The organism is Cupriavidus sp. WKF15 (assembly GCF_029278605.1).
Taxonomy (GTDB): Bacteria; Pseudomonadota; Gammaproteobacteria; order Burkholderiales; family Burkholderiaceae; genus Cupriavidus.
The window spans coordinates 115344-171845 of record NZ_CP119573.1; the positions used below are offsets into that span (position 1 = coordinate 115344).

A 56502-nucleotide genomic window follows, 5' to 3' on the forward strand; every position below is an offset into this window, starting at 1 on the left:
ATCGGTATCCCGGCTATTGGTCGTCACGGTGCGATGCCAGGAAAAGCGCGTGGTCCAGGACGGGCTGATGCGATAGCTCGCCGACATGGTGAACAGGCCCAGAGTACGCGTGACGCCGCCACCGTCGTCATGGTCCCGCGCGAAATAGGGGCCAAAACCGATACCAAGCGTCAGGTGGTCCTTGAAGAATGGCCGCACCAGCCAGGCTTGCGCTGCCAGCCCCTGCCGGCGCACGACCCGGGCATCGCCCTCGTTCAGATAGGTGGCCGTGAGGTCCACGTACGGCAGGATGCCGCGCCGGTACTCGGCCGCATAGGCTATGCCGCTTGGGGAGTCAAAGTTATTGACAATGGTGGTACCGCCGAAGACGGTGAACTCATTGTGGGTCGTCAGGCTGCTGTACGAAGGCGGAGGCACAACCGGGCCATCCCTGCTCCCCCGATCGAGCTGGTAGCCCACTCCGATCAGGAAGGTATTGGTGTCGATGCTACCGAATGCCTGCGCACGGTTGTATCGCGCCTGCAGGATCCACGGACCACCATTGATATACCAGGCGCCTGCCGCGCTAATCAGGATGCCCCACCCATGCTGGTCATTCACGCCGCCTTCGGCGGTCTTCACGGTGGTATCGAAATAACGGTACGGACCGACGCCAAGCGAGAAAGCAAAGCGCCGGTCCGCCGACAGCCACCGCCCCCACAACTGCGCGCTGTGGCCGTCGCGATGGTGGTTGCTTACGTGCCCCTCGTTCAGATAAGAGAAGGATGCGTAGACGTTGTCGGTCAGGTTATGGGCGTACTCATAAGTGTAGCCATATGTCTTCTCTCCCAGCGACGGCGTTTGTTGCAGCCCGCCAAGTACATAGAACTCCTGGGCGCTGGCTGCAGGGTGGATGCCCATCAGCGACACTGCGCAGAGCGCGGCGTACACCAGGTGACGCAGGCCGTCCCAATGGGTCCGGCCGGACACGAGGCGATATTGCATAGGCGGGGCTCCCGGTTGCGCATGCCAGGTGCCCATGATGCTGTGTTCATCGAAGCGCTTCAAGCCCCCACAGCGCCAACGCAACACTATTGACACGACGGAACGGGAGGTCGACGACGCGATTGCCGGCTTGTCTCAGCGCTCGTCCCTGACCTGCACCTTGCCGTCCTGCACCCGGACCGGAAAGGTCGCCACCGGCTCGTATGCGGGCGGGCACAGCGCCTCGCCCGTCAGCAGGGAAAAATGCGAGCCGTGGCGCGGGCACACGACTTCCTGGCCTTCCAGGTCGCCGCCGCAAAGCGGCTCGGCCTCGTGCGAGCAGAGGGCCTCGATGGCGTAGTAATGGCCATCCACATTGAATACCGCGACCTCTACCCCATCGACATCGACATTGCGGCAAGTGCCCGGCGCGAAATCCTCGGCGCGGGCGACATCGATCCACTCGCTCATCTCAGATCAGCCCCAGTTCCAGGCGGGCCGCCTCGCTCATTCGTGCTCTCGACCAGGGCGGGTCCCATACCAGTTCAACCTCGACTTCGTTCACCCCGCTGGCTTCCATCACGGCCTCCTGCACCACACTCGGGAAGGCCTGTGCCACCGGGCAGCCCGGCGCGGTCAGCGTCATCCGGATGCCCACCTTGCCGCTGGCTTCGTCCGCCGATAACTGGTAGACCAGGCCAAGGTCGTAGATGTTGACCGGGATCTCGGGGTCGTACACCGTACGCAAGGCCGCTATCACCCGCCCTTCGAGGCTGTCCGGCTCAGGCTCGAACCTGTCTTCGTGTTCCTCGGCCTTGCGCAGCCAATCGATCATGCTCATTGCTTCACTCCGTCGAGACCGGCCTGGCGCTGTTCTCCAAAGCCGCTTGCATGGTGTGCCAGGCCAGGGTTGCGCACTTCACGCGTGCCGGGAACTCGCGCACGCCGGCCAGGACCTCCAGCTTGCCCATCGGAAAGCTGGCCAGCCCCGGCTCTCCGGTCACCAGCGCGTGAAAGCCCGAGAACAAGGCCCGTGCCTCCGCCTCGGTCTTGCCCTTGAGCGCTTCTGTCATCAGCGAGGCCGAGGCGGTGGAGATGGCACAGCCCGAGCCCTCGAAGCTGGCGTCTTCGATCACTCCGCCGCGGATGCTCAGGTACAGCGTCAGCCGGTCGCCGCACAGCGGGTTGAAGCCCTCGGCGCTGCGATTCGCTGCCGCCAGCCGCCCGAAATTGCGCGGCGAGCGGCTGTGGTCGACCACCATTTCCTGGTAGAGGTTGCGCAGGTCAGACATCAGGCGAATACCTCCTGTGCCGCGCGCACGGCAGCAAACAGCGCATCCACTTCTTCACGCGTGTTGTACAGCGCGAAGGACGCGCGCACCGTAGCAGGCACGCCGAAGCGCTCCATCACGGGCATGGCGCAATGGTGGCCGGCACGGACCGCCACGCCGTGCTGATCGAGGATGGTGCCGACATCGTGGGCATGGATGCCGTCCAGGGTGAACGAGAGGATGCTCGCCTTGTCGGTTGCCGTGCCGATCATGCGCAGCCCGGCGACCTGCCCCGCCCGCGCGGTGGCATAGCCGAGCAGCGCATGCTCGTGGGCGGCGATGGCCTCCAGGCCGACCGCGCGCACATACCCGATGGCCGCGCCAAGGCCGATGACGCCGGCGATATTGGGGGTGCCGGCCTCGAACTTGTAGGGAAGATCGTTGTAAGTGGTTTTATGGAACGTGACCTCGCGGATCATGTCCCCGCCGCCCTGGTAAGGCGGCATGGCATCGAGCAGCGCAGCCTTGCCATAGAGCACGCCGACGCCCGTGGGGCCGTAGAGCTTGTGCCCGGAGAAGGCGTAGAAATCGCAATCGAGCGCCTGTACGTCGACCTTGAGGTGCGGCACCGCCTGGGCGCCATCGATCAGCACCGGGATGTCCCGGGCATGCGCCAGCTCGATGATGTCTCGCACCGGGTTGACCGTGCCGAGCGCGTTGGAGAGGTGCGCCAACGCGACCAGCCTGGTGCGGGGGCCGAGCAACTGCGCGAACTGTTCCAGCATCAGCTCGCCGGCATCGTTGATCGGCGCCACCTGCAGCAAGGCGCCGGTGCGCTGGCACGCCAGTTGCCACGGCACGATATTGGAGTGGTGCTCCATCGCACTGATCAGGATCTCGTCGCCCGGGCGCAGGCGCTGGCCGAAGCTTGCCGCCACCAGGTTGATCGCCTCGGTGGTGCCGCGCACGAACACGATCTCCTCGCGCCCGGCCGCGTTGATCAGGTCTCGCACGGCGTCGCGTGCGGCTTCGTAGGCATCGGTGGCGCGCTGGCTCAGGGTGTGCAGGCCGCGGTGGATGTTGGCGTTGAGCGCGCTGTAGTAACGCGCTTCGCAATGGATCACGCTTTGCGGCTTCTGGGTGGTGGCGGCGTTGTCCAGATAGACCAGCGGCTTGCCGTTGACGGTCTGGCGCAGGATGGGGAAATCCTGGCGCAGCCGCTCTGCTTCCAGGCCGGCGGGCGGCACCGCGCGCTCCACGGCCGTCAGTTCATGCGCTGCCGTGTTCATGGCAACTCCTTCACAGGCTCCGGCAGCTTGCCGCGCAGGAGCGCTTCCAGCCGCGTGCGCAATGGGGCGGGGCCGAGCCGGCTGACAATCTCTTCGGCAAAGGCAAAAGTCAGCAGGGCACGCGCCGCGGCATCGTCCATCCCACGCGAGCGCAGGTAGTAGATCTGCTCGGCATCGAGCTGGCCGACGGTGGCGCCGTGGCCGCACTTGACGTCGTCGGCATAGATCTCCAGCTGCGGCTTGGTGTCCACCTCGGCCTGGTCCGACAGCAGCAGGTTGCGGTTGGACTGGTGGGCGTCGCTGTGCTGGGCGTCGGCATGCACCACCACCTTGCCGTTGAAGACCGCGCGCGAGGCGCCCGCCAGCACGCCCTTGTACAACTCGCGACTCTTGCTGTGCGGGCTGGCGTGGTCGATGCGGGTGTGGTGGTCGATATGCTGCCGCCCGGCGGTCATATACAGCCCGTCCAGCGAACATTCGGTATGCTCGGCATTCAGCCCGACTTCGATGTCGACTCGCGCGAGGGCGCTGCCCAGCGCAATGGAACTGGAGGCGAAGCGGCTACCCTGCTGCTGGTCCAGATTGACGCCGGCAATATGGAAGGCCTTGAGGCTCTCCTGCTGCAGCTTGTGATGTTCGACCTGCGCATCGCGTTCGGCAACAATGTCAGTGAGGGTATTGGTGCAATAGCCCAGGCCATCCAGGCCCGAGTGGTGCTCGACGATGCAGACCCGGCTGCCGGCTTGCGCCACCACCACATTGCGCGCATGGGTTGCCAGCTCGCCGGCGGTGACAAGGAACAGCAAGTGGATCGGCTGTTCCGCGACGGTTCCGGCCGCCACGCGGATACAGGCACCATCGGTCATGAACGCCATGTTCAGGGCGGCGAAACCGGACGGGTAATGGCTTGCGCCGCGCAGCAGCGGCGCTTCCAGGCAGTCCGGTGCGTGCTCCAGCGTCGCGGCGAGGCTGGCGAGCTCAATCCCCGCAGGCAAGGCACCGATGCGCGACCATTGCGGCTGGTACACGCCATTGACGAACACCATCAGGTGCGCGCCGGCCAGGGCGAACGCCTCGATCCGCGCTGCCACCGCAGCGTCCAGGCCGTCGCCGGCCTGCGGCAGTGCCACGGCAAAGCGGCTTCTCTCGAGTGCGGCCACGCTGGTGTATTTCCAGTCCTCCTGGCGCAGCGTGGGAAACCCGGCTTGCGCGAAATGATCCAGCGCCTGGCGGCGCGCGTGCGCGAGCCAGCCCAGGCGGCGGCCGGGCAGCGCGGCCTCGACGCGGTCGAACTCGGCGAGATAGTGCTCCAGTCCGCTTGCGCTCATGCTGAGGACTCCATCCCGATGACGGCTTGCGCCTCTATCGCGGCATAGCCGCTGCGCTCCAGTTCGCGCGCCAGCTCGGGCCCGCCGGACTTGGCGATGCGGCCTTGCGCAAGCACGTGAACCTGATCCGGCACGATGTAATCGAGCAGGCGCTGGTAGTGCGTGACCAGCACAATGGCGCGCTGTGGGCTGCGCATGGCTTCAATGCCCCTGGCGACGATCTTGAGCGCATCGATGTCGAGACCGGAGTCGGTCTCGTCCAGAATGGCGAGCCGGGGCTCCAGCACCGCCATCTGCAGGATCTCGTTGCGCTTCTTCTCGCCGCCGGAGAAGCCCTCATTCACCGAGCGGTAAAGCAGGTCCTGGTCCATCTCCATGAGCTGGAGCTTGTCCTTGACCAGGGCGAGGAAATCCATGGCGTCCAGCTCCCGCTCGCCGCGGTGCTTGCGAATCGCGTTGAGCCCAGCCTTGAGCAGGTAGATATTCGAAACGCCGGGGATCTCCACCGGATATTGGAAGGCGAGGAAAATGCCAGCGCGGGCGCGCTCTTCAGGCGGCATGCCAATCAGGTTCGTACCGTCGTAGAGGACTTCGCCCGCAGTCACGGTAAAGCGGTCGCGCCCGGCCAGTACATGGGCCAGGGTGCTCTTGCCTGAACCGTTGGGGCCCATGATGGCGTGCACCTCGCCGGCCTTCACGCTGAGGTCGATGCCGTGCAGGATGGGCTTGTCGTCGACGCTGACGTGCAGCTTGCGAATCTCAAGCATGGCTGGCCTCTTTCTCCAATGCGCCCGCAGCGCGCCCCGTGCGCGCCACCGTTACCCGATACTGCCTTCCAGGCTCACGCCCAGCAGCTTCTGGGCTTCCACCGCGAATTCCATCGGCAGCTCCTTGAAGACTTCCTTGCAGAATCCGTTCACGATCATCGACACCGCATCCTCGGCGCTGACACCGCGGCTCTGGCAATAGAACAGCTGGTCCTCGCCGATGCGCGAGGTCGATGCCTCGTGCTCGACCTGGCCGGTGGCGTTCTTCACCTCGATATAAGGGAAGGTGTGGGCGGCGCATTTGTCGCCCAGCAGCAGCGAATCGCACTGCGAGTAGTTGCGCGCGCCGACTGCGCTCCTGGCCATCCTCACCAGCCCGCGGTAGGCATTCTGGCCGTGACCGGCCGAAATGCCCTTGGAAAGGATGGTGCTCCTGGTATTCCTGCCAAGGTGGGTCATCTTGGTTCCGGTGTCCGCCTGCTGGTAGTGATTGGTCAGCGCGACCGAATAGAACTCGCCGACCGAGTCGTCGCCCTGCAAGATCACGCTTGGATACTTCCAGGTGATGGCGGAGCCGGTCTCCACCTGGGTCCAGGAAATCTTCGAGTGCGCGCCGCGGCAGTCGCCGCGCTTGGTGACGAAGTTGTAGATGCCGCCCTTGCCTTCCTTGTCGCCCGGATACCAGTTCTGCACGGTCGAGTACTTGATCTGTGCATCTTCCAGCGCGATCAGCTCGACCACTGCGGCATGCAGCTGGTTCTCGTCGCGCATTGGCGCGGTGCAACCCTCCAGATAGCTGACGTACGCGCCCTGGTCGGCGATGATCAGGGTGCGCTCGAACTGGCCGGTGTTGCTGGCATTGATGCGGAAGTAGGTCGACAGCTCCATCGGGCAGCGCACCCCTGGCGGGATATAGCAGAACGATCCGTCGCTGAACACGGCGGAGTTAAGCGAGGCGAAGAAGTTGTCGGTATAGGGCACGACCGAGCCGAGATACTGCTGCACCAGCGCCGGATGCTCCCGCACCGCCTCGGAAAACGAGCAGAAGATGATGCCGAGTTCGCCCAGTTTCTGCTTGAAGGTGGTGGCCACCGAGACACTGTCGAATACCGCGTCCACCGCCACGCCTGCCAGCAGTTCACGCTCGTGCAGGGGCACGCCCAGCTTCTCGTAGGTACGCAACAACTCCGGATCGACTTCGTCCAGGGTCTTCGGCCCCGCTTTCTGGGAGCGCGGCGCAGCATAGTAAGCAATCGCCTGGTAGTCGATGGGCGGGTGCTTGACCGTCGCCCAGTGCGGCTCGGACATCGTCAGCCAGTGGCGGAAGGCCTTGAGACGCCACTCGCGCATGAATTCCGGCTCGCCCTTGATGGCCGAGATCATGCGGATCACGTCCTCATTCAGCCCGCACGGCACCGTGTCCGTCTCCACGGGCGTGTAGAAGCCATGCTTATAGCCTTGGCTGATCAGTTCATCGAGCTTGCGTGCCGGGGTTGCCATGTTCTGCTTCACTTGCCACTGTCATCGACATCACGAAATGCCAGCTTGCGGCCCGTGTGCGCGTCGGGCGTGCAAGGCGCCAATATCTACCGCGTGCAGTACCGGTTGTGCCATATCTGCCAGTGTCACGCCGTCAAGCACCATAAAGATCACTCTGTTGATCGATTGCCAGTTGGCGCGGATGGCGCACAGACCTTCCTGCGCACACAGACCGGCAGCGACGCTGCACTCGGTCACGCCGGCCGGGCCTTCCATGGCGTCGATCACCTGTGCGATCGAAATCTGTTCCGGCGGCCGTGCCAGCAGATAACCGCCATTGGCGCCGCGCAAAGACTGCAGCAAGTGGTGCCTTGCCAGCGTCTTCAGGATCTTGCTTGCCGTCGGTACCGGCACGCCGATCGCGCCGGCGAGCTCGGCGGCACTGTAGATCCGGCCCGGGTTTCGCGCCAGGTGCGTCATGATCACCGTGCCGTAGTCGGTCAGCTTGCTGAGTCTGAGCATCGTCGCCACCAGTATTCGCAAATTAGAACCAATCCGGTCCTCATTTGTTCCTGCATCCCTGTCTCGCATCCCTGTCTCGCGCCAGGCCAGGACATGGGGAACCGCTGCCACCAGGTCTCCGTCGACGGTGTATAGATGAATAGCCGCAGCTCGGGGCATGCCAACCCCGCGAGCGGCGAGGAGACCCGGATATGGTCAACCAACCCAACCAACCTGTTACCGTCATTACTGGCGCGAGCCGCGGCTTGGGCCGCGCCGCCGCGCGCCGGCTGGCCACCGTGGAAGGCCATCTGGTCGTCGCCACGGCGCGCAGGCCGACAGACCTCGAGTTGCTGGAGACAGAGCTCCGGCTTGCGGGTCACCCGATCGCTTGCCACTCCCTCGACGTTACGGAAGACAGCTCGGTGGCTGCGCTGGCCAACTGGCTGACCGAACGCTTCGGTCGCGTGGACGCGCTGATCAACAACGCTGGTGTTTCGCTCGACCACTACGACACCAGCCTGCTCGAACTGCCGCTCGAAACCCTGCGCCGCACCCTCGATATCAATCTTTTCGGCGTGCTGCGGGTCACCCAGGCGTTGGCGCCGCTGTTGCGCGCCAGCCGCGCCGGCCGGGTGGTCAACCTGGCTTCGGGCATGGGACAGCTGGCGGAAATGGGGAGCGGCGTGCCAGCCTACCGAATCTCGAAAACGGCGCTGAACGCCGTCACACGCATCCTGGCCGTCGAGATGAGCGATAGCGGCGTCAAGGTCAACTCAGTGTGCCCCGGCTGGTGTCGCACCGACCTGGGCGGCCCCGATGCGCCGCGCTCGCCCGAGCAGGGCATCGACTCCGTGGTGTGGCTGGCAACGCTGCCCGACGATGGCCCCACCGGTGGCTTCTTCCGCGATCGCCAGTCGATTCCATGGTAGCCAGATTCGGATTGACCTGATTGTCGCCTGTCCTATAATTTAAGCGCTGACTGAGACACGCTTTGACAAAGCGGAGGTAGGTCAGCGAAACGATCATGCTTCCTATATGAAGCGTGATCGTGCAGGCCTCACAAGCCTGCAGGTCCGAACCGGATCATGAGTTGCTGACCCGGTTCGGACGCAGACGCCCACGGTTGGAAGCACTGAGCACCTGCAGAAGGTGCTTTTTTGTATGGCTCATTGAGGTATGCCGGGGAGCCACGCGCTTGCCGCGCGCCTTGTTCTGCGCCACAGCTGTCCCGCTGGCCTGCCTGAAGATCATGACGAGGAACCGGCTCGCCACAGAAACCTCGCCTTACCTCCGGCAACACGCGGAGAATCCGGTCGACTGGTATCCCTGGTGCGAAGAGGCGTTTCGCCGCGCGCGCGACGAGGACAAGCCGGTGCTGCTTTCCGTCGGCTATGCCACATGCCATTGGTGCCACGTCATGGCACACGAATCGTTCGAGAATCCCCGGATCGCCGGCCTGATGAACGAGCGTTTCATCAGTATCAAGGTTGACCGGCAGGAACGTCCCGACCTCGACGACATTTACCAGAAAGTCCCCCAGATGATGGGACAGGGCGGCGGCTGGCCGCTCACGGTGTTCCTGACACCGCAAGGAGAGCCGTTCTTTGGTGGCACCTACTTTCCGCCGGAGGACCGCTACGGGCGCCCCGGGTTGGAGCGTGTGCTGCTGAGCCTGAGCGAAGCCTGGACGCATCGCCGCCAGGAACTGCGCGATACCATCGCGCAGTTTCAGCAGGGGTTCCGGCTGCTGGAAGACGCGGACCTGAGCCGTGAAGCCGCGGAAGTCGAGGACCTGCCCGCGCAGACAGCCTTCGCCCTCGCGCGAAATACGGATCCGATCCACGGCGGGTTGGGCGGAGCGCCCAAGTTTCCCAACGCAAGCGCCTACGACCTCGTGCTGCGCATCTATCAGCGAACTGGTGAACCCGCGCTGCTCGAAGCGCTGGAGCGCACGCTCGACGGCATGGCGGCCGGCGGCATCCATGACCAGCTCGGTGGTGGGTTCGCCCGCTACAGTGTCGATGAACGCTGGGCCGTGCCCCACTTCGAAAAGATGCTTTACGACAACGGCCAGCTCGTCAAACTGTACGCGGACGCCTATCGCCTGACCGGCAAGCAAGCCTGGCGCCGCGTATTCGAGGGGACTATCGCGTACATTCTGCGGGACATGACGCACCCCGATGGCGGCTTTTATGCTGGCGAAGATGCCGACAGCGAAGGCGAGGAAGGCCGCTTTTATGTCTGGACGCCGGCCGAGGTGAAGGCGGTCCTGGGCGACTCCGAGGGGGCCCTGGCGTGTCGCGCCTACGGCGTGACCGACGGCGGGAACGTTGCACCCGGCAGATCGGTGCTCCACCGTGCGCTCACGCCGCCCCTCGTGGAGGAGGCGCGACTCGAAGGCTGGCGCGAGCGGCTGTTGGCAGCACGCGCCCAGCGTGTGCGCCCCGGCCGTGACGACAACATTCTCGCCGGCTGGAACGGTCTCATGATCCAGGGGCTTTGCACGGCTTACCAGGCGACGGGCAACCCCGCACACCTCGCCGCCGCACGGCGTGCCGCCGGCTTTATCGAGGACAAGCTCACCATGCCGGACGGCGGCGTGTACCGGTGCTGGAAGGACGGCACAGTCAAGGTGCCAGGGTTCCTGGAAGACTATGCCTTCCTGGCCAACGCTCTGATCGATCTCTACGAATCCTGCTTCGACAGGCGATACCTTGATCGCGCAGCCGAACTCGTGGCACGGATACTGGATAAGTTCTGGGAAGAAGGGCTGTATTTCACGTCCCACGATGCCGAGCCATTGGTGCACAGGCCTCGCGCGCCATACGACAGCGCCTGGCCGTCGGGCATTTCAGCCAGCGTGTTCTCCTTCCTGCGCTTGCATGAACTCACCGGCGAGGATCGCTACCGTGACTTCGCCGAGCAAGAGTTTCAGCGATATGGGGCTGCCGCCACCGCGGCCCCGGCCGGCTTCGTGCACCTCCTTGCCGCCAGGGACTTCGCGCAGCGCGGCGCGCTCGGGATCCTGTTTGCCGGCGATAAGGCGGCTGCCGCCCCATTGGTGAAAAGCGTTCACCGCGCCTACCTGCCGGCACGCGTCCTGGCATTCGCCGAAGACGTTCCGGTCGGCCAGGGGCGGCAACCGGTCGACGGCCGGCCGGCAGCCTACGTGTGCCGACATCACACCTGTACCGCGCCGGTAACCACCGCCCAGGCGCTCCTTGAACGCTGCGCGGCGTGACTGTCACGATGCGACCCGGCCTTTGCCGCGATTCCTGAGGATCCGCAGACCAAACTGGATTGGCGGCGACCGCGCTCTGTTCGTTAGCAGATTTGCAGGAACCTCTTTTGTCGCTTGCCTGCGCCAGTCAGACCGATGATCTACGATGACCGTAGGCTCTTTGCCTGTCCCACTCGTGAAGCAATCGGCACCCCGCCCACCCCTCTCCATCGCCATCATGGCGCTGGCCTTACTCTGCCAGACCGCCGTCGCCGCCGACGCCCTTGCCCCACAGCGTGCCGACATGGTCAGGGAGATCGCCGCGGTCGCCGCAGTCGCCGCAGTCGCCGGCGCCGAGAAGGGCAGGCATGCCATCGACCCGCGCGTCATGGCCGTGATGGGGCAGGTACCTCGCCACGAGTTTGTGCCGGACGAGCAGAAGCCACACGCCTATGAGAACCGGCCGCTGCCGATCGGCCATGGCCAGACGATTTCGCAGCCCTATATCGTCGCCCTGATGACTGACCTGATGATGGTCAAGCCCAACGACACCGTGCTTGAAATCGGCACCGGCTCCGGATACCAGGCGGCGGTGCTGGCCGGGCTGGCACGCGCGGTATACACGATCGAGATCATTGAGCCGCTGGGGCGGCAGGCCTGCGACCGCCTGCAGCGACTGGCCTATCGGCAGGTGACGTGCAAGGTGGGCGACGGCTACTACGGCTGGGACGAGCACGCGCCCTATGACGCCATCGTCGTCACCGCGGCGGCCAGCCACGTGCCGCCGCCGCTGATCCGGCAACTGAAACCTGGCGGCCGGATGGTGATCCCGGTCGGCGCCCAGTTCCTGACGCAGTATCTGCTGCTGGTCGAAAAGTCCGGGGACGGCACCGTTACCACCAGGCAGATCCTGCCGGTCAGGTTCGTGCCGCTGGCTGGCGCGCACTGAGGCAGGAACATCGGCCCCTGCAAGCTGACCTCATGCCACGACCACCACTGTTCGCCCTGGCCTTGCTCTCTGCCGCCGCGCTTGGCTACGAGATCCTGCTGATGCGCTTGCTCTCCATCATCCAGTGGCATCACTTCGCCTACATGATGATCAGCGTGGCACTGCTGGGCTATGGCGCGGCGGGTGCGCTGGTGGCACTGGCGCGGCAAACGCTGATCCGCCATTTCGTGCCGGTCTTCGCCGGCGGCGCCGTGCTGTTCGGCGTCGGCGCGATGGCCTGCTTCGCGCTCGCCCAGCACGTGGCGTTCAATCCTCTGGAAATCCTGTGGGAGCCATCGCAGCCGCTGCGCCTGTTGCTGATCTACCTGCTGCTGTTCGTGCCGTTCCTTTGCGCCGCCACGAGTATCTGCCTGAGCTTTTCCCGCTTCAACCAGCAGGTTCCCCGCATCTACAGCTTCGACATCCTTGGCGCCGGGCTGGGCTGCCTGGGCATCATCGTGGCGCTGTTCGTGCTGAACCCGGTCGATGCGCTGCGGCTGGTCAGTACGGCAGGCATGACAGCGGCCGCCCTGGCATGCGTGGAATGCCGCTGGCATCCGCCCTGGCTGCCGGCGCTGCTGCTGTCGGCGGCAATCGTGCCGGCCGGCGTGCCAGGCGACTGGGTTGCGCTGCGTCCGTCCGAGTACAAGGAACTGAGCCAGGCCCTGCGCATCGGCAACGCGCGCGTGGTGGCGGAGCGCTCGAGTCCCCTCGGCCTGGTCACGGTGGTCGAGAGCGCCTCGATCCCGTTGCGGTACGCGCCGGGACTGAGCCTCAATGCAAGCCGGGAGCCGCCATCACAACTGGCCGTGTTCACCGATGGCGACGGGCTCAGCGCGCTCAACCGCTATGACGGCCGGCGCGAACCGCTTGCCTACCTGGGCGACCTCACCTCTGCCCTACCCTACCACTTGCTGCGGAATCCGACGGTGCTGGTGCTGGGCAGCGGTGCGGGGGCGGACGTCTTGCAGGCGCTCTATCACGGGGCCGGCGCGGTCGATGCCGTGGAGTTGAATCCGCAGGTGATTGAACTGGTGCAGGGCCGTTTCGCCGCGTTTTCCGGCAAGCCATACAGTGCGGCCGGCGTGCGTGCCTTTGTCGGCGAGGCGCGCGGATTCCTGGCGGCCAGCAATGCACGCTATGACCTCATCCAGGTGGCCCTGCTGGATTCATTCAGCACGTCGTCGGCGGGACTGTACGCGCTCTCCGAGAGTTATCTCTATACCGTGGAAGCCTTCCAAGGCTACCTGCGCCATCTCCGGCCTGGCGGCCTGCTCGCGATCACGCGCTGGGTCACGCTGCCGCCCCGTGACATACCGAAACTGCTCGCTACCGCCGTGGCGGCCATGGAAGGCTCTGGCATGCCCGAGCCGTCGCGACGCCTGGCGCTGGTGCGCGGCTGGAAGACGGCCACACTGGTCGTCAAGAACGGGGAGTTCAGCGCAGCGGACCTTGCCGCCCTGCTCGACTTCTGCCGCACCCGTTCGTTCGACGTCGAGTACTATCCCGGCATCCAGCCCGGTCAGGCGAATCGCTACAACGTGCTGGACAAGCCCTACTTCTTCGACGCCGCGCTTGCCTTGCTCGGCCCCGATCGTGACCGGTTCCTGTCCCGCTACAAATTCGACGTGCGACCCGCCACCGATGACAGGCCGTACTTCTTCCACTTCTTCAAATGGCGCACGCTGCCTGAACTGCTGTCGCTGAGGGCGCAGGGCGGCCTGCCCTTGCTGGAATGGGGCTATCCGGTGCTGGTGGCCACGCTGCTGCAGGCCACCGCCGCGGCATTGCTGCTGATCGTGGTCCCGCTCTGGATCCTGCGGCGCCGCCCCAGGCCGCTGCCTGCCATGGAGCCTGGCTGCCATGGCGAAGCCGTGCAGCGCTTGCTCGAATGGCGAGCCGGCTTCTACTTCCTGGCGGTCGGCCTCGGCTTCATGTTCGTGGAGATCGCCTTCATCCAGAAATTCATCCTGTTCTTGAGCCACCCGCTCTACGCGGTCGCGGTGGTGCTGTGTGCCTTTCTCTGCTTTGCGGGACTGGGGAGCCGATACGCCCAGCGCATGCCCGCGCGCGGTGGCGATGATCGCGGCAGGCGGCAGGCGGCGCTAGCCGTCAGCGGTATCTGGGTGGCCTCGCTGATCTACCTTGTGGCGCTGCCGGCGGTCTTCAGGCTGCTGATCGCCTTGGCGGATCCGGCCAGGATTGGCATCTCAGCGCTGCTGATCGCGCCGCTGGCGTTCCTGATGGGGATGCCGTTCCCGCTCGGCCTGGCCCGTGTCGCGGCCCGCGACGAAACGCTCGTGCCGTGGGCATGGGGTATCAACGCCTGCGCCTCGGTGGTGGCGGCGGTCCTTGCCACGCTGGTCGCGATCCACGTCGGCTTCACCGCTGTGGTGTTGGTGGCGCTGCTTCTGTACGCTGGCGCCGCGGTTGCGTTCCCGTGAACGGTGGGGCGGCGGTGAGCACCGCCTGCCGCTCTTCCGACAGTCTGCTGGGCCCGGAAAAAAGGTTCTTCGCCGGATTGCGGGAATGGGGAAGGGTTGGGGTTGTCGGGCTTGGCGGGCGCTGCTCAAACTGCAACCCACCCATTTTGTGCTCCAATAGGACCTTTTAAGGCTCAGAGTCACCCATTCGGGTGGGCTTGTGAGCATGTAGCGGCGATAATTGGCGCGAAGTGGAAAGGGAGGAACATATCAGTGCGGCGTTCTCTGAAATTTCGAGCGGCACTCGCGACCGGGTTCGTCGTAGCAGTTGTCATCTTCGCACTGGCTGTTGTCGCTCAGTATTACGCGTACTTGAGCCTGAGAGACTTGCTGCAGAACCAGCAAGACACTCTCGTCAAGCTGGTGGCCGAACAGCTCGACGAGAAGTTTGAAGGCCGAGCCATCGTGTTGCGCCGCCTGGCACGGCAGTTGGCGCCAATGCTCGACCGGAGCCCGGATGAGCTTCGGGCCTTCGCGACGCAGGCGGTTTCCATTCCCGAGGCATTCAACGCAGTCTCACTCATCTGGCCAGACGGCGAACTGGCGTTCAACAGCGCCACGCCTTTGGGTCAACACATATCCCTGGCCGACCGCGACTATGTTCGTGAAATTGTCCGAGGCGCATCCGTTGCCGTCTCCGAACCCTTGGTGGGGAAGAACAATGGCGCGCCTGGCATCGTCATGGCCGTCGGGTTGCGTTCCTCTGATGGCAGCCTGCGCGCAATCGTGGCAGGTAGCCTGAACCTGCTGCGGGAGAACTTCCTGCAGGAGCTGACACGCAACCGGATCGGCGCAACAGGTACCTTCTGCCTGATATCGTCAGGGGACAACCCGCGATATGTCATGCACACCGACTTGTCGAATTTGCTGAAAGGGGCGAAGGCGACTGGAGAGTCTTGTGAGGCGGACACCGATCCTGCTGCCCTGGAGTTTATTCACCCGAAGCAGCCTATAGTCTCGCGCTACCTGCTCGACACCAATGGTTGGGAACTAGTTGCCAACTTTCCTGCGGCTGAGGCCTACGCGCCGCTGAATGACGTAAGAAGGAAGCTGGCTCTGGCAGCTGGAATCGCCATAGCCCTTGCAGCCATTCTTATGTGGATCGTTTCACACCGACTGATGGTTCCATTGATTCGGTTACATGGGCTGGTGCAGCAGAATGCGAAAGGCCGGCTTATGCATTCACCTGTGCCAATGACAACTGGTGATGAGATCAGTGACCTCACCACGACTTTCTCGGAGTTCATGCATCAGCTCGCCGAAAGGGAAGCTGCCCTGGAACGCGCGAAGAACGAGGCGCGGGAAAGTGAAAGACGCATTCAGGCCATCGCCAATCACCTTCCGGACCTTGCCAGCTATGTCGGACGCGACGAGCGTTATGTGTTCGTGAACGAGGCCTATGAGCGCCGGTTTGGACTTGCATCGGAACAGATAGTTGGCCTGTCCATCCAGGAGCTTTGGGGCGCCACTGCCTATGCCGAAGTCAAGCCCTACCTCGACGAAGCATTTGCAGGCGCTTCCGTGGCCTTCGACCGGGACTCAGGAGATGGTAGCGAGTGCCTTGAGGTGACTTACCAGCCCGCATGGAACGAGGCAAAGAACACGGTCCTGGGGCTGCACATCTTTGTCCGAGACGTGACCACGGAGCGCCTCAAGATAAGGCACCTTGAAAAGCAGATGCTTCTCGACCACCTGACGGGCCTGCTCAACCGAAAGGGCTTCGACCGGCGCTTGAGGCTGGCCATCGAGCGAGCGAGCGCGAACGGCCGCCAGATGGGTCTGCTGCTGATCGACCTTGATGGCTTCAAACCGGTCAACGACACCTGTGGTCACGCCGTCGGCGACAAGCTTCTGAGGACGTTTTCGGAGCGTCTTGCGTCGTGCGTGCGCGAATCCGATACGGTGGCGCGGATAGGCGGCGACGAATTTGCCATTGTCATGGAACACATCTCGAACCCCGATGCGGTGGAACGCGTCGCGCAAACCATCGTAGAACTCGCGTCAGCGCCCTATGCCATCGACGGCCATCACATCATTGCTGGCGCAACGGTTGGTGTCGCACTCCGACATCCGCAACACGACCAATCGATTGGGGACCTGTTTATGCAGGCGGACACGGCGCTCTATACCGCCAAGCGCGGCGGCAAAGGCAGGTATGTGGTGTTCAGCCCAACCCATTAGCGGGTTGCAGCGACGGTTATGCCATCTCGTTCGGTGATTGTCAGTGACGAGCTTGCCCTTCCGCTCTAAAGCAACGACCCGGCAATTAGCACTTGATTGCGCGCGTCATCAGATAATGTTGCCGCAGCATATTGTTTTCCAGATGGCGGCCGACGAAGCCGTCCAGTTCGGCGCGGAAGCTCGCCAGCGTGGACGCATCACCTTGCAAGGTCTGCACCAGATTTACCACTGGCCCAAGCGTCTCCTCCAAAACCTTTCGGTAGTGCTGCGGACTTAGTGCCGGGAAGCACATCACGCCGCGGTCGAACATAATGTCCGTGACCGCCTTGCCCAAGCGCTCGCGAATGATACTCGGATCTCCCCATTGCGGCGGCGGCGCCGCACCCGGGGGCGGCGGCTGGTATTTGCCAACCAGTGCAAACATCTGGCCAACAAAGTGTTCCGGTGGCCAGGTCGAAAAGGCGATGGTGCCGCCCGGCTTTAGTACGCGCAGCATTTCCGCAATCGCTACTTCGGGCCGTGGTGCGAACATATGGCCGAATTGGCTGAGTACTACGTCGAAGGTGGCATTGCCATAGGGCAGCCCCTCGACGTCGCCCTCCTGAAAATCGATCTCGACCCCGCCCAGTGCGGCATTCCTCTTCGCCTGCTCAATCAGCGCCGGTGCCAGATCCAAGCCACGTACCCGGGCTCCGAGGCGCGCCGCGGTCAGCGCTACCACGCCAGTGCCGCAACCAACGTCGAGCACCGATTGTTGTGGAAGCACTCGTGCATGGCGGACCAACTCTGCCGCCGGCATTGTCGTCACCGCTTCCAACGGCGCAAACACTGCCCAGGCTTCGCGTTGTACTGCCTTCAGGTGGGCAAAGGGATCGTCTGACATGGAGGCCTCGACAGGACAGGGGGACAGCGGGGGACGGGGGACGCTTATTAGCAATTTCCTCGTCAGAGTAGGTCGTGGTGGAGGAAAGTGCAAATCGACTGCACCACGGTTGCGACGCCCGGGGAAGGACACCGTCTGATTTGCGTCAGGGGGGTCCGGCTAGCTCACTTGCCAGCCCGCGCCTGCACCGCCAATAGCTCGTGCTTGACTACCTTGCCCGCGGCGCTCAGTGGCAGCGCCGCCATAAAGGCCACGGAACGCGGCACCTTGTAGTTGGCCAGACGCGAGCGGCACCATTCCAGCAAAGCCTCGTCGCTCAGGCTCTCGCCTTCGCGCAATACCACGAAGGCCCGGCCAACCTCCCCCATGCGCGCATCGGGCACACCGACGACGGCGACCTGCGCCACCGCCGGATGCGTGCCGATCAGGTGCTCGATTTCCGCCGGATAGCAGTTGAAGCCGCCGACGATGAACATATCCTTGAGCCGCCCCGTGATCGACAGGTTTCCGGCGGCGTCCAGTTTGCCGATGTCGCCTGTGTGCAGCCAGCCAGCGTCGTCGACGGCCTCGCTTGTAGCAGCTTCGTCGCCGAAATAGCCGCGCATGACGTTGTAGCCGCGGATCCATACTTCGCCCTGCTCCCCGGCAGCGACATCTTTGCCTAGGGCGTCGACGCAGCGAATCTCCACGCCGCCAAGCGGCCGCCCGCTGGTATTGGCAATGGTGTTCAGGGCATCGCCAAGCCGGCAGACTGTCGCGAGTCCGCAGCACTCGGTCAGTCCGTAAGCGGTCAGCACGACATCGAAGCCAAGCACCTTGCGCATGCGGCGGATCAGCTCTGGCGCGATCGATGCAGCGCCCGTGACGGCCACCCGCAGCGACGACAAGTCGTATGCGTCCAGCCGCGGATGGGCCAGCAGGCTCAGGTAGAGCGTTGGCGATCCCGGCAGGAAACTGACACGGTGGCGCTCGACGCAGGCAAGCACGGCTGCGGCGTCGAACTGCGCCAGCGGCAGGATGGTGGCGCCGCGAATCACGGCCGCGAGCCAGCCGGCCTTGTAGCCGAACGCGTGAAAGAACGGATTGATGATCAGATAACGGTCGCCTGCACGCAGGCCGACGATCGCAGACCACTCGGAGAAGGCGCGAAGATTCTGTCCATGCGTGCTGATGACCCCCTTGGGCTTGCCCGTGGTGCCGGAGGTGAATAGCAGGTCGGACGGACTGTCAGCGGTCAGCGCGGCCACGCGCTTGTCGAGCATTTCCACCGGCGTGTCAGCGCCGCGTGCGAGGAAATCGCCCCAGGACAGGCAGCCTTCGCGCTCGCCGCGCAAGATGACCTGGTGGCGCAACGCAGGCAGCGCATGCCCGCGCAACATTCCGGGATAGTCGATGCCAAGGAATTCGCCGATGGTGAACAGCAGCCTGGCTCCGCTTCTGGCGAGAATGTCGGCCGCCTCGCTGCCCTTGAACCGCGTATTGAGCGGCACCAGCACGCCGCCGGCCATGTGGATACCGAGCGCCGCAACGATCCACTCATGCAGGTTGGGGGCCCAGACGGCGACGCGCTCGCCCCGCTCCAGGCCCAGCGCCATCAGCGCTCGCCCGGCGACGCGGGCGGCCTCGTGCAGTTCGCCGTAGCGCATGGGATGGCCGTCTTCCTCGATGGCTGTCGCATCCCGATACAGCCGGGCCGTGTGCGCGATGGCGCCGGGAATGGTGGAAATCGCCGCATCGGCCGACATGGCGGGAAACTGTGGCAAGCAATCGCTCATCGTTGCAGGCCTCCTTCGCGAACAGTCTGGCCATATGCGGCAAGCTCCGCGGCGGCCGGGTAATCCGTGTAGCCACGCGCGCCGGGCGTATAAAGCAGCGTGCGATCAAACGTTGCCAGCGCAGCATGGTGCCGCAGGCGCGCAGGCAGATCAGGATTGGCGATGAAATGGCGCGCGAACGAAACCGCATCGCCAATGCCCCCGGCCAGCGCGCGCGCGGCGCTCGCGCCGTCGAAGCCATCATTGACGATGAGCGCGCCAGCGAAATGCCGGCGCGCCAGCGCGAAGGCATCGAGCGCGCGATCGGGCGAGCGGCTCACGTGCAGGTAGGCCAGCCCGAGCGGCGAAACCGCATCGAGCAGCGCGCCATACGTGGCGGCCGGGTCATCATCGTGCATGTCGTTGAACGGGTTGCCGGGACAGATGCGCAAGCCCACGCGCCCCGCGCCGATCGTCCCGGCCATGGCCTCCAGCGCTTCCACCACGAAGCGCAGACGCGCCGTCAGCGAACCACCGTAGCCGTCGTTGCGCTGGTTGGCGCACGCTAGCAGGAACTGCATCGGCAGGTAGCCGCTGCTGCAATGCAGTTCAACGCCGTCGAAGCCGGCCGCCATCGCATTGGCGGCCGCCTGACCGTACTCGTCGATCACGGCCGCGATTTCGTCCCCAGCCAGCGTCCGCGGCGTGTCCATCTCAACCAGGCCATGGCCGTCGGCATAGATGGTGCCGCGCGCGCGGATCGGCGAAGGCGCCACCGTCTGCGCGTCCGCCGCCTTGTTATGGCGGCTCGCGATGCGCCCCACATGCATCAGTTGCAACACCATCGCCGCGCCCTGGCTCCGCACCGCGCCGGTCACCTCGCGCCAGGCATCGATCTGCGCCACGGTCTCGATGCCCGGAGTGCGGCAATACCCCTTGCCATGCCGGCTCGGATAGGTGCCTTCGGCGACGATCAGCCCGGCTCCGGCACGCTGTGCGTAGTAGGCCTGGTGCAGATCGGTGGGCAGATCGCCCGCGCCGGCGCGGCTGCGCGTCATCGGCGCCATCACGATACGGTTGGCGAGGGCAATGTCGCCGAGCCGGAGCGGCTCGAACAGGCTGGCGCTCATCTCTGAAACTCCTCTTTCGGTATCGGCATGGCGTCAGCGCGTGCGCACTTTCGGCAGCGAAGATCCTCGGCGCATCGCGGCAAGAAACTGATCCAGCGGCACCGGCTCCGCGACGCCTGGCATCAGCTCGCCCGGCTTGGTATTCCAGAACGCCTTCCACGACGGCCACAGCGCATGCCAGGAACCTTCGTATGGCTCACGGCCCGGCCAGCGCATCTTCCTGTCGCCGATGGGCGGCTTGTTCAGGTCGCTGGCGTAGAGATAGCATGGCAGACGGCGACGGAAATACCAGCGCCCGCCAATGCGCTCGTAGTCATCCCAGTAGAGCATCTGCATATTGACCCATTCCGGGCCGGTCTCATGCTCGTTCTTCGAGTACACCACGCCGCTCGCGTGGCCCGCATCCTGGAACTCGATGATGTGTCCGCCGATGTGGTGCGACGTCACGGTGAACTGATTGCGCAGCGTGTCGTCGATCCAGCGCCGCAGGTGTTCGCGGCCCACCTGGTCCTTGCCGACCGCCACATCGTGCGGAAACAGGCTGGTCCAGGCGTCAAGGTCGCGCATGTCGAGCGCCAGCGCATACTTGGCCGGCAACATGCGGATTTCCTCGATCGACTCCAGCCGGTCGAGCCGCGCCTGCAGCGATTGCGTGTGCGCCGGGTCCAGCGCCATGTCTGTTGTCACTTGCATCTCCAAGGTCATTCAGGGTGATACGCTCAACTTGCCTGCGGCTCGGCGCGCCGCTCGGCCGAGGTTTGCGACACATAGTCGGTAGCCCCCACATCGAGCCGGCAGGTCTTGCCGCCATCGACTACCAGGCTCTGCCCGGTGATATACGATGCCTCGTCCGAGGCCAGGAACAGGATGGCGCCGGCGACTTCCTGCGGCTCGCCGACTCGTCCCAGCGGCACCGAGCGCGCGGTGCCGCGCGCCATTTCCTCGCTGGCAAGTGCCTCGCGCGTGCCCTCGCTCCAGACGACTCCCGGAATCACCACGTTGACGCGTACATTGTGGACCGCGCCCTCAAGCGCCACGGCGCGGCTGAAATTGAGCACCCCGGCCTTGGCCGCGCCATAAGCCGACAGTCCCGGACTGCCGAGCAGGCCCACCACGGAACCCAGGTTCACGATGGCGCCGCCCCCTGCCGCCTTCATCACGCGCAGCGCCGCCCGCGTGCCGAAGAAGGCCACGTCCAGGCTTCCGCTCAGGCACTGCCGCCAGGCCCCGGTGCTGACCTCGTCGAGCACGCCCCAGGTATAGTTGACAGCGTTGTTGACCATGATGTGCAGGCCACCGAAGCGAGCCACGGTCTGTCCGACCGCGCGCTCCACGTCCGCCTCGCTGGTCGCATCGGCCTGAATCCACGCGGCCTCGCCGCCGCGCGACAGGATCTCCTCGGCCACCGCGCGCAGCGGCGCCTCGCGCCTCCCGCACAGCATCACCTTTGCCCCTTCCGCCGCAAAGCGCGCTGCCGTGGCGGCGCCGATTCCCGTGCCGGCGCCGCTGATCAGCGCCACTTTGTCCTGCAAACGTCCATTTACTTGCATGCTTTTCTCCGTTGCATCCTTCCTGCGTTGTCCTCGTGCCCGCGCCATCAAATCATGGCCATGCCGCCGCTGACGGACAGCGTCTGGCCGGTCATCTGCATGCCGTCCCCGCTCACCAGGAACAGTGCCGCCGCCGCAATCTCCTCCGGCTCGGCCATGCGGCCCAGGGGGATCGCACGCTCCAGGCTGCGCGCCCATTCCTCGCCGATCGACTGCATCATCGGCGTGCGGGTGGGGCCCGGGCAGATCGCATTGACACGGATCCCTCGCGGGCCCAGGTCGCGCGCCAGGCATCGGGTCAGGCCGAGCACGGCCGCCTTTGACGCGCAGTAGCTGAGAGGACCTTCTCCGCTCAGCGCGGAGACACTGGCGATATTGACGATGGCGCCGCCACCGCCGGCGCGCGTCATCAGCCGCACCGCCTCGCGCGTGCAATAGAACGTGCCATTGAGATTCACGTCCACCACGCGCTGCCATCCGGCATCGTTGAGGTCGACGATCATGTCGGTATAGACCGTGGGGGTCTCACCGGCCGCCAGTTGCCGCCCGCGCTCGGCCGCGCGCGCCTGATAGTGCTCGAAGCCGTCTCCGGGCACCTGCCCGATGCCGGCATTGTTGACAAGGATGTCGAGCCGCCCCCAGCGCCGCGCGAGCGCGTCGTACAGGGCCGCGACCGCCGCGCTGTCCGCGACGTCGCAGCCGCGCGCCATGCCATGCGCGTTGCCGATCCGATCGAGCGTCGCCTGCGCGGCCCCCCCATCGCGATCGACGACGACTACCGCCGCCCCCTCGGCTGCGAAGCGCTCGGCCATGGCTCGCCCCATGCCGGATCCGGCGCCGGTGACCAGCGCCACCTTTCCTTCCAGTCGCATGAACGCTCCTTGATCAGATCAGGTGCAGCCTGCTCACGGCTTCCGGCGGCACCTCTTCAAGCGTGCGCCAGGTGCCGTCGCGCCGCTCGAAGACCTTCTTGCGGTCCAGGTCGGCAGGCAGGTCAGCCACGTCGGTGTAGAATTGGCGATACCATTCGCGCAGCTGATAGACCGGACCGTCGGCGTCGCTGAGCACCGGGCGGTCGACGCGGATCTTGTTGTGCCAGATTTCCACGTCCTGGAAGAAGGAGGCCTGCGCCTGCTCGACATAGGCCTGCGCCATCTTCTGGTTCTGCTCCTCCGACTGCCCCGGCACCTTCCTGACCATGACGCCATAGCGCAGTTCGAAGCTCTGCGCATCGATCGGCACATGGCAATTGAGCAGGATGGTGTCAATGGTCCCGCCGTCCACTTCCGCGGTCATGCGCGTCACGTGATAGGCCGGCCCGAAGTACGCACTGTCCGCAACCAGGCCGCTGCCAAGCAGTTCGCTCTGCTCGCCGCGGAACATCTGGTAGCCGATGTGGCGGTCGAACGTGTTGCAGAAATAGACGGCGGGCGAACCGTGCACCGGCCCGAAATGGGCGACGTCCGCCAGGTTGTCGACCAGCTCGCGGCAATGGTTGCCGATCACCATCTTGCGGATCGTCCAGCCGGTCCACTCGCCGGTGAAGCAGGCATTGATGCGCGGTACCGCGACCTCGGGCGGCGGCGGCGCGCCTTCGGAGTCGTGCCAGATGAACAGCAGGTGGTTCTGCTCGCAGACTGTCCACGCACGGGTGCGTGCCTTGGGCGGAATGCGCTTGGCGCACGGCACGTGCTCGCAGCCACCTTCGCCGTTCCAATGCCAGCCATGAAAGCGGCACACGATGGCATTGCCCTTCACTTCGCCCAGGGCCAGGTCCGCGCCCATGTGCGGGCACCATGCGTCGAGGATGCGGATGCGCCCGTCCTCCCCGGTGAACGCCACCAGGCGCGTACCGAAGATTTCCAGCCGGTGAGGCTTGCCGTCCTTGTAATCCGAGGCTTGCCCGAGGCAATGCCAGCCGCGGGCATAGCGACTGGCCGACGGGGTTGTCTGCGAGGTTTGCTGCGCTTGCATGTCTGCTCCGTGATGACTGATTGCACACGGCCGTATTGTTTTGACAGGGCCAGCCCGCGGGCATGGTCCTGACGGACTAGATTCGGCGCATTTGCGATCGACATGACGCCGCCAGGCCCAAAGCTAGTCTGTTGGGACGACATTTCGTTACACGACGGGCGTCGCCATGCCCGGGGTCCGGGGAAACACCCACTGCGGACCGCCCCGACAAGCCGCTATGATTTCCGGCCAACCGCAGGGCGGTGGCACCGAAGGACCGGTTTGGTGCGACACCGAAGCGGCCATTGCACGGCAGACTTGAGACAAGACCGATGACACGCCCCTCCTGGATCGACGCCCGGCGTCCCGGCCAGTCCGCGCTCGACATGGACGAGATCAGCGATCTGATCGGCCTGGTGTACGAGGGCCCGCTGCTCGAGATCCCGTGGCAATCGTTGCTCGACGCCCTGCGACACCTGCTGGACGCCAACTACGTGACGCTGGTTCTGCGCCCGCCGTCGGACACATCGCCCGGCCTGATGATCACTTCGAGCGCGGTCGATACCACGGTCGGCACTGGCGCCTACGCGCAGCATTTCTACGCAATCGATCCCTTTGTCAACCTGCCGACCGGCCGCGTCCTGACGGTTTATGAACTGATCGGCGAAGCGAGGTGGCTGGAGAGTGAGATCTATCGCTTCTTCAACAAGCCCTACGATGTCCTGCGGATCATGGGCGTGGACATTCGCGCCGAGCAGGGAGAGGAGTGCCGCCTGCGGATATGCCGCCCGCACGGAGGCGAGGATTTCTCGGATACCGACAAGGCACTTTGCCAGCGCATCGTGCCGCACCTGCAGCGCGCGGTGCGGATCCACGCGAACCTCAACACTACCGAGTCCGAACGGCGCCTTTACGCCGGCACCGTCGACCGCCTGCTGATCGGCTCGGTGGTCCTGGACGATGCCGGCCAGATCCTCACCACCAACGGCATGGCTGACGAACTGCTCGCGGAGAAAGACGGCCTCCTGGTCTGCAATGGCCAACTGGCCATCGACTCTCCGCAGGAGAACCGCAAGCTGCAGGCCCTGGTCCGCCAGGCCACGACCTTGCGCGAGTCGGTGCAGCCGGGCATACCGATCGGGCTCTCCGTGCCGCGCAAGGGCGGCCGCGCCAAGCTGGGGCTGCTGGTGCGCCCCATCGCCGCGCAAACATGGTCGCAGCAACCACGCCAGCCCGCCGTGGCGATATTGATCCGCGACCCGGAGCAAAAGGCGCTGGCGTCAGCCGATCTGCTGCGCAATATGTTCGAGTTCACCCGGGCGGAGGCATCCCTGGTGCTGTTGCTGACCCAGGGCCTGTCGCTGGACGAAGCCGCGCAGGAACTCGACATCCGCCGCAATACAGCGCGCGCGCACTTACGCGCCGTGTTCGCCAAGACTGGTGTGACGCGGCAGGCGGCGCTGGTACAGACCGTCCTGCACAGCATCATTCCGCTCGGCTGAGGCATGTGCGGCGTGTCGGGCGCACCGGCATGCCGACGAGACGGCCGCACAGGCCATGACGGGAAATTGGCGCCCGATGCCGCGGTTTTAGTCAGTTGGGACTATGTTGCCTGCGGCGTCACCCGAAACAATGCGCACATCAGCCGCATTTGTCGCATCTATCGGATCTATCGCATCTGTCGCAGCGGTTGACCAACCATGACGGGAGACATACCAAGTGACCATCCAACATCCTTCCGCGAATGACATGCGCGTGGCCCTCAACACACCGGCCAGCGCGGTCGTGGTAACCGGCGGCGCCTCCGGCATCGGCGAGGCTTGCGCGGCGGCCCTGGCCGCCATCGGGCGGCCCGTGGCCGTCTGGGATATCCAGGAGGACAAGGCGCGTGCGGTCGCCGCCACGCTGGCCGAGCGCTATGACGTGCCGACCTGCGGGATCGGCATCGACCTGCGGGCCCCCGACGGCATCGACGACGCGCTCGCACGCACCCGCGCGGCGCTGCCGGCGCTGGGCGGCATGGTGCATGCCGCCGGCGTGGTGGATCAGAGCGGGATCGACGGCCTGACGCAGGCCCGCTGGGACGCCGTGCTTGACGTCAACCTGCGCGCCATGGCACTGCTGGTGCAGGCCATGCTGCCTGACCTGCGCGCCCAGGCCGGCGCCGCCGTGGTCGGCATCGCGTCGATCAATGCCACGCTGGGCAACGCGCTGATCCCGGCCTACTCCGCTTCCAAGGGCGGCCTGCTGTCGCTCGTGCGCTCGCTTGCCGACAGCCTCGGCCGCGACGGCATCCGCATCAATGCGGTGTCTCCCGGACAGATCCACACGCCGATGCTCCAGCCTGCCATCGACGCCCTGCCTGCGGGCACCTTCGAGCGCCGCATTCAGCTCGGCCGCCTCGGCACGCCCGCGGAAATCGGGCGTGTGGTTCGCTTCCTCATGTCCGACGAGGCCAGCTACGTCACCGGCACCGAACTCGTCGTCGACGGTGGCAACATTCCCTCGCAGCGCTGAATCGGAACGTCCCGCCCTGGCTTGCTGCCCGCGCCTTCGCGCGTGCAGCAGGACAGGCTCTCAGCCCTTGCGCCGGCTCACGCCGAAACCGCCTCCGAGGGTTGCGTACGCTGACACGCGGCAATATGCCGGCCAGCGTTGCGCCCGGACCAGATACAGTCGGCCAGCGACAAGCCGCTCACGTAATGGTTTGACGCCAGTCCCACCGCGCTGCGGCCCACGGCATACAGCCCGGCGACCGGCGCTCCCGATGCGGACAGCACCTGTCCGTTCTCTTCGTTGACCCGCAGCCCGCCCAGCGTGATCGAGGAGCAGGGGAAAACGCGGCTGTGCGCCGAAATATCGACGGCAAGCCACGGCCCCTCGTCGAGCGGCGCGCACATGGCGGAGGACTTGCCTGCCGGGTCGGGCCGTTCACCGCGCGCCGCGGCGCTATAGTCGGCAAGCGTTGCCTGCAGCGCGGCGCGGGGCATGCCGAGGCGATCCGCGAGCGCGTCCACCGAAGCAGCGCGATGGCCGCCGGCCAGCATCAGCAACGCGGCTGGCACGGCCTGGAAGGCCCACAGCTTCCCGCTCAGGCATTCACGCAACGCCGCGCGTGCCAGCTTGCGATTCAGGATCAGCCAGGCCCGGCCCTCGTGGTGCTCGCACATCGCATGTCCGAGCGTGGCGCCGTAGACCTCTTCATTGCCGATGCGCACGCCGCGTGCGTCAACCACGCAGCCGCGCGCCCAGTCGAAGGGCGGATTGATGAAGCGCCATGCCGATACACGCTCCAGGTGGCGTGCCTCGCCTCCGGCCGACAGGCCAAGCCGGATGCCGCTGCCGTCGCAACCGGTAGCGCCGAGGCGCCAGTTCAGACGGTACTTGCTCGCGTGCCGCGCCACCATCTGCTGGTTGAAGATAAAGCCCCCGCTGGCCAGCACCACCGCGTCGGCGCGTACCGCGTACGGGCGGGCATGGCGCAGTTCCAGCCGCAGCAGCCGCGCGCGCAGCGCATCGGCCAGCGCCGGCGCCATGTTGTGCACCTGATCCGCCCAGCGTGCGAGGCGCGCATGCCTGCGCTGCAGCCGTCCGGGTGGCACTTGCCACAGCTCGACGCCGATCACCGCGCCGGCGGCATCCGTGATCAGCCTGCGCGCCGCCGTATGGCGCAGCACGGAGACGTTCGCGCTGCCCTGCACCGCACGCTGAAGCACGCCGTAAAGCGCGCGTCCCGACATGCCACGCCCCTTGGTGCGATGTCCGCGTGGTGCGGGCTGCGCGAAGCGCGCGTAGGCCGGCACCGCCTCGTTGCCCGAGTAATAGAGGTAATACGGCTGCGCCGGGTACGACGTCTTGCGCGGCGGCATGGCCGCCGAGAACTCCGCCCCAAGCCCCTCCAGCCAGCCGAGCATGTCCCGGCTGCGCGCACAGAATGACTGCAGTGCCGACTCGCTGACTACGTCGCCGACCTCCTGGCGCAGATAGTCCGCCATCGCCTGGGGCGTGTCGTGATAGCCGGCCGCGGCCTGGTAAGGCGTGCCGCCGCCGGCATAGACCACGCCGCCGCTCTTGATGCTGGCACCGCCGCCTTCAAAGCGCTCTGCCACGATCACCTTGCGCCCGCCAGTCGCCGCTTCGAGCGCGGCACAGGCGCCGGCCGCCCCGAAGCCGACGATGACCGCGTCACAGCGTGCCTGCCAGGCGAAGGCGTCCGGGTTGGCGAGCCGCAGTGGCGCGGCAATCGGCGTAGTGGATCCATCCAGTGTTGTCATGACTTTCTCCCCGCATATGGATGCGGCGTGATCCTGCACACAGGGGACGCAGCGGTGCCGGCGCGGCACTGCGGTCTCCTCGTTGGTGTCTTGTATGGTGGCTTGTGCCTGACCGGCATTCATGGTTGCATCGGTATGGGCGGGCGCCATCGTCTGATGGGACTATGGACGCCCCTGCACGCAAGTTTCCGCCCCCCGGCATGGCTTGGTCGGAAGCCGAAAACGGCAGGCCGGTCAGCCGAGCGATATCACGCTGCCCAGCAGCATCCGTACCAGCTTCGCCTGCCGCGTGACCCCTGTCTTCGAGAAGATCGCACGCAGATGCGCGCGTGCCGTGTTCTTGCTGATGCCGAGTTCTTCCGCCGACTCATCGAGCGTCAGCCCATTGGCGAGCTGCAAGGCGAGCTCGGTCTCGGCCGGCGTGAAATCGAACAACTGTCGCACCATGTCACGCGAAGCCCGGGACTTGCGCTCGGGGTCGCGGATAAAGACCACGCACGCGGGGCGGCGCCGGTTGTCTTCCGACCACTCGCTCAACGGTACGGTGCGGATCAGCAGGCCCAGCCGGGCCTTGCCGGACGGACGCGTGACCGACATGGCTTCCGTCCCCGCCATCGCCGCGCCCCGGTGCGCCGCCATCGACTGGCGCAGCAGGCGCTGGAATTTCCGGTTCTCCTGCCCATAGTTCACTTCCAGCGTTCCCATGGCGATCCGGATGCCATCGCGCGCGGCCAGAATCTCGTCCGCCGCGGCGTTGGTCTTGATGATAGTGCCCGACTCGTCAATCATGACCATGCCGACCAGCATCCGGTCGATGGCTCCGGCACAGACATTGCGCTCGGATTCGACCATGTCCATGCGCGAATGCAAGTCCACGGCGCGCTTCAGATGTGGCAGCAATGCCGTGCACAGCGCCTTTTCGGATTGACTGAAATCCGGTGCGTCCATATTGCGCGAGACGCGCAACCGGCACTCCACGCCATCGTCCGTACGCAAGTCCGCGCCGAGTACGAAGCGTACGCCAAGAGGATGCAGGAACTGCTGGTAAAGCTCGCTGCTACACCACGCAGCCGGCCCCAGGTGCTCGTCGATGGTGACCACGCGATTGGACGGCAGCCCGACGAAGGGATCGAGCGAATAGTAGTAGCTGTTGTAGGAAGCCTCGCCGGGCTGCGTCGTACCGTGCTCGGACGCATTCACCATCAGGCCGGCACGATCCGCGGCCGGCGAGCGCAAGATCAGCGTGACATAGTTCGCGCGAAGTTGCCGGCGTATCAGCTCGAGCGCTTTTCCCCACGGCACCTTCTCCATCGGACCCTGGTAAATCTGTCCGAGAAGCACACTGAAATCCGCAGGCGACAGCTCCAGTTGCGCGAAGGCTCCGGCGGTCGCCGGATTCTGGGGCACCTCCATCAGCATTTCCTCTTGTCTCCGTCTTTTTCACCTCGGCCGGGGGAGGCCCTGGCCTTGATACAGATGCTCTGCAGGCACTTATGTCGTCGTGGATTATAGGAGCCGGTTTCCCTCATTCCCGCGACCGGCGCGAGCTTAATTCACAGAATCCAGTGAACGTAATCCGAACGGACTAAAGGAGTCGGACACGCGCGCACGGCCGAGGCTTTGTCGCAGTTCAAAAAGGGGGGAAGGGGTGGGGTTGTCGTGCTTGGCAGGCGCCGCTGTTTCGCCGGCGTAGCCGGCGAAACAGCGGCGCCTGCCAAGAACCATAACCCCATCCCCCATCCCCCGCAATCCGGCAAAAAACCAAAAAAAATACCGGCCACCACCGCCGGCCGGCACCAAGCTCACAGCAGCTGGAGACTCGCTGAGCATGCCATCACTATGCCCCATCGCCGCCCCACCCGCTTCGTCCACGCAGACTCGTCCGTTCGGAGTATGCGCGGGCCAGGCTCCCGGCCCTAGTGTTGAGACTCCCAAAATGAATGACAGGAAGGAGCAAACAATGGCCAAGGCGGAAAACCTCGTGACCTCGATCACCGTAGAGATCGATGCGCCGGCATCGCTGGTATGGGAGGTGCTGACCGACTTTCCACGCTACGCGGCATGGAACACGTTCTGCCCGGGACTGGAGACCACCGGCCGGCTCGGCGACATGGTCTGCATGCAGGTCCGCATTCCCGGCACCGGGCAGATCATCCCCGTCAATGAAACCCTGATCGCCTGGGAACCTGAACGCCTGCTGTCGTGGGAACAGCGAGCCACCGACGACAACAAGGACGCCGCGCGCCGCGACCAGTATGTCGAGGCGATCGGCCAGAACCGTACCCGCTACTTCACCACCGACCTGTTCCTCGGCCTGAACGCGGACACCATCATGCGCGAGCACGGCGGCTGGGTAAAACAGGGCTTCGACCAGGTGGCGCGGGACGTCAAGGCACGCGCCGAGGCGCTCCACGTCGAGCGGCAGGCCGGCCGGCGCTGACCGCCGGCACGGTCATTGCGGCGGGCGCTGGCTCAATACCAGCAAGGCCGCCGCGCCGCGGCTGCGCGCACAGGCATCGTCACAGCCGTCGGCAGCGACACCGGACAGGGACACCTCGGCAGCCGGTACATCATCCTCGCCGCCCGCGACAGACATCCAGGACACGCCCGCGCCAGCGAGCACCGCGGCCAGGGCGGCCACCCAACGAAATCCGAGCCGCTTCATCGCTGTCTCCTCCGCCCCCTTTTCGGGTGTCAAGGTCTTTGACACCATCGTAGGCGTGGGCTGCCGCGACCTCTTCGTCCGACCAGACTAGGGGGTGTCCCGAATGCACTCGGGTGCATCCTGCCGGACAGAGGCACCGTGTTGCACACCCGCTCCCAGGTACAGGGTGGCCAGCGCCGGCGCCGCGCCCGACAAGCCAGCGGACGTCAGCTGCAAGGCGTGCGCGCTCAGCAGGCCCCACAGGTGCGCCAGCAGCAGCCCGGCCAGCGCCGGCTCGGGCAACAGGTCGGCGCAAGCGCCGCGCAGTCGGTCGATGCCTGTCAGGACACGCTCGCGCAGCGGGCACAGTTCGCAGGCGGTGCAGCATTTATGTTGCAGCAGGGCCACCAGCAGGCTGACGTGGCGTGCGATGGCATCGCCATCGAGCAAGGCTGCCAGCGCCGGCTCCAGCGCGCCGGGCCGGGCCCGCTTCCCATCGGCCAGTGGCGCGAGCCGCGCAGCGAAATCGGCCTCCGCGCACGACAGCAGCGCGCCCAGCAACGCGGCGCGCGAGCGGAAATGGGCGTAGACCGCGCCGCGCGTCATGCCGATGGCGCGGGCCACGTCTTCAAGCGTGACGCAATGCAGGCCGCGCTGGTGCATCAGCTGCTGCGCGCTGTCCAGGATGCGCGCGCGCGTGGCCACGGCATCGTCGCGGGTTCGCCGGACCATCGGCGGGCTCGCGGCGGCGCGTTACAGGAAGTGCACGTCGTCCGGCCCCCAGTGGGCGCGCATGCTCTGGATGCGCCCGTCCGTGGCGAACGTCATGATGTCGGTCACGTCGATGCGCGCCGGCCGGCCTTCCAGATGCGCGTGGACCGAGAAGGTCAGCGCGGCGGCATTGCCGTGCGAGCCGCGCGGCTGGGCTGCCACCTCCAGTCGCGCGCCCAGAGAAGTGGCGTGCCGGTAGAAGGCCAGGATGGCCGGCTTGCCGGCGATCGGCTGCGCCCCGACCGGGTCCTCCACCGTGGCATCGTCGGCGTAAAGCGCGGCGACGCCCTCGGCATCGCCGGCATTGAAGCGCTCGACATAGTCGAGCAGCGTGGCTTTCATCGCTGTGCTATCGGGCATGCGTGTCTCCTTGTCCCTCAGCGTGCGGTGTAGCCGCCGTCGATGACCAGCTCGGCGCCGGTAACGTAGCGTCCGGCATCGGACACCAGATAGAGGATGCCAGCCGCGATATCGCGCGGCTGGCCCACCTTGCCGATCGGGGTCAGCCCGCCGAGGTAGTCGAACAGCGCTTCGCCCTGCCCCGATGCCTGGGCCACGTGTTCGAGCATCGGCGTGCGGATATAGCCAGGATGAATGGAGTTCGAGCGGATGCCCTTGGCCGCGTAGAGCATCGCATCGGTCTTGGCCATGATCCGCACTGCCGCCTTGGACGCATGGTAAGGGGGTACGTCCGGGCCGGCGGCAATGCCGTACATCGACGACACGTTGACAATGGCGCCGCTGCCCGCGCGCTCCATGTGCGCGATCGCATGCTTGGTGCACAGGAAGGTGCCGGTCACGTTCACCGCCATCACCTGTTGCCATTGCTCCAGCGTCACCTCGTGGGTGGGCGCGTTCGGGCCTTCGATGCCGGCGTTGTTGACCAGGATGCCAAGTCCGCCGAAGCGGGCCGCGACCTCGTCGAGCACGCGTGCCACCTCGCCTTCGCTGGTGACATCGAGCTTCCAGAAGGCCGCCTCGCCGCCCGCGCCGCGGATCGCTTCGGCGGTGGCCTTGCCGTCCGCTTCCAGCACATCGAGCACCGCGACCTTCGCGCCGGCCGCAGCCAGCACGCGTGCGGTCTCGGCGCCAATGCCGCGCGCGGCACCAGTGATGGCGGCTACCTTGCCACGCAGGTCGAACAGGTTGTACGGGTATTCCACGATGTCTCCTGTTGTCTTGTTGGTTGCGCGTGCCAATTATGCCGCGCGGCTTTGCCCCGTATCGGCCAGGAAGCCGAGGCATTCGCGATTGAAATAGGCCGCGTGCTCGACCATCACCCAGTGGCCGCAGCGGTTGATCATGACAAAGCGGGCATCGGCGCAGCCGCTCAGGAACTTCATCGCGCCGGAGGCGGGATTGAACTGGTCCTCGGTGCCCCAGAAGCCCAGCACCGGGCAGCGGATCTCGCCCAGCCGCGTGGTCAGGTTGGGCACCTTCATGGTCGCCAGCACCTCGCGCGGCTGCTCGCGGCACACCGCCATGCGTTCGTCGACGAGCGCGTCGGTGACCAGGCTGGCATCGTGCACCAGCAGTTGCAGCAGCTGGCGCATGGTGTCCGGGTTCATGTGGCCGCCGGTGAACAGCGACACCATGCGCTGGATGCCTTCCATCTGGAAATAGGTCTCGCGCTCCTCCACGCCGCCCGGGGCCATCATCACCAGGCGGCTGACATGCTCCGGGAAGTCCAGCGCGTACTGCAGCGCGATGGCGCCGCCGAGCGAATTGCCCACGAGCACGCAGCGCGGCAGCTCGAGTGCCAGCAACTGCTCGCGCAGCGCGGCGACGAAGAAGTCCAGCGTGTACTCGACATCATCCGGCTTGGACGACTGTCCATACCCGGGCAGGTCCACCACCACCGTGCGAAAGCCCGCCTGCTCGAACGCCGGCGCGTTATGGCGGAAGTTGCTGTGCCCGCTCGCGCCCGGCCCGCTGCCGTGGATAAAGACCACCGGTTCTCCGCTGCCCGAGTCGAGGCAGTGCAGCCGCAGGCCCGCCGACGTGGTGATGAAGCGCCCGACCGGCAGGTTCGGATGCGGCGAGGATGGCGTTGTTTGTGACGTAGCGGACATAAGGGCGTCTCCGGTGTGATGGGACGCATCTTGCGCAGCGCCGGCACGCCGGGCATCGTTCATTCGGACTACGAACGGCATCGCCACTTCTCCTACGATGGGCGCTCCATGCACCAGGGGAACCCATGACAGGATTCGACTACAGCGGCCAGACCGTGCTGGTCACCGGCGGCATGCGCGGCATCGGCCGGGCCATCAGCGAAGCCTTCCTGCGCGCCGGCGCGCAGGTCTTCGTCTGCGGACGCACCGCGCCCGCGCACGACGGCGAGTTGCCGCACGCGGCGGGCCGCGCCGCCCGTTTCATCGCAGCGGACATCCGCGACATCGAACAGACCGACGCCATGCTCGCGCGGATTGCGCAGCACAGCCCCACGCTCGATGTGGTGGTCCACAACGCCGGCGGCTCACCCTATGCGCTGGTGGCCGATGCCTCCCCACGGCTGCTGGAATCGGTGATCCGGCTCAACCTGGTGGCTCCCCTGCAACTCGCGCAGCGCGCCAATGCACGCATGCAGCAGCAGGTCGGCGGCGGCACGCAGCTGTTCGTCGGCAGCATCAGCGCGCTGCGCCCGTCGCCGGGCACGGCGGCCTATGGTGCCGCCAAGGCCGGCATCCTCAATGCCGTGCGCTCGCTCGCAGTGGAATGGGCGCCCAAGGTGCGCGTGGCTGCGGTCAGCCCGGGGCTGGTGCTGACCGAAACCTCGCAGCAGCAGCACTACGGCGACCCCGAGGCGCTGCGCGCGACAGCCGCCACGGTGCCGTTGGGCCGTCTCGCACAGCCTGACGATATCGCCAGCGCCTGCCTGTTCCTGGCCTCGCCACAGGCCTCGTACGTCTCCGGCGCCAACCTCGTGCTCGATGGCGGCGGCGAACGTCCGGCCTTCCTCGACACGGCGTCGGTCAATCGCGGCTGAACGGCTTCCCGTAGGGAAATCGCCTAGTCCATTCTGCCGATTTGTGCATGGCTCCCCCTCTCTACGCTTGCGGCCAGATGCGCGCCATTCGAAGTGCCAGGCCATGAACCACCACCGAAACCAAGGGGAGACCACCATGCACCAAACACCAAGCGGCCCAGTGAAACGACGCAGCATGCTACGGCCGATCGCCGCCGCCGCGGCGCTGGCAACGTTGCTCGCGCCGGCCGCCCGCGCCGGCGAAACCATCGATCTCGGCCACGACACCACGCTCGACTACAGCGTAACCGCATCCTATGGCGCGGCGGTCCGTACCGGCCACCAGAGCAACACGCTGCTGAGCCCCGCCAATATCAACGGCGACGACGGCGACCGCAACTTCAAGCGCGGCGACATGACCGCGAACCGCGTCTCGCTGCTGGGCGAGGCGCATGTCAGGCACGACGCCTTCGGTGCCCTGGTGCGCGGCAGCGTGTTCTACGACTGGGCCTACAGCGGCACCAACTCGAACAATGCGCCCTTCACCGTCAACCACAGCGGCCCGTTCAACGAGTTCACCGGCTCGGCGCGCGACTATCACGAGCAGCGCGCGCAACTGCTCGACGCCTATGTCTACGGCACCACGCCGATCGGCGATTCGCAGCTGAGCTTCAAGCTGGGCAACCAGGTGGTGGCATGGGGCGAGAGCCTGTTCTTCGCCAACATCGCCGGTGCGCAGGGGCCCGCCGATGCCACCAAGGCCTTCGTGCCGGGCGCCGAGGTCAAGGACATCCTGCTGCCGGTGCCACAGGCATCGCTGCAGCTGCAGGTCACGCCGTCGTTCAGCCTGATGGGCTATTACCAGTTCACCTACAAGGCGAACCAGCTCTTCGCACCGGGCAGCTACTTCAGCACCAGCGACGTGGTCGGCCCCGGCGCGGAATTCATTATCGGGCCCGGCTTCCGTATCCCGCGTGGCCCCGACATCAGTCCGTCGGACTGGGGACAATGGGGCATCGGCACGCGCTTCCGCGTGTTCGAAGACACCGAGATCGGGCTCTACCAGCTGCGCTATCACGACAAGAACCCGAGCGTCGTGACCTCGCTCTTCCCCTCGCTGCAGTACCAGCAGAAATACTTCAGCGGCATCAACCTGACCGGCGCCAGCTTCTCCACGCAAGTGCTTGGCGCCAATATCGCCGGTGAAATCAGCTACAAGGACGGCATTCCGATGCTGGTGAACGTGGCCGGCTCGCCCACCGCGTCGCCCGGACGTGCCCTGCAGGGGCAGCTGTCGGCGATCTACTCGATCGGCCCGACCTTCCTGGCCAACTCGCAGTCTCTGCTCGGTGAAATCGCCTACCTGCACGTGCTGGGCGTGGATTCGGTGATGGGTTTCAGCCAGCTGACCAACACGCGCAATTCGGCGGCGTTCCAGGTCGGCTGGTCGCTGACCTACAACAACGTGTTCGACGGCTGGGACCTGACGGTGCCGCTCACCTATGCGCAGCAGTTCAGCGGTCAGTCGTCCGTGGCCGGCGCCTTCGGCACGCTGATGGGCTATGGCGACAAGCGCGCCAGCGTGGGCGTGACATTGAAGTACCTGAACAACCTGGAACTCGGCCTGACCTACGCCGCGTTCATCGGCGGCGCGAGCATTGCCAACCGCCCGCTGGCTGACCGCGACTACGTGGCCTTCAACGCCAAATACTCGTTCTGACGCACGCATCACCCCGTGTTGCCGCGGCACATCACCACGTGTTGCCGCGGCACCGCCACCCGACTTCTCCCGCCATGAATGCCGACCTGATCTCCACGCTCAGCAACGAACTCCACCAAGCACTCGTCGCGCGAGCGCCCGTGCCGCCTCTCAGCGGCCGCGGCCTGGCGCTGGACGTGCGCGACGCCTATCGCATCCAGCAGGGCTTTGTCGCGCACCGGCTGGCCGCCGGTGACCGCGTCACCGGCAAGAAGATCGGCGTGACCAGCGAGGTGGTGCAGAAGATGCTGGACGTGCACCAGCCCGACTTCGGCATCCTGCTGCAAAGCATGCACTACGCCGCGGGCCAGCCCATCCCCACGGACACGCTGATCCAGCCGTGCGCCGAAGGCGAGATCGCCTTCTTCCTGCGGCGCGACCTGCGCGGCCCCGGCGTGACCCGCGACGACGTGCTCGATGCGACCGAGTCGGTGGCAGCGTGCTTCGAGATCGTCGACTCGCGCATCCGCGACTGGCGCATCCGCATCGAGGACACCGTGGCCGACAACGCTTCATGCGGCGTCTACGTACTTGGCGACGAGCGCGTCAGCCCGCAGGCGCTGGACCTGGCCGCATGCGAGATGGTGCTGGAAAAGAACGGCGAATGCGTGGCCACGGGCCTGGGCAGCGCCGCGCTGGGCCATCCCGCCGACGCGGTGGCGTGGCTCGCCAACACGCTGGGCAGCTTCGGCATTCCGCTGCTGGCCGGCGAAACCATCCTGTCCGGCTCGCTGGCGGCACTGATTCCCGTGCAGGCCGGCGACCGGCTGTCCATGCGCATCAGCGGCATCGGCGGCTGCAGCGCCATGTTCTGCTGACTTTCCGATTCACTCTACTTGCGAGGCGAGGCACCATGAACAAGATCCGATGCGCCCTGATCGGGCCCGGCAATATCGGCACCGACCTGCTCTACAAGCTGCGCCGCAGCGACATCCTGGAACCCGTCTGGATGGTGGGCGTAGAAGCCGCCTCCGAAGGCCTCGCGCGAGCGCGCGAGCTGGGCCTGAAGACCACCAGCGACGGCATCGACGGCTTGCTGCCGCACCTGGAAGCCGACGATATCCGCATCGCCTTCGATGCCACCTCGGCCTACGTCCACGCCGAGCACTCGGCCAGGCTCACCGCGCGCGGCGTGCGCGTGATCGACCTGACGCCGGCCGCGATCGGGCCGTTCTGCGTGCCGCCGGTCAACCTCGACGCCCATATCGGCAGCAACGAGATGAACGTCAACATGGTCACGTGCGGCGGCCAGGCCACCATCCCCATGGTGTACGCCGTGTCGCGCGTGCAGCCGGTGGCCTATGGCGAGATCGTCGCGACGGTGTCGTCGCGCTCGGTCGGTCCCGGCACGCGCCGCAATATCGACGAATTCACGCGCACCACCGCGGGCGCGATCGAGGCCGTGGGCGGCGCGCGCCAGGGCAAGGCCATCATCGTGATCAACCCGGCCGAGCCGCCGCTGATCATGCGCGACACCATCCACTGCCTGACCGACGACGCGCCCGACGTGGCCGCCATCACCGCGTCCGTGCACGACATGATTGCCGAAGTGCGCAAGTACGTGCCGGGCTATACGCTCAAGAACGGCCCCGTGTTCGACGGCCAGCGCGTGTCGATCTTCCTGGAGGTGGAGGGGCTGGGCGACTACCTGCCGAAGTACGCCGGCAACCTCGACATCATGACCGCCTCGGCGGCTCGCACCGCCGAGTGCATCGCCGCCGCGATGCTGGCCGTCCCTGAAACCACTACCGCCTGAGGAGCCACGCCATGGGCCAACGCATCACCCTGCACGACATGACGCTGCGCGACGGCATGCATCCGAAGCGCCACCAGATCTCGCTGGAACAGATGAAGGGCATCGCCCGCGGCCTGGATGCCGCCGGCGTGCCGCTGATCGAAGTGACCCACGGCGACGGCCTGGGCGGCGCCTCGGTCAACTACGGCTTCCCCGCGCACAGCGACGAGGAATACCTGCGCGCGGTGCTGGGCGAGCTGAAACAGTCGCGCGTCTCGGCGCTGCTGCTGCCCGGCATCGGCACCGTCGACCACCTGCGCATGGCGCACGAGATTGGCGTGCATACCATCCGCGTCGCCACGCATTGCACCGAAGCGGACGTCTCCGAGCAGCATATCGGCATGGCGCGCAAGCTGGGCATGGATACGGTGGGCTTCCTGATGATGGCGCACATGGCGCCGGTGCAGACGCTGGTGCAGCAGGCGCTGCTGATGGAAAGCTACGGCGCCAACTGCCTGTACATCACCGACTCGGCCGGCCACATGCTGCCGCACGACGTCACCGAGAAGCTGAGCGCCGTGCGGCAGGCGCTGCGGCCCGAGACCGAGCTGGGCTTCCATGGCCACCACAACCTCGCCATGGGCGTGGCCAATTCACTGGCCGCGATTGCGTGCGGCGCGAACCGCATCGACGCCGCCGCCGCGGGGCTGGGCGCCGGTGCCGGCAACACGCCGATGGAAGTGCTGGTGGCCGTGTGCGAGCGCATGGGCATTGAGACCGGCGTCGACGTGTTCCGCATTGCCGACGTGGCCGAGGACCTGGTGGTGCCGATCATGGACCACCCGATCCGTATCGACCGCGACGCGCTCACGCTGGGCTATGCCGGCGTGTATTCGTCCTTCCTGCTGTTCGCCAAGCGCGCCGAGGCCAAGTACCGCATTCCCGCGCGCGAGATCCTGGTCGAACTGGGGCGCCAGCGGCTGGTGGGCGGACAGGAAGACATGATCGAGGACACGGCGATCACGCTGGCGCGCGAGCGTGGACTGCTGGTGGCGTAAGTAGCGGGATCCTGCCCGGCGGCCATGCGGTGCCGGGCACCGCCATCCCGCGCATCCGAGACGAAAAAAGGTTCTTCGCTGGATTGCGGGGAATGGGGGATGACGGGGTTGGCGTGCTTGGCGGGCGCTGCTGTTTCGACGGCGTCGCCGGGGGGGGGGTTTTGTGGCGGCGCCTGCCAAGCACGAAAAACCCAACCCTTCCCCATTCCCACGATCCGCCGAAAGCCCCAAAAAAGCGCCTTAGGCACGAATTCGATTCCCAGTCGCCGGGCGTCGCCTCCGACTTGACGCCGGAGGTGAGCGCCCTGCCGGACCTGCCAGACCGTGAACACATCATGTCTGTCAAACCGGCATCACGATGCGCTGGTCTCCTGGGCAAGAATCCGGTCATCCTGCGGCTTGGCCCGGAGATACCAGGCGAGTGACAGCAGCGCAACCCAACCCATGCCGACATAGAGCGCCACGCGCGTGTCTTCGACATAGCCCAGCACGCCGATTACAAACAGCATGAAGGCAATCGCAAGCGCCGGACCGACGGGCCACATCGGCACCTTGAACTTGAGGGCGCGAACTTCCTCGGCCGACAGGCGGCGCCGCATGGCAACCTGGGACAGCAGGATCATGAGCCAGACCCATACGGTCGCGAAGGTCGCGATCGATGCAATGATCACGAACACCTGCTCGGGAATCAGGTAGTTCAGCACCACGCCGCCGAGCAGCGCGGCGGCCATCGCCAGCACCGTCACCCAGGGCACACCGTGACGCGAGGTGGTCGCAAAGATGCGCGGTGCCTGGCCCTGCTCCGCCATGCCGAACATCATCCGTCCGGCGCCAAAGATGTTGCTGTTGATTGCCGAGATGGCGGCGGAAATCACGATCAGGTTCAGAATCGCCGCGGCGGACTTGATGCCCAGCCCGGAGAAGATCTGTACAAACGGGCTGCCCTGACCGCCAATGCCGGTCCACGGAAAGATTGCCATCAGCACGGTCATCGTCAGTACGTAGAACAGCAGGATCCGCGCCGGCACGGCGTTGATCGCCCTCGGGATGACCTTCTCCGGGTTCTTGGCTTCACCGCCGGTGATGCCGATGATCTCGATGCCGCCATACGCAAACATCACCACGGCCAGCGAGGCAATCAGTCCTCCAACGCCGTGCGGGAGGAAGCCGCCATGCGCCCACAGATTGGTCAGGCCCGGAGAGTGTTCGCCATTCATCTGGACCCCGAGGAACAGGATCAGGGTGCCGCCGATGATCATCGCGGCGATGGCGAGGATCTTCACCAAGGCAAGCCAGAACTCCAGTTCCCCGAACACCTTCACGTTGCACAGGTTCAACCCGCAGATCAGCATGACGATGCCGAGCACCCATATCCATTGCGGAACTTCGGGGAACCAGAATCCCATGTAGATGCCGAATGCGGTCACGTCCGCGAGGCAGACGATGATCATCTCGAGGATATAGGTCCATCCGGTGAGAAAGCCCGCGAGCGGGCCGAGGTACTCGCTTGCATAGCGCCCGAAGGAGCCTGATACCGGCTCGCGAACCGCCATTTCGCCGAGCGCGCGCATGACCATGTAGACGGCTGCGCCGCCCAGGATATAGGCCAGAATGACGGCGGGGCCAGCGAGCTGGATGGCCGATGCCGAGCCGTAGAACAGGCCCGTGCCAATGGCCGAGCCAAGCGCAAGAAAGCGGATATGCCGCGCGCCGAGGTTGCGTTGCAGGTTTTTCAAGCTGTCTCCTGAAAGATATCGGGATGGGAACCGACGGTCCCATGGCGCGCGGATCTTCGCCCGCTCCGCGCCGGTATAGATGGCCTGTTCTTAGAGGCTCGGCAGCATGCCCGCAGGCAGCAGGGCCGTGAGGTGGCGCTTGGCGATCAGTGCGCTGGCACCTTCGATGTCCGGCGCGAAGTAGCGGTCCTTGTCGTAGAACGGCACTGACTGTCGCAGCAGCCCGCGCGCGCGCTCGAGCGCGTCGGTAGTCTTTGCCCCCTCGCGGAAATCGAGTCCCTGGCAGGCGGCGAGCCATTCGATGGCAAGGATGCCCTGCACGTTGCTAGCCATCTCCCAAAGCCGTTTGCCGGCGTTGGGTGCCATGGACACGTGGTCTTCCTGGTTCGCGGAGGTGGGCAGGCTGTCGACGCTGGCGGGGTGTGCCAGCGCCTTGTTCTCCGAAGCCAAAGCCGCGGCCGTGACCTGCGCGATCATGAAGCCGGAGTTGACGCCGCCATTGGCGACAAGGAACGCCGGCAGCTGCGACATATGCTTGTCCATCATCAGCGAAATGCGCCGCTCGCTCAGCGCGCCAATCTCGGCCAGCGCCAGCGCGAGGTTGTCCGCCGCCATGGCCACCGGCTCGGCGTGGAAGTTGCCGCCCGAGATGATGTCTCCTTCCTGCGCAAACACCAGCGGGTTGTCGGAAACCGAGTTCGCTTCGACGCCAAGGACGTCCGCCGCATTGCGGATCTGCGTCAGGCAGGCGCCCATGACTTGCGGCTGGCAGCGCAGGGAATAGGGATCCTGCACCTTCTCGCAGCTCGCATGGGACTGGCCGATTTCGCTGGTCGGCCCCAGCAGTTGGCGGTAGATCGCAGCCGAGTCGATCTGGCCACGCTGGCCACGCGCCGCGTGAATACGTGGATCGAACGGAGCACGCGAGCCGAGCGACGCCTCGACGGTCAGCGCGCCGCAGACACTTGCCGCGGCGAACAGGTCTTCTGCCTGGAACAAGCCCTGGAGGGCATAGGCGGTGGATACCTGCGTGCCGTTGAGCAATGCAAGCCCTTCCTTGGCGGCGAGCGTGAGCGGTTGCAGATCGGCAAGGGCAAGCGCTTCGCGTGCGGGCAGCCATTTGCCGCGATGGCGCGCCTGGCCCTCGCCGAGCAGCAGCAGGGACATGTGGGCAAGCGGCGCGAGGTCGCCCGAGGCGCCAACCGAGCCCTTCAGCGGGATGCGCGGGTACACCTCGGCGTTCACCAGTGCGATCAACGCGTCGATGACCTTGCGGCGGATGCCGGACAGCCCCCGCGCCAGGCTGTTGATCTTGAGCACCATGATCAGGCGCACCAGGGCGTCATCGATCGGCTCGCCTACGCCGGCCGCATGCGAGAGCACCAGCGAGCGCTGCAGGCTTTCCAGATCCTCGCGTGCGATGCGCGTCTGCGCCAGCAGGCCGAAGCCGGTGTTGATGCCATAGGCCGTGCGGCCCTCGGAGATGACGCTCTCCACGCACGCCACGCTGCGGTCGATGGCCGCGAAGGCACGCTCGTCGAGCGTGATCCTGACCGGATGCTGATGCACGGCACGCAGTTGCGCGAGCGTCAGCTCACCGGGTTGCAGATGGAGGGCGGTGGCCGACTGGTTTGCTTGATAAGACATGTTCAGATTCACTGGGAAGCGTGGCGCATCACGCCGGTCGATGGGTCATTGTTCAGGACGCGGGCAATGCGGGCAGCCGCGGGGGCGGGGCTCGCTGTTATGCCTTGTCCACAATTTGCTCAAAAACTCGACCTCGCCGCAGCGAGGTCTTATATGGTTGTACGGTATTGTATATACAAGTTAGTTTGAACTGGGGTTTACCCGTCCTCGAAGCAAGCTGGGGCGTGGACCGCACGCGCGAACTGCTGTGGCGCGAGGCCAAGGCTTGAACGGATCAGCGCGTCCGCACCGGCCAACGCATTGGCGTGAAGCTGTCGCTCCACGCCTCACCCCTCCGTGATTACCCTAGGCGCCTGTGACGGCGAAATGACAGCTTGGGTCTCTAGCATCCCCCTCCCAGACCCTTCGGTGGGCACAGTTTGGTCAAGGAGACACTTGTCATGCGCCTCTCCGGCATGGTTTACAGATCACGGCAAATCGAGTTCGCCGGCCTTTGCGCGGCGCAAGCCGCCGGCGCCAGGGCGCGTGCGGAAGAGAACAAAGCGCGGTTTCACGCAGGCCTCTCGCGCAACATATACTGCGACCGTATCGACGCAGTGATCGCGGCGTCGCTGCCCCGGATGCGATGCACGCCATCGGCTGCCGCATCGGACTACCGGTTCGTGACGTGCGCATCGCCGGAGGTTCGTGCATGCTGACCGCCATCGCCTATACGATGATCATCGTCTTCATGGCGCTGATCATGACCAAGCGCCTGTCGGCGATGGTCGCCCTGATCCTGGTACCGATCGTCTTCGGTCTGCTGGCGGGCTTCGGAATTGAACTGGGCCCGATGATGCTGGAAGGCATCAAGAAGCTGGCCCCTACCGGCGTCATGCTGATGTTCGCGATCCTGTATTTCGGGATCATGATCGATGCCGGACTGTTCGACCCGGCGGTGCGGGTCATCCTCAGGCTGGTCGGCAACGACCCGACCAAGATCGTGATCGGCACCTTCGTGCTGGCGACGGTGGTATCGCTCGATGGCGACGGCTCGACCACCTACATGATCACCTGCGCCGCGATGCTGCCGCTGTACAAGCGCCTGGGCCTGAGCCGCCTGGTGCTGGCCTGCGTCATCATGATGGCCGGCGGGCTCATGAATATCCTGCCGTGGGGCGGCCCGACCGCGCGCGCGGCCAGCTCGCTCGGCGTGGACGTGGGCCAGTTGTTCGTGCCGATGATCCTGCCGATGATCGTCACCGGCATCTGGGGCATCTTCGTCGCGGGCCTGCTGGGGCGCCGCGAGAAGACGCGGCTCGGCGCCCTTGCGCTGCAGCAGGCGGGCGCACCGGCCGACGACGCCCCGGCGGTCACGGCCAGCAACCCGACTACCTCGCGGCCCCGGCTGCTGTGGTTCAACTTCGCGCTGACCGTAGCGCTGATGGCGCTGCTCATCCACGGCGCGATCCCGCTCCAGGTGCTGTTCATGGTCGCCTCGGCGATCGCGCTGATGGTCAACTATCCGAACATGCAGGACCAGAAGGAGCGGATCGCCGAGCATGCCGGCAACATCGTGCCGGTGGTCTCGCTGATCTTCGCCGCCGGCATTTTCGTGGGCATCCTGTCGGGGACCAAGATGGTGGATGCCATCGCCGCCAGCGTGATCGCGGGCCTGCCCAACTGGCTGGAGCCGTACCTGGCGGTCGTCACCGCAGTGCTGAGCGTGCCGTTCACGTTCTTCATCTCCAACGATGCCTTCTACTTCGGCATCCTGCCGATCCTCGCCAAGGCCGGCGCCGTGCATGGCATTACCGCGGCGGAACTGGGGCGCGCTTCGCTGATCGGCCAGCAGGTCCACCTGCTCAGCCCGCTGGTGGCGTCGACCTACCTGCTGGTCGGCCTGGCCGAGGTCGAGTTCGGCGACCATCAGCGCTATACGCTGCTGTGGGCGCTGTCGGCGGCGGTGGTGATGCTGGCCGCCTGCATCGTCTTCGGCGTCATCCCGGTCATGGGCCGGACCTGAGGGACCTGAGGCACCGCCATGCGAAATCACCGCACGCAACGGCTCCCCCGGCGACGCGCCCTGCTGGCGCTGGCGCTGGGCTGGCCCCTGGTATCGACCGCGCAGGACGCCAACGAACTGCTGGACTACGCACCCAGGGCGACGGTGCCGCCCGGCTACGCGCCGGACTACGCCAGCGTGGTCCGCGCGGCCGAGGATGAAGGCCGCCTGGTGATCTACGCCACCACGGATGCCGACCTGGTCAGGCCGCTGCTTTCCGACTTCCGCTCGATGTATCCGCGCGTCCGGATCGAGTACGACGACCTGACCAGCACCGAGCTTTATCACCGCTACCTGGCCGAGACCCAGCTCGGGACCGAGTCCGCGGACGTACTGTGGAGTTCGGCGATGGACCTGCAGGCCAGCCTGGTCAGGCGCGGCTATGCCATGTCCTACGCCTCGCCAGAAGCGCCCGGGCTGCCGGCCTGGGCCCGCTGGCAGGACCAGGCCTGGGCCACCAGCATCGACCCGGTGGCGATCGCCTACAACCGCAAGCTGCTGCGCGCCGCCCAGGTACCGCGCACCCACGCCGAGCTGGCAAAGCTGCTGGCGACGCAGGCCAGCCAGCTGCGTCGCAAGGTCATCACCTACGACATCGAGAAGTCGGGCCTCGGGTTCCTGCTGGCCACGCAGGACGCCACCGCAGGCCCGGCCTTCTGGGACATCGCCGCGGAACTGGGCAAGCTCGACGCCCGCTATGTGCCGACGACCGCCGCCATGCTGCGCCAGGTTGCCAATGGCAGCATGACGCTCGCCTACAACGTGCTCGGCGCATACGCGATTGGCCAGGCGCAGAACAACGCCGCCATCGGTGTCGCCTTCCTGACGGACTACACGCTGGTGCTGTCGCGCATCCAGCTGATCAGCCAGCGCGCGCGCCACCCGAACGCGGCCCGCTTGTGGGTCGACTACACGCTGTCGCGGCGCGGCCAGACCCTGATGGCGCAGCGCGCCGGGCTGTACGCCGTGCGCAGCGATGTCGGCGGCGATACCACCGCTGCCCGGCTGGTGACGCAGCTTGGCCCCAGCATGCGGCCGATCCTGAACGACGCGGACCTGACGCGGCACCTCGACATCGCGGCTTATCGCGAATTCGTCGCGCGCTGGCGCACGGCAACCGGGCAGAAGTAGCGCGTCAGGCCAGCTTCTTGTATCGGCGTATCGGGCAACCATGCGCAGATACACAGCGATACAAAGCCCCGGGGTTCCCGACACATGCCGCTTGCCGCGGCCTCCTAGACTCGTGTTCAAGTTGATCACGTACACAGGAGAAAGAGATGTCGGAAAGAATCGATCTGCCCCGCCGGGGCTTTCTGGGCGCCGCGGCCGCAACGCTGGCCGCAGCGCAGCTGGGCCTGTCGCAGGCTGCCCGGGCACAGACCGGCGTGGCGAAGGCGGCACCCCTGCCCCCGACCAAACCCGGTACCCATACGACCTTCGCACCGATCCGGCATGTCAATGCCGGCGTGCTGAACGTCGGCTACGCCGAGGCCGGTCCGGCCGACGGGCCGGTCGCGTTGCTGCTGCACGGCTGGCCGTACGACATCTACAGCTTCGTCGACGTGGCGCCCCTGCTGGCGGCGCGTGGCTATCGCGTGATCATCCCCTACCTGCGCGGCTATGGCTCGACCACCTTCCTGTCGGCCGACACCCCGCGCAACGGCCAGCCATCGGCCATCGCGGCCGACATGATCGCGCTGATGGACGCACTCGGCATCCGCAACGCCGTCGTGGCCGGCTTTGACTGGGGCGCGCGTACCGCTGGCATCATGGCCGCACTGTGGCCGGACCGCTGCCGCGGGCTGGTGTCGGTCAGCGGCTACCTGATCGGCAGCCAGGCGGCCGGCAAGCAGCCGCTGCCACCGGAGGCCGAACTGCAATGGTGGTACCAGTTTTATTTCGCCACGGACCGCGGTGCGGCTGGCTATCAGAAGTACACGCGGCAGTTCGCCAGACTGATCTGGAAGCTGGCATCGCCGCAATGGAACTTCGACGACGCCACGTTCGAGCGCAGCGCGGCCGCGTTCGACAACCCGGATCATGTGGCAATCACCATTCACAACTACCGCTGGCGGCAAGGACTGGCCACGGGCGAAGCGCGCTTCGACGACATCGAGAGGAAGCTCGCCACGGCGCCCGCGATCACCGTGCCGACGATCACCATGGAAGGCGATGCCAACGGCGCGCCCCATCCCGAACCCCGCGCCTATGCCAGCAAGTTCACCGGCCGGTATGAGCACCGCGACCTGGCCGGCGGCATCGGCCACAACCTGCCGCAGGAAGCGCCTGCCGCCTTCGCGCAGGCAGTCCTTGACGTCGACCGGCGCTGAGGCGCGGAACAGTGGATGCAAAGATTGCTGATATTGCTTGCCATGACGCTGTCGGCGCTTGCCTCGGAGCTCGGCGGCGCGGCGCATCGTTGCACATGGACGGGGATACCCCGGCAGGAACGTGTCAGAAGGGAGGACCCGGAACGCCCTTAGTACCTTAGTCCGGCACGGCTCACGCTCGAAGCCGGCGTGGCGAGCAGGCGGCGCATCGACATCGTCAACGCGCTGTACCGGTTCGGCACGGCGCTGTTGACAATGTCCCGGGCGCGACGGCGAGCGCGCCAACTACAGCGGCACGACCTTCGGCTGGGCTTTCGGCTGGAACGGAAATCCCGGCGGAAACTCGGGCAGCGCCGGCATCGGCGGCATCGGTGGGAACGATGGCAATGGCGGCATCGAAGGCAGCGGCGGCAACGAGCCGTTGGGGTCGGGCTCACCCACGGCAATGGACGGCATGGTGGCATAGCCGCCGCGGATGGCGACGCGCGCGGCCAGATCCAGTTCGCGGACACGTGCCAGGTTCTCGATCAGTAGCTTGGACATGGGAATCTCCTGTAGTCATGGAAAGCGAACGGCGGGAAACGACGTTCGATCGAGACTATGCAGATGCCGTGCCACGGCTCGCGCGCGTCGCCAGGTGCGCGCTACGGCCTTGTACGGAGAGAATGTGGTGGGCGGCGACCAACAGCCGCGCGAAACGTCAGGGCGGCCCGAACAACCGCATCCGTCTGCCGGCGGCCGCCCGTCTAAGCGTCGACCTGTTCAAACGACGGCTCGCACAGGATGGGAAAGTTGAGCGAGTTGGCAATGAAGCATTGCTCGTGCGCCGCGTGGTGCAGCCGCCCGGCCAGTTCGAGATCGTCCGTTGCGCGCAGGGTGACACGCGGGCGCAGCACGATCTGCGTGAAGTGGCCGGTCTCGCCCTCGACCATCGTGCCTTGCGCGTCATCGGCGTAGGCCAGCACGACGATGCCCGCTTCAGAGCAGAGGTGCAGGTACCAGAGCTTGTGGCAGGCCGACACCGACGCCACCAGCAGGTCTTCGGGATTCCAGCGTGCCGCGTCGCCAAGGAACGCCGGGTCCGATGAGCCGGGAATGGCTGGCTTGGCTCCGGAGCGGATCGTGTAATCGCGCGCATAGGCCCGGTAGCCCGATGTTCCGCTGCCCTTGTTGCCGGTCCATTCGACCGAGACCCGATAGTGATGTTCACGCTTGGCCATGCTCGCGCAGCTCCCTGGGTGGATTCCGTTGACGCGCGACGCACCGCAGGCCCGTCCCGCGCTGCGTCGCAGGACACCATTATTCCAAATCGCACGGAAACCAGGCTGAGGCCGCCGACCTCGATCACGGGTGCCGGGAACTGCTCAGGCGATCGATCGCCGCAGCTCGCGCGCCGGTTGGCTCGCCAGCCGCCTCGCGGTCTGCATGGAGACGCCGAAGCGGTCATAGAACGCGGACTCCACGTCGCCGGCAGGCGGCCAGCCGACAAAGCGCTTCAGGTCCCCCATGGCAACGTCTGCGCTCATGGCTTCGAACAACAGGCGCATCAGCCTTTGCGTGCGGCACAGATCCGTGAGCGCCGTGCCTTGCGAGAACAGCAGCCGGCGCAGCTGCGCCGCGGGCATGTCCAGCCGTTCGGCGATGAAGCCGGCGCTCCACGCATATTGGGGCTGCAGGAATACGCGACGGGAGATGCGGTGATGCAGGCCATCCTGCGCGGTACCGGGCATGCCGTGGCGGATTTCGACGGTACACGCCGACGGCTGCGCGCAGCTGCCATCCAGGTGCATGTCGATGGCCTCGAACGGCTCGATCGTGACTGCCTGCCCGGGCACCAGCAGCCGCTCATGGCCACGCCGCCTGATCACCGACCTGCCCTGCGTGGGCGCGACCGTCAGCGGAAACGCCAGGAACAGGCGCTGCAGGCTGACGTGCGAGTGGGACTGCAGGTGGACGCGCATGGTGGAGCGGAAATCGGTCGTTGTCGGGCAGGATCATCGCTGTTAACCGGGCGGCGCACCATCTGCAATTCCCGAACGCACCGTTTGCCTGCACCACACGCTTGCGCCACAGGCCCGGCACTTCGCAGGGTGCGCGCGCGAATCTGTCCGACAGGCCCGCCGCCGGATGCCGTTATCATGAGGGGGCCTGGTATGTCTGCCGGCGCACGGCAGACCCATCGTTGCCACCACGGCAACGGGCTGCCGGGTCCGCCGCAGGACCGCCCCCGTTTTCAATCCGCCGCTCCCAATCGTCCTGCATGGAACACAACATTCCCCTTATCACCACGCTTGCGGCCGGCTTCGGCATTGCCCTGGTCCTTGGCTACCTGGCCGAGCGGATCAAGGTGCCGGCGCTGGTCGGCTACCTGGTCGCCGGCATCATCATCGGCCCGGGCACGCCGGGCTTCGTCGCCGACATCCACCTGGCGTCCCAGCTTTCCGAGATCGGCGTGATGCTGCTGATGTTCGGCGTCGGGCTGCATTTCTCGCTGAAGGACCTGCTGGCGGTCAAGCGCATCGCGGTGCCCGGCGCGGTGGTGCAGATGGCGCTGGCCACGGCGCTCGGTGCCGGCGTGGCGTGGCTGTGGGACTGGCATTGGGGCAGCGGGCTGATCTTCGGGCTGTCGCTGTCGTGCGCCAGCACCGTGGTGCTGCTCAAGGCGCTGGAGACGCGCGGCGTGCTCGAAAGCATGAACGGCCGCATCGCCGTGGGCTGGCTGGTGGTCGAGGACCTGGCCACGGTGCTCGTGCTGGTCCTGCTGCCGCCGCTGGCCGGGATTCTCGGCGGATCGACGGGTGCCGAAGCGGCGCAAGCCACGCCGCTGTGGACCACCATCGCGCTGACGCTGCTGCAGGTCGGCGCCTTCATCGCGCTGATGCTGGTGGCGGGCCGCCGCGTGCTGCCGTGGTTCCTGTGGCTGGTCGCGCGCACCGGCTCGCGCGAGCTGTTCACGCTGTCGGTCATTGCCGCGGCGATCGGCATTGCCTATGGCGCGGCCCAACTGTTCAGCGTCTCGTTCGCGCTGGGCGCCTTCTTCGCCGGCATGGTCATGCGCGAATCCGAGTTCAGCCATCGCGCCGCGCAGGAATCGCTGCCGCTGCGCGACGCGTTCTCGGTGCTGTTCTTCGTCTCGGTGGGCATGCTGTTCAAGCCGGCGATCCTGGTCGAGCAGCCCTTGCACGTGCTGGGCACGGTGGCCATCATCATCCTCGGCAAGTCGGCCGCGGCCTTTGCGCTGGTGCTGGCCTTCCGCTATCCGCTCAATACCGCGCTGACGGTGTCGGCAAGCCTGGCGCAGATCGGCGAGTTCTCGTTCATCCTCGCCGGCCTCGGCCTTACGCTCGGGCTGCTGCCCGCCGAGGGCATGAGCCTGGTGCTGGCCGCCGCGCTGATCTCGATTGCATTGAACCCGGTGCTGTTCGCCCTCAGCGAACCGTTGCGCCGCTGGATCCTCAAGCGCTCGGCACTGGCCAGGCGCCTGGAGCAGCGTGGCGACCCCTACGCCGAACTGCCGACGAGCACCGAGCGCAAGTACCTGGAAGGCCAGGTGGTGCTGATCGGCCACGGCCGCGTGGGCCGGCGCATCGCCAGCGCGCTGCAGGCGCGCGGCATCCCGTTCGTGGTCGCGGATCAGAACCGGGAACTGGTGGAGAGCCTGCGCAACCGCGGCATCGCGGCGGTCTCCGGCAATGCCGCCGACCCCGCGGTGCTGATCCAGGCCCATATCGCGCGCGCCGCGATGCTGGTGGTGGCCGTTGCCGATCCGCTCGATGTCCGGCAAATGGCCAGTATCGCGCGCACGCTCAATCCGTCGATCGAGATCGTCCTGCGCACGCACAACGAGGACGAGTCCGTCATGCTGCGCAAGGAAGCGATCGGCACGGTCTTCTATGGCGAAGAGGAACTGGCCAGGGGCATGACCGCCCATGTGCTGGAACGTTTTGCGCCAGGTCCGCAGGTCCACGCCGCAGGCCATGCCGCGGGCCACGCGGCTTAATGTGGCTTAATGTGGCATAACGTGACATCACCCGGCCGCGAACTTCTTCAATAGAATCCCGGTCGCATGCGTTTGCGCAGCGGCTTGCCGCTGCCCCCCTCCGGAGAAAATATGAAGGCAGTCAATATCCTGCAAACCATCGGCAATACGCCGCATATCCGCATCAACCGGCTGTTCGGCAAGGACCACGAGGTCTGGATCAAGTCGGAACGGTCCAACCCGGGCGGCTCGATCAAGGACCGTATCGCGCTGGCGATGGTGGAAGATGCAGAACGCCGCGGCGTGCTCAAGCCAGGCGGCACCATTGTCGAGCCGACCTCGGGCAATACCGGCATCGGCCTGGCGATGGTGGCGGCGGTCAAGGGCTACAAGCTGATCCTGGTGATGCCGGAGAGCATGTCCATCGAGCGGCGCCGCCTGATGCTGGCTTACGGCGCGACCTTCGACCTGACCCCGCGCGAGAAAGGCATGAAGGGCGCGATTGCCCGCGCCGAGGAACTGATCGCCTCCATTCCGGGCGCCTGGATGCCCCAGCAGTTCGAGAATCCGGCCAACATCGAGGTCCATGCACGCACCACGGCCCAGGAAATCATCGCGGACTTCCCCGAGGGTCTCGATGTGCTGGTCACCGGCGTCGGCACTGGCGGCCATATTTCCGGCTGCGCACAGGTGCTCAAGCAGCAGTGGCCGCAGCTCAAGGTGTTCGCCGTCGAGCCCACGGCTTCACCGGTGATTTCCGGGGGCGCTCCCGCGCCTCATCCGATCCAGGGCATCGGCGCCGGCTTTATCCCGGCCAACCTGAAGACCGGCCTGCTCGATGGCGTGATCCAGGTGGATGCCGAACCGGCCCGCGATATGGCGCGCCGCTGCGCGAGCGAAGAAGGCATCCTGGTCGGAATCTCGTCGGGCGCGACCCTGGCCGCGATTGCCGCCAAGCTGTCCGAACTTCCGGCCGGCACGCGCGTGCTCGGCTTCAACTACGACACCGGCGAGCGCTACCTGACGGTCGAAGGCTTCCTGCCAGCCTGAGGCTCGCGCCCGTGCGCCGGCTGGCAACGCCGGCGCGCGGTTGAACGGGCTGAACGGGCTGAATGGATTCAGTGCGACAGCAACAGCGGTACCCCGGCCTGCCGCACCAGCGTGCGCGTGGTGCCGCCCAGCATGCGCTCGCGCAGGCGGCTGCGGCCGTAGCCGCCTGCCACCAGCAAGCCCGCATTCAGTTCCTGCGTCAGCCGCAGCAGCACCTCCCCCGGCTGTCCACCACGCTGGACCCGCAGCCAGGCGGTCACCCCGTGGGCGGCCAGCCACTGCAGCAGGCGTTCGCCACCCGCTTGCTGCTCGTCTTCACCACTGTCGCCGGCCACCACCACGACCGTCACGGCAGAAGCCTTCGCCAGCAACGGCAGCGCGTCGCTCACCGCGCGCGCCGCCGGCTGGCTCCCGTCCCAGCCCACCAGCACATGCGCTTGCGGCGCCAGCTTGGCGCCGGCAGGCACCAGCAGGACCGGGCGCCCCGCATTCAGCAGCGCATACTCGGCTTCCTCCGCCATCAGCGCCGGCGCGTTGTCGCCGGCCTGCAAGGGCGGCGGCAGGATCAGGTCCGCGAAGCGGCCTTCCGTGGCCAGCGCCCAGCCGGTTTCGGCTTCGACCACCACATGGCGGCAGGCTAGGGTGGCGTCAGGCGAGGCCACCGCGGCTTGCAGTGTGGCCAGGTTCTCGTCGATGGTGCGCTGCAGGTCCGCCGCTGCCCGCGCGGCGTACTTTCCGGCTTCCTCGCCGGCGCCGCGGAACGGCTCCAGCCGCGTGCCGGTTGCGGTCAGGCCCACCAGCCCGGCGCCAAAGTGCCGGCACAAGGCCAGTGCGGCTTCCAGGCGCGCCGCGCGCGCGGGGTCGTCGTCCAGCGCGACAAGGATCGTCTTGTAGTCCATTCGCTCTTTGCTCCGTGGAATCGGGTGCCATCCGGCGTGAACCAGTGTAGACATTGGTGCGCCAGGTGCGTGATCGGCATCAAGACAGCATGATTCCGCTTGATGCCATACCTCGGGGAAGCGTACCAGAGACTTCCGGGCGGGCTCGGGCCTGCCGCGGTTCTGACGGCCTTAGTTCCCCCTCCGCCAGCTCAAATCTTGATGCCGGTCAAGCTGAGATCGTCCGCTGCGACTACCCTGAATCAGAAGGGCCACGCGTTGCCTCATCCGATTTGCCGTTTTCCGACCATTCGCCGCGACTCACTGGAGGTTCACCATGTACCAGCGCATCCTGCTCGCCGTAGACGGCAGCCAGTCTTCCGACCTCGCCCTGAGCCAGGCCATCATCCTCGCCAGCGCAACCGGCGCCGAGGTCAAGGCCTTGTTCGTTGCCGATGACAGCGATGCGTTCTTCGATGCCGCCTATTTCGACGCCAGGGCCGTGATGGAGGGCATCCTCGCCTACGGCCGCAAGGCCCTGGCAGAGGCCGCGGACAAGCTGGAGGCGGCGGGCATCAGGCATACGACCCAGCTGGTCGAGAAGCCGGTGGCCCCCGGGCAGATCTCGTCGACCATCGTCGCCCAGGCCGATACCTGGAGCGCCGACCTGATCGTACTCGGCACGCATGGCCGGCGCGGCGTGCGGCGCATGCTGATGGGCAGCGTTTCCGAGGGCGTGGTCAGCAAGACCAGCCGGCCGGTGCTGCTGATCCGCAGCGAAGTGGAAGGCTAGCGAGCAGCACATGCGCAGGCGCACGATGCCTGAAACCATGCGCGCCATGGTCCTGGAACAAGCCGGCCAGCCACTGCGGCTGCGCCAGGTGCCGGTGCCCGAACCGGGCCCCGGCGAGGTCCGCATTGCCGTCAGCGCGTGCGGGGTCTGCCGCACCGACCTGCATATCGCCGACGGCGAGCTGGCGCACCCGAAGTCCCACCTGATTCCCGGCCACGAGATTGTCGGCCGCATCGACGCCTGCGGTGCGGGCGTCGATGCATTCACGCTCGGCGAGCGCGTGGGCGTGCCGTGGCTGGGCCATACCTGTGGCCACTGCCGCTACTGCACGTCCGGGCGCGAGAACCTGTGCGACACGCCGGCCTTCACCGGCTACACGCGCAACGGCGGCTACGCTGAATACACCATTGCCGACAGCCGCTACTGTTTCCGGATTCCGGAGGGCTACGACGACGAACATGCCGCACCGCTGCTGTGCGCCGGCCTGATCGGCCTGCGCACCTTGCGCATGGCCGGCGATGCCCGCCGTGTCAGCATCTACGGCTTTGGCGCGGCCGCGCACCTGGTGGCACAGATCGCCGTCGCGGAAGGCCGGCAAGTCTATGCCTTCACCCGGGCCGGCGATGCGGGCGCGCAACAGCTCGCGCGCGATACGGGCGCCTGCTGGACCGGCGCCAGCGAGCAGGCGCCGCCCGACACGCTGGACGCGGCGCTGATCTTCGCTCCGGTGGGGGCGCTGGTGCCGCTGGCGCTGCAGGCAGTCGGCAAGGGCGCCACGGTGGTCTGCGGCGGTATCCATATGAGCGACATCCCCGCGTTCCCCTACCGGCTGCTGTGGGAAGAGCGACGCGTCGTCTCCGTCGCGAACCTGACCCGCGCCGACGGCGAGGCGCTGATGGGGATCGCCGCCCGCACGCCCTTGCATACGCATACAACCGCCTATCCGCTCGACGCAGCCAACCAGGCCCTGGCCGACCTGCGCGGCGGCCGCCTTGCCGGCGCGGCAGTCCTGCGCGTCCACGCCTGACCGGCGCCAGCGTCGCCGAGGCGGCGCGTGGCTATTGCACACTTCGCGCCACTGGCCGGACAATTCCGCCATGCGGGATTTCCCCGCCCGGAGCCCATGATGAGAATCCGCCTGGCAATCGTAGCCTCGCTCGCGTGCGTGGCAGGCCTGACCCTGGGCGCCTGCTCGGCACTGCAACCGGAACAGACCGGGCAGCGGCTGATCGGCAGCGACCAGGGTGCGGTCCGCAGTACATTCGGCGAACCCACCGACACCTTCAGTTTTCCGAACGGTACGTCGCGCTGGCTCTACTCCGGGCAGCCACTCGGGCATACGGTCTATGCTGCGGACTTTGACGCCACAGGCAAGCTTGTCGGCTATCGGCAGATGCTGACGGAAGCAGAAATCTATCAGGCGCAGGTTGGCGTCTGGACCAAGCAGGATGTGATCGAGCGCTTCGGCAAGCCGCGCGAGCCCACCCAGTATTACCCGCTGATGAAGCGCGAGGCCTGGACCTACCGGATGTACAAGGACGGCTACCAGACCGCGCATTTCAGCTGCTACTTCGACGAGAACGGCGTGCTGCAGCAGTCCATGATCATCGTCGACCCGCTGGGTGGCGACCGCCGCGGGCATTCGCGCTAGCCGTCCGCGCCCCGGGGGAGCCAACGTTGGCGGAAGGGTCACCGGGACCACGGCGGTATTTTCGCGCAGAATAGAACTCGCCGCGATGCAGCAGAGACCGCACGCGGCTCCCTTGCTCTCTTCTTGCGCGGAACCCGAACGTGACCACTGCGATCCTGCTCGAAAACATCCATCCAAGCGCCACGGCGCGCCTCGGCGAAGCCGGCCTGACGGTCGAACGCCGCAGCGGTGCACTGGCCGGCGACGAACTGCGCGAAGCGCTGTCCAGCCATGACCTGGTGGGCATCCGCTCCGCCACGCACCTGCGCGCGGACGACATCCGCAGCGCGCCAGACCTGCTCAGCATCGGCTGCTTCTGCATCGGCACCTCCCAGGTCGACCTGGATGCCGCAACGGCAGCGGGCATTCCGGTCTTCAACGCACCGTTCTCCAATACGCGCTCGGTGGCGGAACTGGTCGTGTCCGAAGCCGTGATGCTGCTGCGCAGGATTCCGGAGAAGAATGCACTCGCGCATGCAGGCAAGTGGGCCAAGGGCGCCAGCAGTGCGTTCGAGGCGCGCGGCAAGACCATTGCCATCGTCGGCTACGGCAACATCGGCTCCCAGGTCGGCGTACTGGCCGAATCGATGGGCATGCGCGTGGTGTACTACGACGTGCTGGCCAGGCTGTCGCTCGGCTCGGCGCGCGCCGCCGGTACGCTCGAGGAAGCCGTGTCGCAGGCGGATGTCGTCACGCTGCACGTGCCAGCCACCGCGCGCACGCGAAATATGATCGACGCGCACGTGCTCGCCCGCTTCAAGCCAGGGGCGATCCTCATCAATGCCTCGCGCGGGACCGTGGTGGACATCGAAGCGCTGACCGCGGCGCTGCGCGACAAGCGCCTGGGCGGCGCCGCGATCGACGTGTTCCCGCAGGAGCCCAAGACCAACAGCGATCCGTTCTCCAGCCCGCTGCAGCAACTGCCCAATGTCCTGCTGACGCCGCATATCGGCGGCAGCACCGAGGAAGCCCAGGAGAACATCGGTACCGAGGTGGCCGCCAAGCTGCTGAACTTCCTGGAAACCGGCGGCACCATCGGCGCGGTGAATTTTCCTGAGGTCGACCCTGGTCCGCTTCAGGCGCCGGCACGCCTGCTCAACATCCACAGCAACGCGCCCGGCGCGCTGGCCGCGCTCAACACGCTGCTGGCGCAGGACGGCGTCAACATCAACGGCCAGCACCTGCAGACGCGCGGCCATACCGGCTACGTGGTCACGGACCTCGACCGGGTGCCGTCCGACGCGATGATGGAAGCCTTGCGCACCCACGCCGGCTTCGTGCGTTCGCGGCTGCTGGTGCGGTAAGCCGTTCCGCCTGTCGGGCCGCAGGCAACGCCGCGACCCGGTAGCGGGTGGCAGGCTCGCCGGGCCGACATCAACAACCTGCAATATTTTTAAGGAAATTAC

General features: G+C 66.2%; 52 protein-coding genes (1 of these 52 cut by a window edge). 23 read left to right on the plus strand and 29 right to left on the minus strand.

The annotated features are described in order from the left end of the window. The 9 genes from CupriaWKF_RS17870 to CupriaWKF_RS17910 form a co-directional block, all read right to left on the minus strand. Positions 1–984, minus strand: partial view of a hypothetical protein gene (locus CupriaWKF_RS17870; protein ID WP_276102105.1) — the 5' portion only. It extends 33 nt beyond the left edge of the window; only the first 984 of its 1017 coding nucleotides appear in the window; it begins with the start codon at positions 982–984; the stop codon falls past the left edge of the window. Between the two features lie 135 nt (positions 985–1119). Then, a complete protein-coding gene (locus tag CupriaWKF_RS17875; RefSeq protein WP_276102106.1) occupies positions 1120–1434 on the minus strand; it encodes a non-heme iron oxygenase ferredoxin subunit in 315 nt (104 codons plus the stop codon). Between the two features lies 1 nt (position 1435). Then, positions 1436–1804, minus strand: a complete 369-nt coding sequence (locus CupriaWKF_RS17880) for an SUF system Fe-S cluster assembly protein (RefSeq protein WP_276102107.1) — start codon at positions 1802–1804, stop codon at positions 1436–1438. A 4-nt stretch (positions 1805–1808) separates the two neighbouring features. Continuing rightward, a complete protein-coding gene (sufU, locus tag CupriaWKF_RS17885) occupies positions 1809–2255 on the minus strand; it encodes a Fe-S cluster assembly sulfur transfer protein SufU (protein ID WP_276102108.1) in 447 nt (148 codons plus the stop codon). Beyond that, entirely contained in the window at positions 2255–3523 is a 1269-nt protein-coding gene (locus CupriaWKF_RS17890) for a cysteine desulfurase (protein ID WP_276102109.1), read from the minus strand. The genes sufU and CupriaWKF_RS17890 overlap by 1 nt, the downstream gene beginning before the upstream one ends. After that, positions 3520–4851, minus strand: coding sequence for a Fe-S cluster assembly protein SufD (sufD, locus tag CupriaWKF_RS17895; RefSeq protein ID WP_276102110.1), 1332 nt, complete (start codon positions 4849–4851; stop codon positions 3520–3522). Before sufD ends, CupriaWKF_RS17890 begins: the two co-directional genes overlap by 4 nt. Next, on the minus strand, positions 4848–5618 hold the full coding sequence (sufC, locus tag CupriaWKF_RS17900; RefSeq protein WP_276102111.1) for a Fe-S cluster assembly ATPase SufC: 771 nt from the start codon (positions 5616–5618) through the stop codon (positions 4848–4850). The genes sufD and sufC overlap by 4 nt, the downstream gene beginning before the upstream one ends. Positions 5619–5669: 51 nt before the next feature. Beyond that, a complete protein-coding gene (gene sufB / locus CupriaWKF_RS17905) occupies positions 5670–7118 on the minus strand; it encodes a Fe-S cluster assembly protein SufB (protein WP_276102112.1) in 1449 nt (482 codons plus the stop codon). Between the two features lie 30 nt (positions 7119–7148). Next, entirely contained in the window at positions 7149–7619 is a 471-nt protein-coding gene (locus CupriaWKF_RS17910; protein WP_276103299.1) for an SUF system Fe-S cluster assembly regulator, read from the minus strand. Positions 7620–7810: 191 nt separating this feature from the next. Here CupriaWKF_RS17910 and CupriaWKF_RS17915 point away from each other — a divergent pair, with 191 nt between their 5' ends. From CupriaWKF_RS17915 to CupriaWKF_RS17935, 5 genes are all read left to right on the plus strand, one after another. Then, on the plus strand, positions 7811–8530 hold the full coding sequence (locus CupriaWKF_RS17915) for an SDR family oxidoreductase (protein WP_276102113.1): 720 nt from the start codon (positions 7811–7813) through the stop codon (positions 8528–8530). A 320-nt stretch (positions 8531–8850) separates the two neighbouring features. Continuing rightward, on the plus strand, positions 8851–10842 hold the full coding sequence (locus CupriaWKF_RS17920; RefSeq protein ID WP_276103301.1) for a thioredoxin domain-containing protein: 1992 nt from the start codon (positions 8851–8853) through the stop codon (positions 10840–10842). Positions 10843–10987: 145 nt separating this feature from the next. Further along, entirely contained in the window at positions 10988–11770 is a 783-nt protein-coding gene (locus CupriaWKF_RS17925; protein WP_346348616.1) for a protein-L-isoaspartate(D-aspartate) O-methyltransferase, read from the plus strand. A 32-nt stretch (positions 11771–11802) separates the two neighbouring features. After that, entirely contained in the window at positions 11803–14253 is a 2451-nt protein-coding gene (locus CupriaWKF_RS17930) for an SAM-dependent methyltransferase (protein WP_276102115.1), read from the plus strand. A gap of 366 nt (positions 14254–14619) precedes the next feature. Further along, positions 14620–16473 (plus strand): diguanylate cyclase, encoded by a 1854-nt coding sequence (locus tag CupriaWKF_RS17935; RefSeq protein WP_276102116.1) that lies wholly within the window; start codon positions 14620–14622, stop codon positions 16471–16473. Between the two features lie 85 nt (positions 16474–16558). Here the strand turns inward: CupriaWKF_RS17935 and CupriaWKF_RS17940 are convergent, their stop codons facing one another. From CupriaWKF_RS17940 to CupriaWKF_RS17970, 7 genes are all read right to left on the minus strand, one after another. Then, positions 16559–17356, minus strand: a complete 798-nt coding sequence (locus CupriaWKF_RS17940) for a class I SAM-dependent methyltransferase (RefSeq protein ID WP_276102117.1) — start codon at positions 17354–17356, stop codon at positions 16559–16561. 164 nt (positions 17357–17520) lie between these two features. Continuing rightward, on the minus strand, positions 17521–19119 hold the full coding sequence (locus tag CupriaWKF_RS17945; protein WP_346348617.1) for a FadD3 family acyl-CoA ligase: 1599 nt from the start codon (positions 19117–19119) through the stop codon (positions 17521–17523). 8 nt (positions 19120–19127) lie between these two features. Continuing rightward, entirely contained in the window at positions 19128–20240 is a 1113-nt protein-coding gene (locus CupriaWKF_RS17950) for an alkene reductase (protein WP_276102118.1), read from the minus strand. A 33-nt stretch (positions 20241–20273) separates the two neighbouring features. Further along, positions 20274–20927 (minus strand): nuclear transport factor 2 family protein, encoded by a 654-nt coding sequence (locus CupriaWKF_RS17955; RefSeq protein ID WP_276102119.1) that lies wholly within the window; start codon positions 20925–20927, stop codon positions 20274–20276. Positions 20928–20959: 32 nt separating this feature from the next. Further along, on the minus strand, positions 20960–21790 hold the full coding sequence (locus CupriaWKF_RS17960) for an SDR family NAD(P)-dependent oxidoreductase (protein WP_276102120.1): 831 nt from the start codon (positions 21788–21790) through the stop codon (positions 20960–20962). A 47-nt stretch (positions 21791–21837) separates the two neighbouring features. Next, positions 21838–22662, minus strand: a complete 825-nt coding sequence (locus CupriaWKF_RS17965) for an SDR family NAD(P)-dependent oxidoreductase (protein ID WP_276102121.1) — start codon at positions 22660–22662, stop codon at positions 21838–21840. Between the two features lie 13 nt (positions 22663–22675). Next, positions 22676–23764, minus strand: coding sequence for a Rieske 2Fe-2S domain-containing protein (locus CupriaWKF_RS17970; RefSeq protein ID WP_276102122.1), 1089 nt, complete (start codon positions 23762–23764; stop codon positions 22676–22678). Positions 23765–24075: 311 nt separating this feature from the next. On the opposite strand from CupriaWKF_RS17970, the gene CupriaWKF_RS17975 reads away from it, so the two are divergent. Together CupriaWKF_RS17975 and CupriaWKF_RS17980 are read left to right on the plus strand one after the other, a co-directional pair. Continuing rightward, positions 24076–25245 carry a helix-turn-helix transcriptional regulator gene (locus CupriaWKF_RS17975; protein ID WP_276102123.1) on the plus strand — a complete coding sequence of 390 codons (1170 nt, stop codon included), beginning with the start codon at positions 24076–24078 and terminating at the stop codon, positions 25243–25245. A gap of 217 nt (positions 25246–25462) precedes the next feature. Then, positions 25463–26260, plus strand: coding sequence for an SDR family oxidoreductase (locus CupriaWKF_RS17980; protein WP_276102124.1), 798 nt, complete (start codon positions 25463–25465; stop codon positions 26258–26260). Between the two features lie 77 nt (positions 26261–26337). On the opposite strand, the gene CupriaWKF_RS17985 is transcribed toward CupriaWKF_RS17980, so the two are convergent. After that, on the minus strand, positions 26338–28017 hold the full coding sequence (locus tag CupriaWKF_RS17985) for an FAD-binding protein (RefSeq protein ID WP_276102125.1): 1680 nt from the start codon (positions 28015–28017) through the stop codon (positions 26338–26340). Positions 28018–28251: 234 nt separating this feature from the next. Then, entirely contained in the window at positions 28252–29436 is a 1185-nt protein-coding gene (locus CupriaWKF_RS17990; RefSeq protein WP_276102126.1) for a helix-turn-helix transcriptional regulator, read from the minus strand. 541 nt (positions 29437–29977) lie between these two features. On the opposite strand from CupriaWKF_RS17990, the gene CupriaWKF_RS17995 reads away from it, so the two are divergent. Further along, a complete protein-coding gene (locus CupriaWKF_RS17995) occupies positions 29978–30457 on the plus strand; it encodes an SRPBCC domain-containing protein (protein WP_276102127.1) in 480 nt (159 codons plus the stop codon). A gap of 12 nt (positions 30458–30469) precedes the next feature. On the opposite strand, the gene CupriaWKF_RS18000 is transcribed toward CupriaWKF_RS17995, so the two are convergent. The 5 genes from CupriaWKF_RS18000 to CupriaWKF_RS18020 all read right to left on the minus strand — a co-directional run bounded on the left by CupriaWKF_RS18000 (position 30470) and on the right by CupriaWKF_RS18020 (position 33504). Beyond that, positions 30470–30682 (minus strand): hypothetical protein, encoded by a 213-nt coding sequence (locus CupriaWKF_RS18000; RefSeq protein ID WP_276102128.1) that lies wholly within the window; start codon positions 30680–30682, stop codon positions 30470–30472. Positions 30683–30769: 87 nt separating this feature from the next. Then, complete coding sequence (locus tag CupriaWKF_RS18005; protein WP_276102129.1) at positions 30770–31393, minus strand: TetR family transcriptional regulator; 624 nt, start codon at positions 31391–31393, stop codon at positions 30770–30772. A 21-nt stretch (positions 31394–31414) separates the two neighbouring features. Then, positions 31415–31792, minus strand: coding sequence for a nuclear transport factor 2 family protein (locus tag CupriaWKF_RS18010; RefSeq protein WP_276102130.1), 378 nt, complete (start codon positions 31790–31792; stop codon positions 31415–31417). 17 nt (positions 31793–31809) lie between these two features. Beyond that, entirely contained in the window at positions 31810–32595 is a 786-nt protein-coding gene (locus CupriaWKF_RS18015; protein ID WP_276102131.1) for a glucose 1-dehydrogenase, read from the minus strand. Between the two features lie 36 nt (positions 32596–32631). Next, entirely contained in the window at positions 32632–33504 is an 873-nt protein-coding gene (locus CupriaWKF_RS18020) for an alpha/beta fold hydrolase (RefSeq protein WP_276102132.1), read from the minus strand. A gap of 125 nt (positions 33505–33629) precedes the next feature. Between CupriaWKF_RS18020 and CupriaWKF_RS18025 the strand changes: the two genes are divergently transcribed. The 5 genes from CupriaWKF_RS18025 (at position 33630) to dmpG (ending at position 38949) form a co-directional block, all read left to right on the plus strand. After that, on the plus strand, positions 33630–34418 hold the full coding sequence (locus CupriaWKF_RS18025; protein WP_276102133.1) for an SDR family oxidoreductase: 789 nt from the start codon (positions 33630–33632) through the stop codon (positions 34416–34418). Between the two features lie 136 nt (positions 34419–34554). After that, positions 34555–36117, plus strand: coding sequence for a DUF1302 family protein (locus CupriaWKF_RS18030; protein WP_276102134.1), 1563 nt, complete (start codon positions 34555–34557; stop codon positions 36115–36117). 74 nt (positions 36118–36191) lie between these two features. Next, positions 36192–36974: a 2-oxopent-4-enoate hydratase gene (gene dmpE, locus CupriaWKF_RS18035; protein WP_276102135.1), complete on the plus strand. Its 783-nt coding sequence runs from the start codon at positions 36192–36194 to the stop codon at positions 36972–36974. A gap of 35 nt (positions 36975–37009) precedes the next feature. Further along, positions 37010–37912 (plus strand): acetaldehyde dehydrogenase (acetylating), encoded by a 903-nt coding sequence (locus CupriaWKF_RS18040; RefSeq protein ID WP_276102136.1) that lies wholly within the window; start codon positions 37010–37012, stop codon positions 37910–37912. 11 nt (positions 37913–37923) lie between these two features. Beyond that, complete coding sequence (dmpG, locus tag CupriaWKF_RS18045) at positions 37924–38949, plus strand: 4-hydroxy-2-oxovalerate aldolase (RefSeq protein WP_276102137.1); 1026 nt, start codon at positions 37924–37926, stop codon at positions 38947–38949. Positions 38950–39302: 353 nt separating this feature from the next. On the opposite strand, the gene CupriaWKF_RS18050 is transcribed toward dmpG, so the two are convergent. Together CupriaWKF_RS18050 and hutH are read right to left on the minus strand one after the other, a co-directional pair. Next, complete coding sequence (locus CupriaWKF_RS18050) at positions 39303–40685, minus strand: amino acid permease (protein WP_276102138.1); 1383 nt, start codon at positions 40683–40685, stop codon at positions 39303–39305. Positions 40686–40775: 90 nt separating this feature from the next. Continuing rightward, positions 40776–42332 (minus strand): histidine ammonia-lyase, encoded by a 1557-nt coding sequence (gene hutH, locus CupriaWKF_RS18055; protein WP_276102139.1) that lies wholly within the window; start codon positions 42330–42332, stop codon positions 40776–40778. Positions 42333–42772: 440 nt separating this feature from the next. Here hutH and CupriaWKF_RS18060 point away from each other — a divergent pair, with 440 nt between their 5' ends. From CupriaWKF_RS18060 to CupriaWKF_RS18075, 4 genes are all read left to right on the plus strand, one after another. Next, entirely contained in the window at positions 42773–43030 is a 258-nt protein-coding gene (locus CupriaWKF_RS18060; protein WP_276102140.1) for a hypothetical protein, read from the plus strand. Further along, entirely contained in the window at positions 43024–44337 is a 1314-nt protein-coding gene (locus CupriaWKF_RS18065) for a CitMHS family transporter (RefSeq protein ID WP_276102141.1), read from the plus strand. The genes CupriaWKF_RS18060 and CupriaWKF_RS18065 overlap by 7 nt, the downstream gene beginning before the upstream one ends. Positions 44338–44355: 18 nt before the next feature. Beyond that, on the plus strand, positions 44356–45507 hold the full coding sequence (locus CupriaWKF_RS18070; RefSeq protein WP_276102142.1) for an ABC transporter substrate-binding protein: 1152 nt from the start codon (positions 44356–44358) through the stop codon (positions 45505–45507). 146 nt (positions 45508–45653) lie between these two features. After that, positions 45654–46706 carry an alpha/beta hydrolase gene (locus tag CupriaWKF_RS18075; RefSeq protein WP_276102143.1) on the plus strand — a complete coding sequence of 351 codons (1053 nt, stop codon included), beginning with the start codon at positions 45654–45656 and terminating at the stop codon, positions 46704–46706. A 285-nt stretch (positions 46707–46991) separates the two neighbouring features. On the opposite strand, the gene CupriaWKF_RS18080 is transcribed toward CupriaWKF_RS18075, so the two are convergent. The 3 genes from CupriaWKF_RS18080 to CupriaWKF_RS18090 form a co-directional block, all read right to left on the minus strand. Further along, the gene (locus CupriaWKF_RS18080; protein ID WP_276102144.1) at positions 46992–47249 is read right to left on the minus strand and encodes a hypothetical protein; all 258 of its coding nucleotides are present in this window, start codon (positions 47247–47249) and stop codon (positions 46992–46994) included. A 203-nt stretch (positions 47250–47452) separates the two neighbouring features. After that, a complete protein-coding gene (locus CupriaWKF_RS18085) occupies positions 47453–47926 on the minus strand; it encodes an OsmC family protein (protein WP_276102145.1) in 474 nt (157 codons plus the stop codon). A gap of 144 nt (positions 47927–48070) precedes the next feature. Next, entirely contained in the window at positions 48071–48667 is a 597-nt protein-coding gene (locus tag CupriaWKF_RS18090) for an AraC family transcriptional regulator (protein WP_276102146.1), read from the minus strand. A gap of 299 nt (positions 48668–48966) precedes the next feature. On the opposite strand from CupriaWKF_RS18090, the gene ybaL reads away from it, so the two are divergent. Together ybaL and cysK are read left to right on the plus strand one after the other, a co-directional pair. Next, positions 48967–50706: a YbaL family putative K(+) efflux transporter gene (gene ybaL, locus CupriaWKF_RS18095; protein ID WP_276102147.1), complete on the plus strand. Its 1740-nt coding sequence runs from the start codon at positions 48967–48969 to the stop codon at positions 50704–50706. A 111-nt stretch (positions 50707–50817) separates the two neighbouring features. Further along, positions 50818–51735: a cysteine synthase A gene (gene cysK / locus CupriaWKF_RS18100; RefSeq protein WP_276102148.1), complete on the plus strand. Its 918-nt coding sequence runs from the start codon at positions 50818–50820 to the stop codon at positions 51733–51735. A 68-nt stretch (positions 51736–51803) separates the two neighbouring features. Here cysK and CupriaWKF_RS18105 read toward each other — a convergent pair whose 3' ends face one another. After that, positions 51804–52634, minus strand: a complete 831-nt coding sequence (locus CupriaWKF_RS18105) for a universal stress protein (RefSeq protein WP_276102149.1) — start codon at positions 52632–52634, stop codon at positions 51804–51806. A 316-nt stretch (positions 52635–52950) separates the two neighbouring features. Between CupriaWKF_RS18105 and CupriaWKF_RS18110 the strand changes: the two genes are divergently transcribed. The 4 genes from CupriaWKF_RS18110 (at position 52951) to serA (ending at position 56400) form a co-directional block, all read left to right on the plus strand. Then, positions 52951–53406 carry a universal stress protein gene (locus tag CupriaWKF_RS18110; RefSeq protein WP_276102150.1) on the plus strand — a complete coding sequence of 152 codons (456 nt, stop codon included), beginning with the start codon at positions 52951–52953 and terminating at the stop codon, positions 53404–53406. Between the two features lie 25 nt (positions 53407–53431). After that, the gene (locus CupriaWKF_RS18115) at positions 53432–54433 is read left to right on the plus strand and encodes a zinc-dependent alcohol dehydrogenase family protein (protein ID WP_276102151.1); all 1002 of its coding nucleotides are present in this window, start codon (positions 53432–53434) and stop codon (positions 54431–54433) included. 99 nt (positions 54434–54532) lie between these two features. Beyond that, positions 54533–55057: a hypothetical protein gene (locus tag CupriaWKF_RS18120; RefSeq protein ID WP_276103304.1), complete on the plus strand. Its 525-nt coding sequence runs from the start codon at positions 54533–54535 to the stop codon at positions 55055–55057. Between the two features lie 140 nt (positions 55058–55197). Beyond that, positions 55198–56400: a phosphoglycerate dehydrogenase gene (gene serA, locus CupriaWKF_RS18125; protein WP_276102152.1), complete on the plus strand. Its 1203-nt coding sequence runs from the start codon at positions 55198–55200 to the stop codon at positions 56398–56400. The last annotated feature ends 102 nt before the right edge of the window (positions 56401–56502 follow it).

Bases quoted from the DNA above. Each gene is read 5' to 3' on its own strand.
- CupriaWKF_RS17925 (WP_346348616.1), top strand. From the start codon at position 10,988: ATGACCGTAGGCTCTTTGCCTGTCCCACTCGTGAAGCAATCGGCACCC.
- CupriaWKF_RS17890 (WP_276102109.1), bottom strand. From the start codon at position 3,523: ATGAACACGGCAGCGCATGAACTGACGGCCGTGGAGCGCGCGGTGCCG.
- sufD (WP_276102110.1), bottom strand. From the start codon at position 4,851: ATGAGCGCAAGCGGACTGGAGCACTATCTCGCCGAGTTCGACCGCGTC.
- CupriaWKF_RS17975 (WP_276102123.1), top strand. From the start codon at position 24,076: ATGACACGCCCCTCCTGGATCGACGCCCGGCGTCCCGGCCAGTCCGCG.
- CupriaWKF_RS17970 (WP_276102122.1), bottom strand. From the start codon at position 23,764: ATGCAAGCGCAGCAAACCTCGCAGACAACCCCGTCGGCCAGTCGCTAT.
- CupriaWKF_RS17915 (WP_276102113.1), top strand. From the start codon at position 7,811: ATGGTCAACCAACCCAACCAACCTGTTACCGTCATTACTGGCGCGAGC.
- CupriaWKF_RS17995 (WP_276102127.1), top strand. From the start codon at position 29,978: ATGGCCAAGGCGGAAAACCTCGTGACCTCGATCACCGTAGAGATCGAT.
- sufU (WP_276102108.1), bottom strand. From the start codon at position 2,255: ATGTCTGACCTGCGCAACCTCTACCAGGAAATGGTGGTCGACCACAGC.
- CupriaWKF_RS17940 (WP_276102117.1), bottom strand. From the start codon at position 17,356: ATGTCAGACGATCCCTTTGCCCACCTGAAGGCAGTACAACGCGAAGCC.
- CupriaWKF_RS18110 (WP_276102150.1), top strand. From the start codon at position 52,951: ATGTACCAGCGCATCCTGCTCGCCGTAGACGGCAGCCAGTCTTCCGAC.
- CupriaWKF_RS17875 (WP_276102106.1), bottom strand. From the start codon at position 1,434: ATGAGCGAGTGGATCGATGTCGCCCGCGCCGAGGATTTCGCGCCGGGC.
- CupriaWKF_RS18105 (WP_276102149.1), bottom strand. From the start codon at position 52,634: ATGGACTACAAGACGATCCTTGTCGCGCTGGACGACGACCCCGCGCGC.
- CupriaWKF_RS18025 (WP_276102133.1), top strand. From the start codon at position 33,630: ATGACAGGATTCGACTACAGCGGCCAGACCGTGCTGGTCACCGGCGGC.
- CupriaWKF_RS18000 (WP_276102128.1), bottom strand. From the start codon at position 30,682: ATGAAGCGGCTCGGATTTCGTTGGGTGGCCGCCCTGGCCGCGGTGCTC.
- dmpE (WP_276102135.1), top strand. From the start codon at position 36,192: ATGAATGCCGACCTGATCTCCACGCTCAGCAACGAACTCCACCAAGCA.
- CupriaWKF_RS17930 (WP_276102115.1), top strand. From the start codon at position 11,803: ATGCCACGACCACCACTGTTCGCCCTGGCCTTGCTCTCTGCCGCCGCG.
- CupriaWKF_RS18065 (WP_276102141.1), top strand. From the start codon at position 43,024: ATGCTGACCGCCATCGCCTATACGATGATCATCGTCTTCATGGCGCTG.
- dmpG (WP_276102137.1), top strand. From the start codon at position 37,924: ATGGGCCAACGCATCACCCTGCACGACATGACGCTGCGCGACGGCATG.
- cysK (WP_276102148.1), top strand. From the start codon at position 50,818: ATGAAGGCAGTCAATATCCTGCAAACCATCGGCAATACGCCGCATATC.
- CupriaWKF_RS18080 (WP_276102144.1), bottom strand. From the start codon at position 47,249: ATGTCCAAGCTACTGATCGAGAACCTGGCACGTGTCCGCGAACTGGAT.
- CupriaWKF_RS18085 (WP_276102145.1), bottom strand. From the start codon at position 47,926: ATGGCCAAGCGTGAACATCACTATCGGGTCTCGGTCGAATGGACCGGC.
- CupriaWKF_RS17920 (WP_276103301.1), top strand. From the start codon at position 8,851: ATGACGAGGAACCGGCTCGCCACAGAAACCTCGCCTTACCTCCGGCAA.
- ybaL (WP_276102147.1), top strand. From the start codon at position 48,967: ATGGAACACAACATTCCCCTTATCACCACGCTTGCGGCCGGCTTCGGC.
- CupriaWKF_RS18060 (WP_276102140.1), top strand. From the start codon at position 42,773: ATGCGCCTCTCCGGCATGGTTTACAGATCACGGCAAATCGAGTTCGCC.
- CupriaWKF_RS17950 (WP_276102118.1), bottom strand. From the start codon at position 20,240: ATGAGCGCCAGCCTGTTCGAGCCGCTCCGGCTCGGCGACATTGCCCTC.
- CupriaWKF_RS17880 (WP_276102107.1), bottom strand. From the start codon at position 1,804: ATGAGCATGATCGATTGGCTGCGCAAGGCCGAGGAACACGAAGACAGG.
- CupriaWKF_RS18070 (WP_276102142.1), top strand. From the start codon at position 44,356: ATGCGAAATCACCGCACGCAACGGCTCCCCCGGCGACGCGCCCTGCTG.
- CupriaWKF_RS18005 (WP_276102129.1), bottom strand. From the start codon at position 31,393: ATGGTCCGGCGAACCCGCGACGATGCCGTGGCCACGCGCGCGCGCATC.
- CupriaWKF_RS17965 (WP_276102121.1), bottom strand. From the start codon at position 22,662: ATGCGACTGGAAGGAAAGGTGGCGCTGGTCACCGGCGCCGGATCCGGC.
- CupriaWKF_RS18115 (WP_276102151.1), top strand. From the start codon at position 53,432: ATGCCTGAAACCATGCGCGCCATGGTCCTGGAACAAGCCGGCCAGCCA.
- CupriaWKF_RS17910 (WP_276103299.1), bottom strand. From the start codon at position 7,619: ATGCTCAGACTCAGCAAGCTGACCGACTACGGCACGGTGATCATGACG.
- CupriaWKF_RS18020 (WP_276102132.1), bottom strand. From the start codon at position 33,504: ATGTCCGCTACGTCACAAACAACGCCATCCTCGCCGCATCCGAACCTG.
- hutH (WP_276102139.1), bottom strand. From the start codon at position 42,332: ATGTCTTATCAAGCAAACCAGTCGGCCACCGCCCTCCATCTGCAACCC.
- CupriaWKF_RS17990 (WP_276102126.1), bottom strand. From the start codon at position 29,436: ATGCTGATGGAGGTGCCCCAGAATCCGGCGACCGCCGGAGCCTTCGCG.
- sufB (WP_276102112.1), bottom strand. From the start codon at position 7,118: ATGGCAACCCCGGCACGCAAGCTCGATGAACTGATCAGCCAAGGCTAT.
- sufC (WP_276102111.1), bottom strand. From the start codon at position 5,618: ATGCTTGAGATTCGCAAGCTGCACGTCAGCGTCGACGACAAGCCCATC.
- CupriaWKF_RS18120 (WP_276103304.1), top strand. From the start codon at position 54,533: ATGAGAATCCGCCTGGCAATCGTAGCCTCGCTCGCGTGCGTGGCAGGC.
- CupriaWKF_RS18030 (WP_276102134.1), top strand. From the start codon at position 34,555: ATGCACCAAACACCAAGCGGCCCAGTGAAACGACGCAGCATGCTACGG.
- CupriaWKF_RS18040 (WP_276102136.1), top strand. From the start codon at position 37,010: ATGAACAAGATCCGATGCGCCCTGATCGGGCCCGGCAATATCGGCACC.
- CupriaWKF_RS18010 (WP_276102130.1), bottom strand. From the start codon at position 31,792: ATGCCCGATAGCACAGCGATGAAAGCCACGCTGCTCGACTATGTCGAG.
- CupriaWKF_RS18075 (WP_276102143.1), top strand. From the start codon at position 45,654: ATGTCGGAAAGAATCGATCTGCCCCGCCGGGGCTTTCTGGGCGCCGCG.
- CupriaWKF_RS18090 (WP_276102146.1), bottom strand. From the start codon at position 48,667: ATGCGCGTCCACCTGCAGTCCCACTCGCACGTCAGCCTGCAGCGCCTG.
- CupriaWKF_RS17960 (WP_276102120.1), bottom strand. From the start codon at position 21,790: ATGCAAGTAAATGGACGTTTGCAGGACAAAGTGGCGCTGATCAGCGGC.
- CupriaWKF_RS17985 (WP_276102125.1), bottom strand. From the start codon at position 28,017: ATGACAACACTGGATGGATCCACTACGCCGATTGCCGCGCCACTGCGG.